Origin of the sequence: Coleofasciculus sp. B1-GNL1-01 (genome assembly GCF_040220235.1) — a bacterium.
In the GTDB taxonomy this organism is placed as follows: domain Bacteria; phylum Cyanobacteriota; class Cyanobacteriia; order Cyanobacteriales; family Coleofasciculaceae; genus Coleofasciculus.
The window spans coordinates 1-57,671 of the sequence record NZ_JAVJTO010000064.1; the positions used below are offsets into that span (position 1 = coordinate 1).

Sequence of the window (57,671 nt, forward strand, 5' to 3'; positions counted from 1 at the left end):
CTGAAGTTCCCCTTTGACAAATCGCTACACTGTATGCCTATCCAGACTTAGGGCGATTTCACTTTCGGCTTCACTGGGTACATATTAGGCTGACACCCAACAAATCTAAAGCCTTCCTTTGTACCGGAGTCGGTTCGGTTACCTTGTCAAAGTCGAAATTTACACCTGGGATATTAGACTGAATTCGATTGTTAACAATTGTCCCTAAATCAGCTAACAAGGTTTGAAAGCTATGTACAGGTAAATTATCGGCTGACACCCAATAAATCTAAAGTGAGGAGGGCGGGTTTTGTTGTTCATTTATTGGTGACTAGCTGAGTTGATTCCCTAAACCCGCCCCTACAATTGTGACAATTGTTGCTAAACCCGCCCCCACAGTTCCTAAACCTGTCCCTATACTGTTGCTTTATCATCTTGATTCACGACGCGATTTAACTTGCCACTGTGATACCCTTCTAAATCTAGGGTGACATACAAAAAGCCTAAATCTTGAAACGCTGATACCAGTGTTGGTAAATCCATAGTCAAAACAAATTGTTTAATTTGTTCTGGCGATAATTCAATTCGTGCGGTATCCCCTTGAGAACGCACCCGCAAATTTTTCCACCCTAATTTCCGTAAATAAACTTCTGCCCGCCCTACTCTTTGCAGTTTAGCAATTGTAATTTCTTCGCCATAAGGAAAGCGAGAACTCAAACAAGGTTGAGCAGGTTTATCCCACCAGGGAAGCCCTAATTGTTGCGACAGTTGGCGCACTTCGGCTTTTGTTACCCCCACTTCCGCTAAAGGCGATCGCGCCCCTCGTTCTTTCGCCGCTTGAATTCCTGGGCGATAGTCCCCCAAGTCATCAGCATTCACACCATCCACGACATAGGGATAACCCCGTTGCATCGCTAAGGGTTTCAGCGTGTCGTGGAGTTCACTTTTGCAAAAATAGCAACGGTTAACCGGATTCGCCGTATAATTTGGATTATTCATTTCATCGGTTTGCACCAATTCATGAGGAATGCCAATTACCGCTGCTTGAATCCGGGCGTCTTCCAATTCTTCAGGTAACAGAGATGGGGATTCGGCGGTTACCGCTAAAGCGCGATCGCCTAAAACATCATAAGCAATCTTGGCAACTAAGGTGCTATCCACTCCTCCGGAATAGGCAATCAATGCCCGATCCATTTGAGCAAATAAGCGGGTGAGTTGTTCAAGTTTATTATTTAACATGGTTGTCAAGACAGATGACTTCAAGGCAGAAGGCAGGAAGCAGAAGTTATGCCTTATTAGAGGGGCGGGTTTAGGGGCAATTGTCGGGGCGGGTTTAGGGAATCATTGTAGGGGCGGGTTTAGGGAATCAACTCCGCTAGTCACCGCTAAATGAACAACAAAACCCGCCCTCTTCACCGATAAATGAACAACAAAACCCGCCCTCTTCACCAATAAATGAACAACAAAACCCGCCCTCTTGTCGTTTATATTAGAGCCAAATGGCAAATGACGTAGCTTGCTGGGATAAGGGCGAGTATGACACAAACAAAAGACAAAGGATCAATACCAATTAAGCCAAAAGCGATTCCCCTTGTTCGTCCGACGTTGCCAACTCCTCCAAACGTTCCTGTTGATCCTGGGTAATACAGGCTTGAATCACAGACTCCAAATCCCCTTCCAACAAGCTATTCAGCGAATAGTTTTGGCTCAAGCGATGATCCGTCACCCGATTATCCTTATAGTTATAGGTGCGAATCTTCTCTGATCGCGAACCCGTCCCCACCTGCGATCGCCGCATTGAGGTTACCGCTTCCTGTTGCTCCCGCAGCTTCATTTCATACAGTTTAGCGCGGAGAATTTGCAATGCCCGTTCTCGGTTTTGCAGTTGAGAACGTTCCTCGGTACAGAAGATGCGAATCCCAGTCGGCTTGTGGAACAGATCAACCGCCGTTTCCACCTTGTTCACATTCTGTCCACCAGCACCACCCGAACGGGCTGTGGAAACTTCTAAATCCTTCGGATCAACCTCAATTTCCACATCATCTACTTCTGGCATTACCGCCACAGTCGCGGTTGAGGTATGAACTCGTCCTCCTGCTTCCGTCACCGGGACTCGTTGCACCCGATGCACACCCGCTTCAAATTTCAGCTTGCTATAAACCTGTTCCCCTTGAATTTCCAGAATCGCCTCTTTAAATCCGCCCATATCAGCCGGGGACTCACTCAATAGCTTCACCCGCCAGTTCTGAGTTTCGGCATAGCGCGAGTACATTCGCACTAAATCCCCTGCCCAAATACTGGCTTCGTCGCCCCCGGTTCCGGCCCGAATCTCCAACATGATGTTCTTATCATCATTCGGATCACGCGGCAAGAGTAGGATTTTCAGGCGTTTTTCCAACTCCTCCAGCTTCGTTTGCAGTTCCTCAACTTCCAGGGATGCCATTTCGTGCATTTCACCATCCCCATTGGCTTCCTTGAGGATTTGGCGAGCGCCCGTCAGTTCCTCCTGGGCGGTTTTCCAGAGTTCGTAGGTGCTAACCACTTCCTCTAAAGACGAACGAGCTTTTGCCACCCGTTGCACTTCCACCGGATCAGTGGCAATATCTGGATCAGCCAAACGGCGCGTTAATTCGTGAAAGGTTTGTTCAACCGATTTTAATTTATCAAGTAAGTAAGTTTCCGCCATGGTTAAAGCGATCGCTCCATTGAAATAGCCTAAAAAAGCATTGAAGAGCGAAGTCTAACTATTAAGAGTTAGGCTCCGCTACCGTCGAACACACTTCAAGCTACCTCGCTATTTCTCTTTAGACGATTGCTGCTCCGAGGCATTTCCTTCTAACATGCCGTATTTCCGCATAAAGCGTTCCACACGACCTTCCGTATCAATAATTTTTTGGGTTCCCGTGTAGAAGGGATGATTTCCCGACCACACATCAACATGAATTTCCGGCTGGGTTGAACCAACCGTCATCACAACTTCTCCGTTGCAATAGACTTTGGCGTCTGGATACCACTGGGGATGAATATCAGGTTTTGGCATAGTTACTATCCTCTCTCAGCAAGCGTTGCTTAGTTCTGTCATTTGGGGCGAAATCACCCCTGATGATTCGTCTTCTCTTCTCCCAATTCTAACGCTTCGAGTATTGGGGAGCTTTGCGGGCTTTATGTAAGCCATATTTCTTCCGTTCTTTGGCACGGGGATCGCGGGTTAAATATCCTTCCATCTTCAACGGAGAGCGATTTTCCGGGTCAAGTTCACAAAGCGCCCGCGCCACACCTAAGCGAATCGCATCGGATTGTCCGGTCAACCCACCGCCGTGAGCATTGACTAAAATGTCATAATCATTTTCTAGACCCAGGGTTTCCAATGGTGATTTGGTCACCATTAAATAGGCTGGATTGAGATTAAAGTAGACATCGCCGGGACGCCCGTTAACAACGAGTTGACCCGTCCCTGGAACTAGGCGCACCCGGGCAACTGAGGATTTACGGCGACCCGTTCCCCAGTAAACAGCGCGATTTTCTATCGGTTCTGTTGCTTGCATTAGTCTTGTTCTCCTGGAATGGTGTCAATGGTTAAGGTTTGAGGTTTTTGAGCGTCATGGGGATGGGTTGCTCCCCCATAAACTTTCAGCTTAGTAAAAAGTTTGCGACCCAGGGAATTTTTGGGCAGCATCCCTTTCACCGCCTTTTCAATAATCCGTTCTGGTAGGCGGGCTTGTAAATGGGCAAAGGTTTCCGTCTTCATCCCACCTGGACGACCGGAATGGCGGCGATAGAGTTTCTGACTGCTTTTTTTTCCGGTGACGACGACTTTCTCGGCATTGACCACGATCACGAAGTCCCCTGTATCCATGTGTGGGGAATAAGTCGGTTTATTTTTCCCTCTAAGAATCATGGCAATTTCAGTTGCCAATCGTCCCAGACGTTGACCGTCGGCATCGATAACGTACCAATTTTGTTCTAAGGAATCCTGAGTTGGCAGGTAAGTTTTTTGCATGAGTTTTTTTTGATTACTTCAAACGGTAAACAGTTAACCTAAACACAATTGAGGGGGCGTCTCGGTGGGCAAGATAAACGTCGGCTGAGTATCAAACCACGTTTTTGGCGGAAACGGCGAATTTGGATATCCCACTCGTAACAAACACAGACCCTTTGCTGGCGCTGAATATTTGATCCGCTCTCGTTGTTGATTCACCCACAGTTGAGTAAACTCCTGGGGATCAAGCTTGCCCCGCCCTACCTCCACCAGCATGCCGACGAGTAGCCGCACCATGCCGTATAAAAATCCATCCGCCTGAATTTCAATATGAATAAATGAACCATTCCGGTAACAGTGGGTGTCCTGAACCGTGACCCAGGAATGCTTCCGTGACGAGTTGGCGCGATGGAACGCTGCTAGGTGGTGTTTGCCCCGCAGTGGATTCAGTGCTTCCTGAATCCGATGTTCATCCAAGGGAGCGTGATAGTAATGCCAACTAAACGGTCGCACAAATAGGTTGGGACAAGCATCTGTATAGATACTGTACCGATACCGACGCCAAATCGCCGAAAAGCGAGCATGCCAATTGGCGGGGACAGGGGCTGATGCCCGAATCAGGATATCCTCCGGTAGTCGGCTATTGAGCATCGGCATCCACCGCTCCCCCGGAATCGGACGGCTGCTATTAAAATGGGCGACTTGGGCAGCGGCATGAACTCCTGTATCAGTACGCCCCGCCCCGTGTAAGGTTACAGGTTTTCCTTCGACGGTGGACAGAACTTGCTCAATATCCGCTTGTACCGTGCGATGGTGAGGCTGTCGTTGCCAACCATAGAACTTTGTACCCAGGTATTGAATCACCAGAGCAATGCGTTGAGTTGGCTTAGCCTCGCACTCGGACATGACTTGAGTTCACACCAGCTCGATAATTGCCATTTCCGCATTGTCCCCACGACGGCGCAGGGTTCTGAGTACGCGAGTATACCCACCGTTACGATTGCCATAGCGATCATTCACCCCTTCAAACAAGGCATGAACTAACTGCTTGTCGTAAATATAACCCAAGGCTTGACGGCGAGAGGCTAGGGAGCCATCTTTTGCCAAGGTGATCATTTTTTCCACTTGGGAACGCACAGCTTTTGCCCGCGCTTTGGTGGTGGTGACTCGACCATGACGAATCAACTCCGTAGCTAAGCTTCTGAGCAGCGCTCGACGCTGGTCGGCTGGTTTTCCCAGTTTGGGTACGCGACGACGATGACGCATTTTCTTTTCTTCCTCTACAATCCCACAACAATGAAAACTTTTTCAATCGAATGGCTAATCGAGTTGACGATTAGCCATTGAGTCTCAATCCTTAAGTTGGTTTAGCCGATTTTTCGTGGGGCAATGTAATCCCCAAGCGTTTTTGCAAGGCATCGATGACTTCTTCGGCAGACTTTTGACCAAAGTTCTTGATTTCGAGCAGATCCTCCTGGCTATAATCTAGTAAATCAGCAACGGAGTTAATTTGCGCTCGCTTGAGGCAGTTATACGCCCGCACCGACAGTTGCAGTTCTTCAATCGGAATTTGGCTGGTTGGATCTTCATCTTCAGGACGACCCACAGGCTCTGGCTTCAGCTCGATATCTTTCAGGGGATTGAATAAATCCACCAGAATATTAGCGGCTTGACTCAGTGCTTCCTGGGGTGACACGCTGCCATTGGTCCAAACATCTAAAATTAAGCGGTCTTTTTCCAGGGAACCGTCAATCCGAGTATCCTCGACGCTGTAGTTGACCTTGGTCACTGGCATGAATACGGCGTCAAGTTGCAGGAAATCGACTGAAGATGTTTCATCACGACCCCGTTCTACAGAGCGATATCCTTTGCCTCTTTCGATACGGAACTCCATTTCCAGTTTGGCGCCGTCGGCTAGGGTGGCGATATACTGACCCGGATCAACAAATTCTACGTCCGACGGTAGGTCAAACTGAGCCGATCGCACGGTTGAGGGTCCAGTGATCATGACTCGACCAATATGGGGTCCGGGCGTATAACTTTTGAGGACGACTTCCTTCATATTCAGGAGAATTTCTAAGACATCCTCTCTGATTCCCTCAATCGTGGCAAACTCATGATTGACTCCAGCAATCCGGACTGCAGTAATTGCTGTCCCTTCTAGGTTAGACAGGAGAACCCTTCTCAGGGCGTTGCCAACTGTTGTACCTTGACCGCGTTCTAGAGGTTCTAGGACAAATTTGCTATATTGACTTTGATTCTTTAGTGTTTTGGATTCTACGCACTCAATCTGAAACTGCGCCACGGAGTGACCTCCCTCCTTTAATTCATAGGAACCCATCAAAAGCACCAAGCGAGTACTTTTGAATTTTTGTTGCGCCTAACCCACAATTTGGTACAAGTGGCACTAAGCAAAGTATTAGTGGTTGGCATAATTCGCTCGATGCTGACACTTGATTTTGTTGTCGAGTCGAGACGGATGCGGGGTAAACCGATTTACAGGTTTTCAATCCAACTCTGGGTTTAACCTCCCCAATTCCCCTTCCCAATTTCCCGATCCTAGACGCGGCGTCGTTTCGGGGGACGGCAACCATTATGAGGAATTGGCGTGACATCCCGAATTAGGGTAATTTCTAGTCCTGCCCCTTGTAGGGCGCGAATAGCCGTTTCTCGACCTGCACCCGGACCGCTAACCATTACCTCTATTTGACGCATTCCTTGGTCTATCGCTCGACGGGCGGCGTTATCGGCAGCGGTTTGAGCGGCAAAGGGGGTGCCTTTCTTAGCTCCCTTAAACCCACTTGATCCCGCCGATGCCCAGGAAACCACATCACCTCGCGTGTCAGAAATGGTGACGATGGTATTGTTGAAAGTGGACTGGATGAATGCCATTCCATTGGGAACGTTTCGTTTCTGCTTTTTTGTACCAGTTTTTTTAGTTGGTCGCGGCATATCGCTTTAGTTGGCTATCTTAGTGATGGGTGTGAACTGAATAAGAGTGTTACTTCTTCGCGGGTGCTTTTTTCTTCCCGGCAACGGCAATACGTCTACCCCGGCGGGTACGGGCATTGGTGCGGGTGCGTTGACCGCGCACAGGTAACCCTTGGCGATGACGACGCCCGCGATAGGTGCCAATATCAACAAGGCGCTTGATATTCATGGCTTCCCAGCGCCTTAAGTCTCCCTCGACTTGATAGTCGCCCTCGACCACTGATCGCAGGGTGGCTACGTCAGCATCGCTTAAATCCTTGACGCGGATATCTGGATTAATACCCGTTTTGGTAAGAATTTCTTTGGAGCGAGATAGACCAATTCCGTAGATGTAGGTTAGACCAATTTCTATTCGTTTATCGCGAGGTAGGTCTACACTGGCAATTCTTGCCACGGTATTTTTCTCCCTTTTGCTGGTTTTGTGCTACAAATGAGTCTTATAGAGTCTGCTGGATTACCCCTGACGTTGTTTGTGCTTGGGGTTTGGACAAATAACCATTACTCGACCCCGGCGTCGAATAACGCGACATTTTTCGCAAATTTTGCGGACGGATGCTCTAACCTTCATGGTTTTTTTAGTTACAACGCAAGCACATTATCATATCATTTTTTGGTTTTCGCGTCAAATAACTCCCGAAACCAACTCTACCGATTTTTATTTTTTGCGAAGTCGGTAGGTGATTCGCCCCTTGCTCAAGTCATAAGGGGTCAGTTCAACTTTGACGCGATCGCCCGGTAAGATTTTGATGTAGTTACGGCGAATTTTGCCAGAAATATGGGCAAGGACGTTGAAGCCATTATCCAAATCAACCCGAAACATGGCGTTCGGCAAGGATTCGGTTACCGTCCCTTCCATTTCAATTAAGTCTTGTTTAGCCAATTTTGTCGTTCCTCAATACAATTGGTCACTAATTCCCCTCCACACAGATAGAGATTTGTCCAGGGAGTGTTATGTTAACTTATGTTATCAAAATCCTCCCCCAAAGAGCCTGTCCCAATCAAGGGAAGCCTTAGAAATAGTAACGACTTACCCTAGAGGAGAACATCCCTCAAAAGTGAGACGGCGTTCGTTTTCCGGTTTGAGCATGGATGACTTAACTCGACATCACCTGCTTGAGAGAATCCGTAACCTCCTCCATTGGTCTATCCCCATCAATCTCACGTAAGATTGAGCGATCGCGGTAAAACTCAATCACCGGTCCAGTCTGTTGGCGGTAAACGTCTAGGCGTCGCCGAATCGTCTGCTCATTATCATCTTGGCGTCCCCGGCAGAGTAACCGATTCAGGATTGATTCATCGGTGACATCCAAATAAATGGCATAATCGCACTGCTGATCGAGATCCTGAAGCAGATTCTCCAGAAAAGCCGCTTGGCTAACATTACGCGGAAATCCATCCAAAATCCAACCCCCTTGAGTATCAGGTTGTTTGAGGCGATCGCGAATCAGATCCAGAATCAATTCATCTGGCACCAACTCGCCACCATCCATATAAGACTGCGCCTTTTGTCCGAGGGATGTAGATGCGGCGGTCGCACTCCGTAGAATATCCCCGGTAGATATGTGAGGAATCTGATAAAGCTGAGCGATATGCTGAGCTTGCGTTCCTTTGCCTGCTCCTGGTGGTCCTAAAAAAACTAATCGTGTCATTGGTTATTTGTCATTTGTCCTTTGTCATTTGTCATTCGTCCTTTGTCCTTTGTCAATTTGATGTCTGCTCAAGTCCAGCTTTGAATTATCGAGACATCCCATTTGGGTTTAATCAACGATGAACAAAGGACAAGTAACCAATGACATAGCCAAAACTTTACTGCTTGACCATACCCTCGTAACGCTGTGAAATCACATACGTTTGAACTTGTTTCGCCGTGTCAATTGCCACACCGACCAAAATCAGTAACGAGGTAGCGCCTAGCCCTCTAAACGTGGTCACTCCCGTCGCACTTTCGACAGCCGTTGGCACAACCGCCACCAGTCCCAGGAAAATGGCACCCAAAAATGTTAACCGATTCAGCACTCGCTCAACATAGTCGCTTGTGGCTTTACCTGGACGAATTCCCGGAATACTCGCTCCCATTTTCTTCAAATTCTGCGACATATCAACCGGATTCACGATCAACGACGCATAGAAATAGCTGAAAAAGAGAATTAACACCAGATAAACCAGTACATACAGCCACGGCGTCGGACCATTCGGGCTAATATACAGTGCTACCTGATTTACCCCTTGCATGAGCGACCCTAAAAAGCCTTCCCCCGTGCCACCACGAGCAAAGCCAGCCAGAGACGTGGGCAGAATCAAAACGGCTGAGGCAAAGATAATCGGCATTACCCCACCTTGGTTCAGTCGTAGCGGCAGATAACTCGTCCGTTCCCGATAGAGGCGACGCCCAACTTGGCGTCTTGCCGAAATAATCGGAATCCGGCGTGTTCCCTCCTGAACAAAGACAATCCCCACAATCATCACCAGGAAAACCAGGAGCAAAATGACCACCTTACCTGCCATTTCTCGCCCCCCCGTCTGTGCCAATTCAATCGTTTGACCCAATGTCCGGGGCAGAACTGCCACAATATTGACAAAAATCAACAAGGATGCTCCATTACCAATCCCGCGTTCGGTAATCAGTTCCGAAATCCACATGACAAACATTGAGCCAGCCGTGATGGCTAGCACAGTTTCCACAAAGAACAGAGTTCCGGGATTTGTGGCAAATTGGCTGGCAAATATTGCCAAACCCACACTTTGCAATATCGCCCAACCGAGGGCGACATAACGGGTAATTTGAGAAATCTTTCGACGTCCAGCTTCCCCTTCATTCTTCTGCAAATTTTCCAGCGTAGGAATAGCTGCCGTCAGCAACTGCAAGATAATCGACGCATTAATATAGGGCAAGATTCCCAGGGCAAAAATCCCTAAAGCCGAGAACCCTCCCCCAGAGAAAAAATCTAAAATGCCAGCGATGGGAACGTTTCCACTTTGGATAGCGGTGGCAAGTTGTTCCCGATCAATTCCCGGTACAGGTAAAAAGACACCAAACCGGGCTAGGATCAACAAACCGATGGTCAAAAGCAACCGACCTCTAAGACCGGCAGCTTGTGCCATCTGCATAAATGTTTCTTGAGCCGTTGGAGCTTTGTCTCGACTGACGACCATAAAGGGGTACCTCCAGATGACACAGTGTTGACCTCTCCCTGGTATAAATAAACAGGGATTCTAATAGGATACTTCGGGGCTACTTAAAATCGCGTCCCTTCGGATCTTATTAGAGTTCCAGATCAATAACCTGGATGGCGCGGTCAAAAACGCCCTACAGACCTTGGTTAGATCAAGACCTAACTGTATCTCTACTTTTCTCACACTATCAGCAGCACCATTACCCGCCAACGCTAAAACGTTACGCCTCAATCACTTCACAACTCCCGCCAGCCGCCTCAATTTTTTGGCGAGCGCTAGCCGTGAAGGCAGCAGCTTTAACAGTTAGCGATACAGTCAACTCCCCGTCGCCCAGAATTTTCAGCGGTCCGTCGTTAGTGGTGACGATACCCGTTTCCATCAGTGACGGTAACGTCACCTCTGTATTGGCAGGGAGCGATGCCAACTTACCTACATTTATCGTAGTGTAATGTTTGGGATTAATCACCGTAAAGTGTTTTAGCTTAGGTAAGCGGCGGTACAAAGGCATCTGACCCCCTTCAAACCCCGGTCTTGTACCCCGACCCGATCGCGACTTTTGTCCGCGCATGCCAAAGCCACAGCTAGCTCCTTGACCGGCGCTAATCCCGCGACCAACACGACGACGACGTTTCTTTGCACCGTCTTGGGGTGCTACAGTATGGATTCTCATAATTTAGATCGTGAAACTCAAAACTCAGACGTGCCATGGCACGTCTCTACATTTAAAACTCAAAACTCAACACACTATCTTTAGACATAGAGCTTCTCAATCTCAACCCCGCGTTCTTGCGCCACTTCCTTGAATGTCCGGAGCGCATCTAGGGCATTGATAGCAGCTCTAGCATTATTTAAGGGATTATTAGACCCCAGTTGCTTGGCTAAGATATTACGAACCCCTGCCAATTCCAACACCGTCCGTACTGCGCCACCAGCAATTACACCTGTACCGGGTGCAGCAGGTCTTACCATGACCTTGGCACCAACAGCCGCTCCATTAGAGGGATGAGGAATGGAATTCGACTTGGTTAACGGAACATCGATGACTTGTTTTTTGGCATCGACAACCCCTTTGCGAACAGCGCCAATCACATCACTGGCTTTACCCACACCAACGCCTACCTGACCGCGCTCATTGCCAACCACAACGATCGCCCGGAAACTTAATTTTTTACCGCCTTTGACCACCTTGCTGACTCGACGGATTTGAATAACCCGCTCTTGCCATGTGCTGTCTTTTTCTTTGGCGCGGTTACCTTTGCGACGATTTGCCATAATTTAAATTGTGCTTTACTTACTTCTAGAAGTCTAACCCAGCTTCACGCGCCGCTTCTGCCAAAGCTTTCACGCGACCATGGTACAGGTTTCCTCCCCGGTCAAAAACAACCTGAGATATACCTTTTTCCAACGCTCGCTGGGCAATTAATTGACCCACTTTAACCGAGGCGTCACAGGTTGCACCTGATTTTACCTCTGACTTCAGTCCAGGTTCTAGAGTGGAAGCCGCCGCTAGGGTGTGTTGCTGATGATCATCAATAACCTGCACATAAATGTGCTGATTTGACCGAAAGACGGCTAATCTTGGACGTTCAGCACTACCTTGGACTGTCCGACGCACGCGCCGATGTCTACGGCGGACTGATTCTTTACGAGTAAGTTTCATGGTTTTCCTTGGGGATCTACTACTGGTACTCGTGTGTTTGACATTTGGTATAACCCATAAATGTTTTAGTCTCTTCGCCCAACTGCATTAGCGTGTCTTGGCTTTACCCAACGCTCTGACCACTAGAGCCTAGAGTGGTACAGACTAGAGAAGCATCTGTACGTCCGTAACTAATGCCGTCTCAACGGGCTATTCAACACTTGCCTCACCGGAAGTGGTTCCGGCAATCCCCACCCGTCTTTACAGTGGGGTAGTTGAAGGTTACTTCTTACCTGCTTTACCAGCTTTACGTCTAATCATTTCACCGGCATAGCGAATGCCTTTCCCTTTATAAACTTCAGGGGGACGCACCGCACGAATTTTAGCCGCTGTGTTGCCGACGATTTCTTTATTGATCCCGCTAACAATCACGTTAGTATTCCCTTCAACCGCGAGCTGCACGTCTTCAGGAGGGACAATTTCCACGGGTTGACTGTATCCGACATTCAGGATTAAGTTACGTCCTTGAACCTGGGCACGATAACCGACCCCTTGGATGGCTAGACGTCTCTCAAAGCCTTTGGACACCCCTTCAACCATGTTGGCAACTAGGGTGCGAGACAATCCGTGGCGCTGACGGGCAAGTTTGGATTCATCCCGCCGCTGCACTTGGATGGTTTCTCCTTCTTGTTCAACGGTGACTTGTTTCGGTAGAACTCGTTGGAGTTCTCCTTTGGGTCCTTTGACGGTAACCTGTTGACCTTCAATGGTCACGGTCACTTTATTGGGAATTGTTATCGGGCGTTTGCCAATACGCGACATGATTTTATACTCCTTATCCGGGCAAAAGAATTCAAAAGAGCCGAGGTGCTGATTTGAGCCGTGCTACCAGATGTAACACAGCACTTCACCACCGATTCCTTGTCGTCTGGCTTCCCGGTCAGTCATGATCCCACTGGACGTGGAAATAATCGCAATACCAATACCACCCAAAACTCGCGGTAATTCCTTGCGATTTTTGTAAACTCTGAGACCGGGTTTGCTCACCCGTTTCAGGACTCGGATAATGGGTTGGCGCGTTTTTCCCTTGTATTTCAACGAAATAACTAAGTATTTTTTGACGCCTTCCCCAGCTTCTTCAAACTCGGCAATAAAGCCTTCCTCTTTCAAGACCTGAGCAATTGCACGGGTCATTTTTGTTGCTGGGACATTTGTGGTTTGATGCCGTACCAAACACGCATTCCGAATGCGGGTCAGCATATCTGCAATTGTGTCGTTTGCCGCCATTAGTTCCTTCCTATGCTTACAGGCTTATTTCTCCCGGAAAGGCATTCCCATCTCTTTGAGTAAAGCGCGACCCTCTTCATCGGTGTTTGCGGTGGTGATAATTGAAATATCCATGCCACGAATTTGATCGATACTGTCGTAGTCTATTTCCGGGAAAATCAGTTGTTCTCGGATGCCTAAGGTGTAGTTACCGCGACCGTCGAAACTGCGAGGGCTGATCCCGCGAAAGTCACGAATTCGCGGCAGGGCTAAGCTAATTAGGCGATCCAAAAACGAGTACATCCGTTCTGATCGCAGGGTCACCATGACCCCCACAGGCATTCCTTCACGAATTTTAAATCCCGCGATCGCTTTTTTGGCACGGGTGACCACAGGTTTTTGACCGGTAATGATCGCCAGTTCACTCAATGAGGATTCCAGGGCTTTTGCATTTTGAGATGCTTCTCCTAATCCTCGGTTGACGGTGATTTTTGTCACACGCGGGACTTGATGGATGTTTGTATACCCAAACTGTTCTTTAAGTTTGGGAACAATAGTGTCTTGATAGAGTGTTTTCAATCGGTCAGACATGGTGGTTATCCTTTTTCCCTGGGCTTGGTCAGGGTAATTTGTCCTTTGTCATTTGTCATTCGTCCTTTGTTTTTTTTGATAACTCCAAAGGACTTGACGAAAAGATTAGTCAATGATTTCACCCGTTTTCTTCAGCATTCGTACCTTGCGTCCCTCTTCAGTCAAGGTGTAACAGATACGACTTGCCACTTTTTGCTTTTCCGAATACAGCATGACATTGGAACTGTGAATCGGGGATTCAATGGTAGCAATTTGACCTGTTTCCCCTTCTTGCTGAGGCTTAACGTGTTTGGTTTTAATATTCACGCCTTTGACGACAACCTTACTGTCTTTCGGTAAGGTTTGCAGAATTTCTCCGACCTTACCTTTATCGTGACCACTAATCACTTGCACTGTGTCGCCTTTTTTGACGTGCATTTTGTAACGCACTGGCGCTTTTTTTGTCGGTTTAGCCATCAGAGTACCTCCGGCGCTAAGGACACAATTTTCGTGTAATTTCTTTCCCGTAGTTCTCGCGCTACTGGACCAAATACACGAGTTCCTCTGGGATTACCTTCCGGGTTAATAATCACAGCCGCATTATCGTCAAAACGAATACTCATGCCGCTTTCCCGGCGCAATCCTTTACGAGTGCGGACAATAACAGCCCGAACCACATCGGACTTTTTAATTGCCATGTTAGGAATCGCATCCTTCACCACAGCAATAATCACATCACCCACACTACCGTAACGTCGATTTCCAGAACCGACGACGCGAATGCACATTACTTTACGCGCACCGCTATTGTCAGCCACATTTAAATAGGTTTGTTGTTGAATCATCTGATTTGTACTCTTGATTCAGAGTTATGAGTTATGAGGCAAGTCGGAGTGGATTTCACGATTATCGTTTCTCACCGATTCGTGAACATTTAAAACCCAAAACCAAGTTCCTTCGAGGGTGGCGAAGGGTTAATACGCCTTAATTAAATTGAGGCACTATTGAGAATATCCGTAACCTGCCAGCGTTTCGTGCGACTCAGAGGTCGGGTTTCTTGAATGCGGACGCGATCGCCTTCTTGGCAGCGATTTTCTTCATCGTGTGCCTTGTATCGCTTGGTATTGACAACGATTTTGCCGTACTTCGGGTGGGGCGATCGGTTTTCGACAGCAACAACCACGGTTTTATCCATTTTGTTGCTCACAACTAAACCAACTCGTTCTTTAACTGCCATCGCGGTTTACTCCTCTTTGTTTTCCTCAGATGGTGAGGATTCAGGGGTGACTTCAGTTGTCTGTTCACTCACTGACTCTTGCTCATCGGCTTTAACCGCCTCTTCCGCTTCAGCTTGAGCGGGTTGAGTCGTGGCTGAATCGCTCACGGATTGGGATGTCTCTTCAGACAGGGCTGCCAATTGCCGCTCTCGCGCAATCGTCATCATCTGAGCAATGCGATGTTTGAGATGCTTAAACTGATGGGGTTTTTCCAAACGGCGGGTGGCTTGTTGCAACCGCAGTTCAAATAGCTCACGCTTGGCAGCTAAAATTTCATCCGCTAACTCTTGATCACTTAAGGTTCTGGCGTCGTCTATTTTGGGCAAAGGCATAATACTTATTCCCCTTCACGAGTAACGAACTTTGTTTTAATGGGAAATTTGTTAGCCGCTAGACGCATGGCTTCGCGGGCAAGGGGTTCGGGAACACCAGCGATTTCATAGAGAATTCGACCAGGTTTAACCACAGCTACCCAATATTCAGGGGACCCTTTCCCGGAACCCATACGAGTTTCCGCCGGACGCATGGTCACAGGTTTATCTGGAAACACGCGAATCCAGATTTTTCCGCCCCGGCGAATATAGCGAGTCATGGCTCGACGACCGGCTTCAATTTGACGAGCTGTAATCCAGGACGGTTCAGTCGCTTGCAAGCCAAAGTCCCCAAAATTGAGGGAGTTGCCGCGAGTCGCTTGACCTCTCATCCGCCCGCGATGCTGTTTGCGGAATTTTGTTCGTTTAGGACTTAACATAGTGATTTTTGTCCGTTATCAGTTAGTCGTGATTGTTTCTCCTTTACCTGTTGTCACCTGCTTCAGGGCAAAAGACAAAAGACTATTCATTAGAACGATCTTCAAATTGTTGGCGACGCCGTTGTTGACGACGACGGGGTTGAGCGGTGGGGGGTGGGGCGACTTCTTCGGTAGACGGAATGATTTCGCCTTTAAAGATCCAGACTTTCACACCGAGAATCCCGTAGATGGTGCTAGCGGTACGGTAGGAATAATCAATATCCGCTCGCAGGGTATGCAGGGGAACTCGACCTTCACGAGTCCACTCTGTTCGAGCAATTTCAGCACCATTCAGGCGACCACTCACTTGCACTTTGATGCCTTGGACATCTGCCCGTTGCGCCCGTTGAATCGCTTGACGGACAACCCGACGGAAGGACACCCGGCGTTCGAGCTGTTGGGCAATGTACTCAGCAATTAGCTCCGCATCAGCATCCACCCGGGCGACTTCAATGACATTGATGCGAATTTGACGATTGCTCCCCAAAAGGTCTTGGAGACCTGTACGCAAGGATTCAATGCCACTACCGCCACGACCAACCACGACACCAGGTCGCGCTGTATGAACTTCTAAATCAATTTGATCGGCTTTGCGTTCGATCCGGATCATCGAAATTCCGGCGTTACTCAGATTTTTTTCGACGTATTGTCGGATGATGTAGTCCTCTTGCAGGACTTCTGGGTAACGCTTGGTATCAGCAAACCAACGGGAGCGATGTTCTTGAGTGACACCTAAGCGAAAACCAATTGGATGAATTTTTTGTCCCACGAAACCTTCCTTTACTTTATGTTTGTCCGTTGTCAATCGTGCATCATTGATGACGATTAACTAGTCCTCAACTTGGGGTGAAACCGCCACCGTTATATGACAGGTTGGCTTGCGAATCTGATAAGCTCGACCTTGTGCTCTGGGGCGATAGCGCCTAAAGCTGGGTCCCATATCAGCCGAAGCATGGCTAATCACCAAGCTGGTTGGATCTAGACCCGCATTATGTTCGGCATTCGCCACGGCGGATCGTAGGACTTTCAGCACGGGTTCGCACGCCCGGTACGGCATAAATTCCAGAATAATCAGGGCTTCGCGGTAGGAACGTCCGCGAATCTGATCAAGAACCCGCCTAACTTTCAAGGGGGACATGCGAATGTAACGTGCGATCGCTTTGGTTTCTACTGTTGTATCTATCGTCGCCATAGTTTGTGTGATCTCTAATAGGCAAGAGCGAGATAAAAGCTGCCAACTCCAAGGGACAGCATCGTGCGTGCCGATTAACGCGCCCGGCGATCGCTTTTAGAATGACCGCGAAAGGTACGAGTTGGGGCAAATTCGCCCAGTTTATGCCCCACCATCTGCTCATTGATAAAAACCGGCACATGGGTTCTGCCATTATGAACGGCGATGGTATGACCCACCATTTGCGGCAGAATGGTTGAGGCGCGTGACCAGGTTTTAATTACCTGCTTTTCGCCTTTAGTATTCAAGGCTTCAATCTTACTCAGAAGACTGTCGGCAATAAATGGACCTTTTTTTAATGAACGACCCATAATCTCAATATGGTAAATGGTCAGTGATTGGATGCAAGCGTTAAGCTTGACGCCCACCCCGTCCTCGCTTCGAGGATTTGCGCCGACGGCGGACAACTAAAGCCGTGCTTTGTTTTTTCGGCTTCCGAGTTTTAGCTCCCAAAGTGGGTTTACCCCATGGGGTGACTGGACCTGATCGACCAATAGGCGCTCTGCCTTCACCACCACCATGGGGGTGATCAACCGGGTTCATGACGCTTCCTCTGACTTTAGGACGGCGTCCCAAGCGACGGCTACGACCGGCTTTTCCTAAACTGAGGTTACGAGCTTCACTATTCCCAACCTGTCCAATCGTGGCATAGCAATTTCGCTGCACCATGCGAACTTCCGTCGAGGGTAGCTTCAGCGTGACATACTTCCCTTCTTTGGCAACGACTTGGGCACTCACCCCAGCCGCACGGACGATTTGACCGCCTTTTCCGGGTACCAGTTCTACGTTATGCACGCTGGTTCCTAGAGGGATATTGCTTAGAGGTAAAGCATTACCCACCTCAATCGGAGCATCGGGTCCAGAAATCACAGAAGCGCCTACTTCTAAACCAGCCGGATGCAAAATATAGCGTTTTTCGCCATCCTGATAGTAAAGCAGGGCAATCCGGGCGTTCCGGTTAGGGTCATATTCAATGGATGCTACTTTAGCCGGAATATTGTGCTTGTTCCGGTGAAAGTCGATGATCCGGTAGAGGCGCTTGTGTCCACCTCCCCGACGCCGACTGGTGATCACCCCCCGATTATTGCGACCTTTGGGACGGTGATTAGACGTGGTTAGTGATTTTTCTGGTTCACTGCGGGTAATCTCCGCAAAGTCTGAGAGTGTAACCTGACGGGTACTTGGGGTATACGGTCTATAACTACGAGTTCCCATAAAACTATCCTTTATTTGTCATTTGTCATTTGTCATTTGTCATTCGTCATTCGTCATTTGTCTCTGAAAACTCGGTTGGGGCTGGTTGAGTTGCATCTGGGTTGTGTAATAAAAGATAGTTGTGAAACCCGACCTTACACAATCAACCTTGTTTTATTTATACGTCTGGGAACAACGTAATGGAGTCTTCAGGAGCTAAGGTGACAATTGCCCGTTTATATTGGGGCTTGTACCCAATGAATCTGCCGACGCGACGCTTTCGGCGCGGTGGCATTAAGGTGTTAACGCCTGTAACTTTGACATCAAAAAGGCTTTCTATTGCCGCTTTGATTTCAGGTTTAGTGGCTTTGGGAACAACATCAAAGACGTATTTGTTATCTTCTAAAAGCAACGTTGCTTTTTCAGTCACAATTGGGCGCAGCACCATATCTGCCAGGTCGCGGGGGTTAGTTGATTTAGTCACTGTAAACCTCCTGAATTTTGGCAAGGGCTGTATTGGTGGTGACAATTTTGTCAGCGTTCAATACATCGTAGACATTTAAGCTATCCGCATAAATTAGCTTGATGCTTGGCACATTACGGGCAGACAAATAAACCTGTTGTGCGGGTTGAGGTAAAATCAAAAGGACTTTTTGATTGGGATCAATTCCCCAACGGGCGATCGCTTCCATCAAGTCTTTGGTTTTAGGACGAGGCAGTTGATCGGCAAACTCTTCGACGACAATCAGATCCTCCGCTCGACTTTGCAATGCGGTTCGCAGTGCCAAGCGCCGCTCTTTGCGGTTCATCTTTAGGTTGTAGTCTCTGGGCTTGGGACCAAAGATAATGCCCCCTCCGCGCCACAAGGGTGAGCGGTTTGTACCCGCCCGAGCGCGACCTGTTCCTTTTTGCCGCCACGGTTTGCGTCCGCCGCCTCTAACTTCGGCGCGGGTTTTCGTGGATGCGGTTCCTTGACGAGCATTGGTCATTTGTCGAACTAATGCTCGATGAACAATGTGAGACGCACTATCTTCTTTGGCTACTTTCAGCTCCAGGGTGGCTTGTCCCACTTCTTCCCCTTGCCAGTTTCGCACTATACAATCGACCATAGTTTTTAGTCCTTAGTCTTTAGTCTGGTTGTTCAAGATTCATCGGTGGGCATCAACAATCAGCCATGAACCCTAAATAACTATTTTCCGACTTTATTTGTGGGTGCAATGTTTAAAAGCGCTCCTGGCTTACCGGGAACTGCCCCTTTAATAATCAGCAGGTTTCGCTCTGAGTCTACGCGCACCACCTGTAGTTTGCGAATGGTCTGACGTTTACCGCCATAACGACCCGCCATTTTCTTCCCTGGGAAGGTACGACCGGGCGTTGTTCCAGCACCAGTGGAACCCGGTAAGCGGTGGTTTTTTGAACCATGCGCCATAGGTCCGCGCTTAAAGTTGTGGCGTTTTTGATAGCCAGCAAAGCCACGACCAATGGTATTACCAGAGACATCCACCAGTTGACCCGCACTAAATATCTCGACGTTGACGAGTTGACCGAGTTGGAATTCGTCGGTGCTATCGAGACGATATTCGCGCAGGTGACGTAAGGGGGGAGCCTCAGATTTGGCTAAATGCCCCTTTTCTGGCTTATTGACTGCCTTTTCTTTAACTTCGTGATAGCCCAGTTGCACAGCACTGTAGCCATCCGTTTGCTTGGTTTTGATTTGAGTCACCCGACAAGGACCCGCTTGAACGACTGTGACAGGAAGGGCGCGTCCTTCCTCGTCAAAGACTTGGGTCATGCCGAGTTTCGTGCCGAGGATACCGACAGACACGGGCTTCTCCTTTCTAGACGGTACAGCGAGGCAAATTTGGCGTTGATTCACAAGTGAATCCGCTAGTGCCTCAGCAGGTTATCTTCCTGACTAATCGACAGGGATTGCCTCGATTGAGGGTAATTCTTGCCTGGTTAGTTGTGGAAATTTGGGTTAGTTACTGACTAACCGCGTCGCCTTGGAACGCTGGGACTTAAAGAGTTATCTCCTCAGTATCCCTACGAGGCGCAGTGCAAGTGCCAAAGGTCAGAAGCTGCTACTACAAGTGCCTTATGGCGGTTTTATCTGAGTTCACTCGAGTTCTACAGTAGAACGAGCTGATCTCAACTTGGTGGTTTGACTGGATAAATCCAAGACCACAGCTTCTGTTGACCTGAGTTGCGATCGAGTAAGTCGCGATCGCGCAACTGGCAATTTGGTCACAATTGCTCAGTATAGAATAATTCCCTAGCTTTGTCTAGGAAATTGGCGACAATTTTATGAATCTGAGTCAGCCAGCCTAGGAGTAGGACATCCATCAAACAAATAATTCAGAGCGCACAGAGCGCATGTCGGTCATCCGTGTCAACTTAAGCAACCGGGATTTACGCAGGCTTTACCGTTAAACCACTCACTATCTGTAGGGAACATGTCGTGTCCCTACCATAATGCTCGGCTACGAGTATCCTAGCCAGAGGCGAGAAACGAGGGTTTTAGAGTGCCAGAAGATAACAGCAGAATACTTGGAGGGAATTTAGCTTAACTCTTGCCCCAAACTATGGATAAACAATTCTGTTGGATGTGACAATAATATTTTTATATTTAAATCAAATACAATCAGCATATTTTCAGATTTTGCTGTAAGATTTATTCTTATCAATAATTCTTGATTTATATATGTTTTCATCAAAAGAATTCAAGCATGGTCGTATAGGCAAATTACATCTTTCACAAATAGACAGGAAAATCTCTACGCCACATCTGTTTCCGGTAGTCAGTCTAATGACAGGTACAACGGCGAAGGGGGGAGGTTTGTGGAAGTATGTACTCCAAGAAAACCAATCTTATGGTCTGATGCGCCGTGACCTGCCCATGATGTCTCAAGTTCTTCATTTTTTGGACTTCATTCGTGATCGACCCCATGAATTAGAAAAGTGGCGAAAGCGTGGGATAAAACAACGTTACAACCAGGAGGTTTCGCCCTCCCCCAACTATACAGCTCCTCTATTTCTAGATTCGGGTGGTTTTAAGCTGCTTTGGAATAAAAGCGTAAATCTATCCGCGTATGGTTTATCAATCGACGATCAAAAGGGATTCCAGGTGATTCTGGACTTACAGAAGGATTTAGGAGGAGATATAGGTTATCCCGCACCTTAATCTCGATGCCTCAAAAGTCTCAACCTAACCGAGATGAACGGATTGTGTCTCTGAATTACACACCGGATGACTTCGATATTCTGAAAAATGGTTATCAGCCGTCTCAAGACAAGCGGGTGTTACTGATTATCCCTTGTTCAGGTGGTAAGCCCTATTCTAAATCCCGTTCCCATCGTTTGATTGCTGAACGCCTTGAACAAGGTTTGGGTGAGAAGACGAAACTGATTCAAAAAGTGACACTTTCTGGACTCTATGGTATTGTCCCCGAAGAATACGAGCTGGAAGACGCGATTCTAGGTTATGACTTTCGCTTAGAGCGTTTCAATAGGGAGCAGATTACCTTGGTGACCAATCGTCTAGTGACGTTCTTGGAACGTTACAGTAAATATGATGCTTATATCGGTTATGCTACCAGTAGTGCCTATCGTGCTGTATTAGAGCAGGCAGCTAAAAAGGTTTCCTGTTTGCAGGTACTTCCGGTTAAACCCAAGACTCGCCGACTGACGGAGTTTTTCCGCCGGGAAAATATAGCTGAGTTAGTGGAGCGGGTTAGCGCTATCTTGGATAGTGGGGAATAATCAAATCTAGACTTCACACCTGAGTGATCTATGTCTTATCGTGATATTCGTCTTCTGCTTGAGAGTCTCTTCGCTAGGTTGAATGCGGCAAATGCTGTTCCCCATCCAGATGAGATTTGGGCAGACTACGATCAAGACATTCACCCCCTACTGGAGCTTAACGGTATCACAGATGAGTTCACCGATCTGGGTAATGGGATTCAGCTTCCTAAAGCAATAGAAGCAGCACGACTATTACAGAATCTACGTCAACGCTTTGATACAGATGGAAGAGCAAATCCAGTAGTAGGGCGTATTCGAGCCGCCGTTGTTGAGAAACAGCGTCCCACGCGAAATGTAGATAGAGCTACAATTCAAGCTACAGGTGACGACATTGGCAACATTGTTAGATTAACTCCTGACTCATTTACCCACTTTTCCAGATTTCAGGTAGAAGGCTGGCAAAGGGTATTGAATACGATTCATAACCGCGAGGGGATAGTTGTCGTTGCTCCAACAGGAAGCGGCAAAACAGAAGTATTCTTAATGCCCCTCATTTATGCGATCGCTCAATCAATCCGTCAAAATCCTAAGCATCCCCATCGCTTTATTACCCTTTATCCGCGAGTTGCTCTGCTTAAGGATCAGTTGGCTCGCATTTTCCGTTATGTTCACCGTGCCGAGCAAGAATTTCTAACAACAGGACAACTGTCTCTATTGAGTAGTCAAACCATTGAGCAGGGAATTATTATTGGTTTCCAATTTGGTGGAATTTGCGCTGAGGCTAAAGACACTCTGGATAATCGGGATATCTTTGAGGAAGACGGTACATTCAAAATAGTCGATCAATGTCCAATTTGTCATCAAGGTCAACTTAAAGTTGACCGGGATCGCAGGAGTAGTCGTTACCATTCGAGAAATGTACCCAGTGGCGTTACTTTACTTTATTGTGATAACCCGACTTGTGGAAATGGTTCTGAGTTTTGCGTATCCCTTGCCAAAAATGATCATGCAAGAACTTGTCCTCATATTTTAGTCACGACTGCCGAATCGTTAGATCGCCTTTATCTTAATCCAAAACCGAATTTTGAAAATTATCTACGACAGCTAACAGGTGTTATTTTTGATGAAGTCCATTTAATAACCGTGCCATTGTTTTTTCTGATTCCCTCGATATGGCGGGAAGATTAACAGCACAGATTCAGGATGCAGAGGAAAATAAACGTCTCTGGGAATTTCGCACTATTTCTGATGCTATTCGTTTCCGAAATATAACCTGTCCGGGGACTCCTCCTCGTGAATGTCCCATTTATTTAGCGGGTGAATGCTGGCGAGGTATTCTTGGAAATCAGGAATGTTTTCAGTTAATCGATGCTTTACGGGAAGTTCCTCTAAGAATTGTATCCGTATCCTCGAAACAGCAGAATGATTATCGAGATGGAGATATCATTGTTGCCACACCTACTCTTGAAGTCGGTGTTGATGATCCGCAGATAAAATCAACAATTCACTACTTACCCCCTCGCACAGTTTTTTCATTCATCCAAAAGAGAGGAAGAGCCGGACGAGGATCGGGAGAAATTGCCTATACGTTAATGATATTGGATACAACTCCATCCTCTCAGTTTTACTTTTTCCGGCGTAACCGTTTGATTAATGGCAGTTATGAGTTACCTCTAAATCCACAGAATCAGGTTGTGCGCGGAATGCACAATCTTATTCAGCGAGAGCGAGAACGTATGGGTGAGTGTTTTCAGAACGCTCCTCGTAATAATGCTATCCTTGGAATCTGGCGTTGGGTCTGGGAAACTTTGCATCAATGCCATATCCTTCGACACTATTATGATCGACAGTTAGCCGAACTTAACAGTTCTCCCCGTTCTGCTCAAGATCAAGCTCGTGTTAGACATATTCTTCGAGATTGGATTCAAAGAGAGAAGGAATTATTGGGTAATTATTTAAGTTTAGAACAATTACTAGAGCAAATTCAGGAAGAATCTCCCCAGGAATTACATGATACTGTGCAGGACGTTATTAATGCTGTCAATAGTTTTCTGTCTCACCAAGGTGTGAGTGCTGATGATGTACGCCGACAATTAGGCAGACTTGACAGTGAGTTAGGTCAGTTATATTACTCGGATGAAGCAAATCAAGAACTTCTTGAACAAATTACTGGAATTCAAAGAACAGTTAGAGATACTTGGCAGTCTCTACGCCGACAACAGGCTTGGCAAATTGAATTACATCACGTTGAATGCCTGTATGATTTCTTCCGCGCCTTAGAGAGACTATGTGAACCCAGGATTCTAAATACGGCTCCCGATGTTTTGAAGATTGTGCTTCAAGCCATGTTTTATTTACATCTAGGGCTAAATGAATCAGATACGCCAGAAGGACATCAGTCTCAAATCGAGGAGTACAGCTATTACATACCCGATGCCTATTTTCAGACTGTCAAACCTATTATCATAGAAGCTCGGTATCTATTGGGTTCAAGATATAATTTTGATTTATATCAAGAAAATCTAACTGAATTATCAACAACCTTTATACCCTATAAAACAGTATATCGCTATCGCCCTAATCCTGACTCACAGCCTAATCCTAATATTTCCTATTTAACTGTACTCAGCCTTGAACATAGACCTGATTGGGTGAGTGATGATCGAGAAACTGTGACTATTCGTCTGCGTTCTGAAGGCGTAACACGAGGCGGAATACAATTTCCCAAAAAAGTTCATGTTAAATTTCTAGAAAGTGATTCCCAAGGTCAGCAAATCGTGGCCTTTTGTCCTCGGTGCTACGCGATCCATAATATCCGGCACAATCGTTGTAATTGCTATGAAGAATTACAACGAGTCAAGCTTTATGCTCAACCTATAGTTGAACGAAGTTATGAAGCTTTAGTTGAACCACGCCCAATTACACGAAGCTTGAGTATTATCGATCAAATGAGAGGTAGTACTATTGTCAGAGGCTCTTCCGTCGAAGCTCGACGAGTATTTTGGGATGCTGAAGTTCGTTATTACAGATACATCGCTAATGTTCACCCATACAGTTTTGACGCGCTATATAACACACCTGTTCAATATGGCATTCCTACCAAAGGGATTACCTGGAATTTAGCTAGCGTTGTCGAACAGATATTACCGGATAATAATTTGCGTCAACAAGTCGAACAAGTTGTTATTGACGGAACCCATAAGGAATTAAATGAGGGGCTAGTATTACATACAGCCTCTCACCTATTGCATAGAGCGATCGCGGCTATCAGTGGTGTTAATGAGCAAGAACTTGAATACTCCTATAATGAAGCTACTCCAGATAATCCTCCAGAAGTCGTGGTTTGGGAACGCTACGAAGGTGGCGCCGGGGTTTCAGAAGTCTTTGAAAATACTTTGCGGACTAACCCTGTAGCCGTTTATCAGGAACTCTTAGGTTCTATTCTTTGCCCGATAGATTTAGCGGAAAGTTCCACCTGGACATCGGTTGAACAATTACGTGCTGAACTTGCTCAACGTTGGTGTTTACCCGAAGACAATGAACTAATCATTAGAGTTGTAGAGGAAGCTGAGGCAGAACGTCAAGTTCAAATTCAACAACAAGAACAAGGGGAAGAAGAGCGAATGATGTGCCAACCGCCTCAAGGACACGATGGTTGTCCCGCCTGCATTCACACAACTTACTGTACAGAACGCGATAACCAAAACTTGAGTGTTAGCCGTATGGTTGGTGAAGCTATCCTGCGCTGTTTCGTACAACAGGTAAGCAGGGAAGAGCAAGAAGCTTTGATCAATCAAGCGATTATGCAGGGCTTCCAGCAACCACAAATCCTTGGTGCCGATCTCGCACAGGGATTATATGATGTACTAATTTTATAAGTCTGTATTCGCACTTAGCTACTAATAATTAGTTAAACGGGAGAATAATATGGTTTCACTGGAAGAAATTATAGACAATAAAATTGGTGAAGTTCGTACTGAAGCTCTTGATTTCAGTTTTGGTGAAATCGTTAATTTGCATTCTGATGGAGAGCTGATAATTCAGCCAGAATATCAACGTCTTTTTCGATGGTCTGACGAGCAAAGATCTCGCCTCATAGAATCTATTATTTTAGAACTTCCCATTCCTCAAATTTTTGTTATAGAAAGGGAAAACGCTGTTTTCGAGCTAATTGATGGTTTACAACGAGTAAGTTCAGTTATTCAATTTATAAACCCTGACGTTTTAAATTTAGAGCCTCTTACTCTTCAAGGATGTGATTTGGTCAAAGAACTTAATGAAAAGAAATTTGAGGACTTATCGTTAAGGCTTAGACTTACAATAAAACGCTCATCTGTGAGAACAGTAGTTATCAAGCGTCAAAGTAAGTCAATGTTACGATATGCAATGTTTAAACGCTTAAATACAGGTGGAGAGATTCTAGATCCTCAAGAAATTCGTAACTGTTCTGCTCGAATGGTAGGTGAGGATGGTATTCGTTTTTATTCTTTCATTCAAGAAAAAGCATCTCATTCTGCTTTTACAAATTGTATAGAAACATTGGCACAAGTAGAGAAAGAAAAAAAAGGAGATGAAGAATTAGTTCTGAGATTTCTAGCTACTAAAAATGCAAGAAATTTATTTAAAGGAAGTGTACAAGATTGGCTAGATAATTATATGGAAAAAATTCTACTTGATCAAATATATTTTGACTATAAAAAAGAAGACGATGATTTTAATAAATTATTTAATTTTTTAAGCAATACTCTTGGGGAAGGGGCATTTGTGAAATATAGAGGAGATAAACCTATTGGTGGTCTTGCACCTGCTTACTATGAAGCCATTACTGTAGGTACTCTTAATGCGCTAGATCAAATTCGTAATATTCCAAGCGAGCTAGTTAAACAAAAGATAATAGATACAGTTCAGACTGAAGAATTCAGAAATAATACAGGTTCAGGAGCTAATAAACTGTTTAAGTTAGAAGGAAGAATTAAAGTTATTCAAGATGCCCTTTTAGAATTGATAAATGAGTAATTGGTTAAAGCAACTAGAAGAGGATCTAGATTGGAGACTGACAGAACTTGCAATTTTGAAAAAACAAGCAGTTCTGGCTTCCAAAGATTCTGATAGATACAGAGCGCTTCTTCGCGCCCTATGGGCAATGCTTTATGCCCATTATGAAGGATTTTGTAAGTTTGCATGGGATTTATATCTAGACGAACTGCAAAAAGCGGGTGTCAAAAGGAAAAACTGTAAAGATGAAATAGCTAAACTGTCACTGCAAAAGCAATTTAAGAGATTGAAAGGAGACTTGTCTCCAGAAAGTATCTGGAATTTTGGTCAGACAGGTTTTAGAACAATGCTAGAAGACAATCTGGATTTTCAAGTAAAACTAGAAACAAAATCAAATCTCTATCCTCAATTATTTAAAGAAAATTCCCTTAAAGTATGTCTTAGTTGTACTTTAGTAGACCAGTATGAAATTGAGCTTAAAGGGTTGGTTAGGAGAAGAAATGAAATTGCTCATGGTCAAAAAATGATCATAAAAGATCTGAACGAATACAAAAAGTATGAAGATGCTGCCATAGAGGTAATGCACGAGTTAGCCATAGCAATTGTTGATTGCCTGGATCAACGGCTTTACTTGAAAAATCCGTAATCAAGGTTTAATTATTTAGATATCAAATCTTTAAGGGCGCACCTCTGTGCGCCCCTAACCATCCTGTTGATAATACTCACTATTTTTTCCCCAGATCAGGGATAACCAACATAAAAAGAATACCGAAAACAATAATCGCCAGAGCTTGCTCTGTGGTCAGTAGATTTGGTCTGACTAGATACAAGACAGCAAAGCCAAGCAACGCAATCGTCAGATTCCGAGACAGCAGTCCTGGCGCTACTAAAGTTGCAATGATGCAAAATGCGATTATTGCAATGGCTACTTCCATGGTTCCTGTTTCCTTGTTTCGGGTAATTACAGGGCGTTTAGCAAGGCGGAAAGCCTAACCGATCGCCTACTATCAATCAGCCGTTACCTTTAACCCGATTCCTCGTGGACAAGATTTGTCGGTTTCTGTCGGGCTGGCTTGTGTACGGGTTCCCCCTGTACGCTATCCGGCACTCGGTAACGTAACTCTAAACTATCTCAAAACCGCTCATAAGTCAGTAGTGAGTAACTGCTCATTTGGACTCTAGGCGATCGCACTCCCCGAAAAACCCCCTCTATCCCTTATCCCAATAAGGCTTTCCCTGACTCCGAGTCCGGGTAAACTTGTGTTAAAATATTAAAAGAAAGTGGCACATTTTAGCAACTATTTGGGTTAAACATGGCGGTTTAGCTCACTTTTTGCGCTTTTTTTGCCTAAATCCTGAATTTTTATGGAGTTTTTCGTTCTATGAGTACCTCCCAAGAGCGGATTGTCCCGACAAATCTTCGCAGCGAAATGTCTAGGTCATACCTAGAATATGCCATGAGCGTCATCGTGGGTCGGGCGCTACCCGATGCGAGGGATGGACTCAAGCCAGTACATCGGCGGATTCTCTATGCGATGCATGAACTGGGACTCACGCCTGATCGCCCCTTCCGTAAATGCGCCCGTGTTGTGGGTGAAGTCTTGGGTAAATATCACCCCCACGGCGATACAGCGGTGTATGATGCCTTAGTTCGCATGGCACAGGATTTCTCCATGCGATCGCCCCTCATTAACGGACATGGTAACTTTGGGTCGGTGGATAATGACCCCCCAGCGGCAATGCGTTACACAGAATGCCGCTTGCAATCCTTAGCCACAGACTCCCTACTCCGGGATATTGAGTCAGAAACCGTCGATTTCCTGGATAACTTCGATGGATCACAACAAGAACCGATCGTTCTCCCCGCCCGGGTTCCTCAGTTACTCCTGAATGGATCATCGGGTATTGCTGTGGGGATGGCAACCAATATCCCGCCCCATAATCTGGGGGAATTGGTAGATGGCTTAGTTGCCCTCATCCATAACCCAGAAATCACCGAGAAAGAATTGATGCGGTATATTCCCGCCCCAGACTTTCCCACTGGCGGTCAAATCCTGGGCAGATCCGGCATCAAAGACGCCTACACTACCGGGCGCGGTTCCATCACCATGCGGGGTGTGGCGCAAGTTGAAACCATTGAACACCGGGGACGCCCGGATAAAGAAGCGATTATTGTCACCGAATTGCCCTACCAAACCAATAAGGCGGCACTGATTGAAAAAATTGCCGAAATGGTGAATGATAAGCGCATTGAAGGCATTTCCGATATTCGCGACGAAAGCGATCGCCGGGGAATGCGGGTGGTGATTGAACTGAAGCGTGATGCCTATCCCCGTGTCGTTCTTAACAATCTCTACAAACAAACTCCCCTACAAACGAATTTTGGTGCCAATATGTTGGCATTAGTTGGGAATGAACCCCAACTTTTGACAATCAAGCAGTTCCTTGAAGTCTTCCTGGATTTCCGTGTCGAAACAATTACCCGACGCACTCAATACGAACTCCGCAAAGCGGAGGAACGGGATCATCTATTGCAAGGGTTACTCATTGCCCTGGATAACCTAGATGCGGTAATTGCCGTCATTCGCGCTGCTAATGATACCGCCACTGCCAAGAGTCAATTAATCGAGCAATTTGGACTGTCCGAAGCCCAAGCTGATGCCATTTTGCAAATGCAACTGCGACGGTTGACGGCATTAGAAGCCCAGAAAATTCAAGCGGAACACGAAGAGTTACAAGTTCGCATTGCCGATCTGCAAGACATTCTGGCAAATCGACAGCGGATTCTGGAAATTATTGAAACCGAAGCCATCCAGATTAAAACCACCCACGATACACCGCGCCGCACGGTGATTCAAGAGGTGGAAGGGGAACTGGATGATATTGACTTAATCGCCAATGAAAAAGCGGTGATTTTAGTCACCGAACAAGGGTATATCAAACGGATGCCGATTCACTCCTTTGCTGCCCAAGCCCGGGCAACACGGGGCAAAGCGGCTGCCCGGATGAAGGAAGATGACGGGGTTGAGCATTTCCTCACCTGCTGTGATCACGACAGCCTACTCTTTTTTAGCGATCGCGGTGTGGTTTATTCCCTACGCGCCTACCAAATCCCCGCCGCATCTCGTACTGCCAGAGGGGTTCCCATCGTGCAGATGCTACCGATTCCCCACGATGAAAAAATTACCTCGGTTGTACCTGTTTCCGAGTTCACCGATGATGTCTATTTGGTGATGTTAACTCGTAAAGGGTATATCAAAAAAACGGCGTTGGATGCCTTTAGTAATATCCGGGCAAATGGTTTAATTGCCATTTCTCTGGGTGAAGGCGATCAACTGCGCTGGGTGCGTCTATGCCGAGCCGAAGATAGTATTATCGTGGGTTCCAGTCAGGGCATGGCAATTCATTTTAAAGCCGATCACGATCAACTGCGTCCCCTAGGTCGGGCGACACGAGGGGTGAAGGCGATGAAACTGCGCTCCAAGGATGAGTTGATCAGTATGGATATTCTCCCGGCTCAAGTTGTCGAGAGGCTGGTGGCTACAGCTAACAGTGAAGAGGTGGAAACGGAAGAGGATATCAGTGATGAAGTGAATGGGGAAGAAATCAATGAAACCCCAGGCGAAGGACCCTGGGTTTTGGTAGTTACCACAGGCGGTTTAGGTAAGCGAGTGCCAGTGTCTCAATTCCGGCTGCAAAATCGGGCAGGAATGGGATTAGTGGCAATTAAGTTCCGCCATAAGAAAGATAAACTCGCTGCATTGCGGGTGGTGAATGAAGGAGATGAGTTGATGATGGTAACCATGCGAGGAATTATCATTCGCCAAGCCTTAAATGCCATTTCCCCCCAATCCCGAATGGCGACAGGGATACGAGTTCAGCGCTTAGATGAAGAGGATGCGATCGCAGCGGTGGCGTTAGTTCCTTTATCGGGTTCTGAGGAAGAAGCTGAAGCCCTGGATGAAGCGTTGTAATGTCTAATTAGGGAACAGGGAACGGGGAACAGGAAACAGTTTTCATCTGACTTTCATCCTAACGTTTAGATCCCCCTAAATCCCCCTTTTTAAGGGGGACTTTGATTAATTTCTGAATGTATTTGATGTCCCAATTACCCTGGCGACTGCTGAATTAAGGCAGTTGTCAGTTAGCGGTGAGATAGGGCGGGTTTTGTTGTTCAGTTATTTCTGAATGGCTGATTGTATCTCCTAAACCCGCCCCTACAATTCTAAAAAAATAAGTCTCAGTAGGGTGGGTTAGGCGGTCATACCATCTCACAATCAACCCTTTAATTTGATATCCGCCGTAACCCACCAATCACAAAGCTTGAGTAAATATCAACCGATAACAAATATACTATTTTGCTAATGGATGTGGTTAATAACTTACATGAATCAAGCTTATATTATGCCATTGGTGCATTGCGCTACCCTTTGGAAACGATGCGCGAACGCTTACACACAAACCCGCTCTGGAGCAATAACCACCTGAATATACTTCTCACAACACCGTTGAGATAACTCCTGGATTTGCTCATCTCGGTTCTTCCCCTGTTTTAAGTTATCCAACAAGCCTTGAAAGCCGAGAAAAGCCAGCTCATACATAAGTTGCTGACTCAAGTTGCCATAAAAGAAACCGCCATGGGTATTAATTTCCCCTTTGACAAAATAAGCAATACTCAACCGCAAGTAATCAAACACCACTAATGCCGATTTTTTCAAAGACTGGCTAACCACACCTGTTGCTATATTAGGTTCTGAGTCAGTAAAATCACAATAATCCGTGCAATCAAAATAGGTAAACCGATCCGCAACTCGCACGTCTTGTAAATTGATAGTTGAGACATCAGAACCCTTCACAATTTCCTTGTCAACCTGACCCACTGGAACCAGTTCATCGAGTTGTTGATGTTCCCGATTAGACGCCCGAATTTCTAGACAACAATACGGCGATTCAATTTGACCATTTTTATTGTTCACAATGCCGTAATCCTTCTCAGTCAGACGTTGATTGCGATAGTCATATTCATCAGCAAATCGTTGCACTGTTAAATTTCCCAATCGGTAACCGCGAAAACGAGTTCTGGCGGGAAAACTGATGTAATTCACTGCCGTTGATGCCAGTCGCAGGGCTAAATCGCCTTCATTACTAAACAAATATGCCTCTTCGCAACGACGTAACGCCGATCGCAAGAAGTTTGAACGAACAGGCATAATCGAGTCAATGGAGATATCGGGAGCTACCAGAATTAATCGACCCAAACTAAAAACGCGACCAATATAGTTAGAGGGTTGTTTGTTAATAGATTCTGTATCGAAGACATCGGAAAGAATTCGCACCACATTGGTTACCACAAAACAGCCCATACTGTGACCCAAAAAATTCAACTTGATTCGGATATCTTCGCTTTGTCGGCATTCGATTACAGCTTGGTCAATTTGCCGGATTAATTCCACTAAATCCACAACACCATAGTTCATCGCCCGGTTGCGATCGCGTAGATACGTCGATAGCCTGAGTGCTAGTAACGCCAGGATTATTCCCACTGACAGGATAAATAGGATTAACAGAATGACGAATAACCCATTAACTATCCCATTAAGTTGCAAAGGTAGAAAAATTCCCAGTCCACCGATGAGTAATCCACCTAAGAGAATGTAAATCGGTAACCGAGGCAGTAAATCCTGTAAATCGGTTTTCTTCAAAATAGCTTTAGTACCAAAAAAGGAAACGATGGCAACTAAAGCTAAGGTGATGAATTGAGCCGTCGCGTGACCAACTAAAAAAGGTCTAGCAATGATTAAAAAAGCCGTAATGACTCCCAGAATTAGCCCAAAGCTTAAGACAATAGTTAGAAGTGTTGGCAGTGACTGGAAGGCATAATTTAACTTGTCACCAATAGTCGTCGGTTTATTACTAGGGGGTTGGGGATCATCTTTCGTTGGGTTCTCGGCGGGCCAACGGTATCCAATAAAAACAGTCTCGTTCGGTTTTTCCGGTTCGCAATTCTCTGTAACATACTTGTAAATTTTCCGGTATCGTTTTTGCGCCTCAGAGCGTCGTGTTCCATAGCCATGAACCGAAATTACGATTTGCGGATTTTCGCTGTTGACAAGATAGTCAGCAATTTCTCGGAGTCGCTGTTGGGTTAAGGGATTTTCCTTCTGATTAACTTTTTGAACCAGATCTTCAGCATTAATCGGTGCTGTACTATTGACGTAGTACCCCCAAACGGCTTTCTCTTGGCTAAATTCTTCGATGGGGACAATTTCAAATTCGGAAATTTTCGACGGGATTGATGTCATCGGTTACCAATTTTACAGACAAATAATGTTTAAGAGCTTCAGTTTAATCGAATTGGTGCTTTTTTCAAGTCATTGTTATTAAAATCAATAATTTTTATAGAATTTTAATCATTCTTGTTCCCAGACGTTCCACCGGAAGGTTTATACCTCTCCTTGTCATGTTGGGGATGAGGTGGGTTTCCCTTCATTTGGTTTTCTCTGGTGAGGGAGAAGAAGAATCCGGAGACCAAACCCCAATATCAACCGTCATTGATATAATTCCAGCAATGGCAGCGGCTATTCCCAGAATTCCCCCCACTATTTTCCCCACCTTCACCCATTCTGCCTTCGTTTGCGGAAATCCAGGAACCCTTATCCCCCGCCTGATTCCCAATAACGCTAACCACTCCTCCATTGTTTGCGGGCGATCGCCATATTCCAATTTCATACCCTGGACAATCGCCTGATTTACCCGCTCAGAAATATCAAATTTTAGCGTCTTCGGTTCAACTAACTCAGCACTATCATCCAAACGATCTAACGCCGTTGCAGGTAATTTCCCCGTCAGCAAAACGTATAAGGTTGCGGCTAAAGAATAAACATCCGTATACGCCCCCTGTTTTCGGTTCGTTGAACTTAACTCCACCGGAGCGAATTGTTTATCTTTCCAACGAGAAGTTAACGGATTATTAAATTCCCCTGCTAAATCAAAATCAATCAGCACCGCCTGCTGCTTTCCAGCGCGTACCATAATATTCTCTGGCTTCACATCCCGATGCAGCAATCCCTGTTGATGCACCTCAATTAACGCTTCACCCACCTGCTGGATATAAACTAAGGCTTCCTTTGGGGGTATGGGTAGCGTCAAGTCAGAGAGTTTAATCCCGGCAATATACTCCATCAAAATACAAAAAACTTGCCCCTCTTTAAACGTGCGGTAAACTCGGACAATATGAGGATGCTTGCAGCGTTCCAGCTTCAGCGCCTCATCACAAAATTTTGACTCGATGCTGGTTCGTTCTGCATCCGGAAGTTGACTGAGAATATCCTGATTGAGGGTTTTGACGACAAAATCCTTTCCGGTATCATCCTGAACCCGATAGGTAATCGCACAACGCCCTCGTCCTAATTCCTGTTGTATCGTGTACTTGCTATTTTGTAACGTCTGTCCCGTTATCCAAGCCATTACCTGTAAATCCAAGACGTTACCTTATTCTGACACAAGGGCAATTTGTCTTATGTCTTATGTCTTATGTGAGGGTTTGAGGACTATTTACAGAACTTAATGTAGTTTGGGCTTTTTCCCCCAACCGACTTAGGCAGGCATGATGTAACAGGAAACAAAAACAAGGAACCTGGGCGTGTTGAAAATCTTTAACTCAATTAACAAAATTGATGTCTCGGTACTTATCAGCGGATTTATTAAATAATTATTAATTAATAATTATCCTATTTATCAAAAATGAAGTATAGATAAAAAACTAAAACCCGGCTGACTTATTCTTTGTTTTCGGAAACAAGTCAACAATTAAGATTTATTTTGTTTTAACTTTAAATATCTGTAGTCAAGATATCCTAGACGTTATCTAAAGAAAAATTAGTCGGATCATTGGCTAATTCAGGGTAAAGGCAAACAACGAATGGATATCGTAGAATACAATCGCATCAAGCTGACCATCCGCCATCGACCTCTGTTGCTGTGGCTTTTGAGTAGTATTCTCGCCGCCGTTGGGCTAGGGGTAATTGCCTTTCAAGGCGGGTCAGCCCTAACCTGTCAGCGAACTGGACAAACGGGCAGTTGTGAATTGGTTAACTCCAGGTTGGTCGGAGCAGAGGTTAGAACTATTCCTTTAGACAGTTTACGAGATGCCAGCATTGAGATCAATCCCAGGAATGAGAGTGATGATACTTATCGGGTTGTCCTCATAACGGGGAGCGGAGCAATTCCCTTAACGTCGGATTATAGTTCCGATAGTAATCAGCAAGAATCGATTGCTTCCCAAATTAATACCTTTATTATGAATCAAGACCAGGTATCCCTGAACGTGCAGCAAGACGATCGCTGGTTTGGTTATCTGTTTGGCAGTTTATTAATCGGCGTGGGGTTGTTCGTGGCGGTGCGTAAAGGGAAAGTCGTTACCTTGAGCTTTGATAAAGTGCGCGATCGCATGATGCTCAAGCAACGGGGTTTGCTCAGGGGTACAACGATAGAACTCCCTCTTGCCGAGATTGTTGATGTGACGATAGAAACGATTAGAGATGCCAAAGATCGCCAGATAGAGCGAGTGGCTCTGGTTTTGAATTCGGGTAAGCATCTTGCTATCACTCCTGATGCTGATCCATTCTGGGACTACAAAAAAGTGGCTCACTGTATTCGCCTCTTTCTAAATCTCAACTCGGAGCAGTCGTCGGGAAAGACGCCACAGATCTGAGCAGGAGAAGCTGGGGGAGATAGGGGAGATGGGGGAGATAGGGGAGATAGGGGAGATGGAGGAGATGGGGGATGCAGCCAGGGCGGGTTGAGTGAAATTAGGGTTTTCTCCTAAACGTTATCGGTAAAACCCGTCCCTAAACACTATGCCCTCTTTCCGAAGCGAAGGATCAAAACTCAAAACTTTATAACAACGCGCTAACCTATTCCTGGTAGGCTGATAGCTGAGATTAACAGCGTAGATGGCTAATATGGGACTGAATCGGCGGACTTTCCTGCAAAAAGCTGGCTGGGGTCTAGCGGCACTGGGAGTCAGTGAAACGGTACTATCACTCCTTAGTGATAAAAGTTTAGCCGTGCCTTTGTTGGAGCGTTATTTTCAGGTGCTGGCACAACCCGGTGGACGTAAGTTGGCACTTCTGGTGGGGATCAATGAGTATCCGCGCACGACAGCTTTGGCGGGGTGCGTAACGGATGTAGAGTTGCAACGAGAACTGTTAATTCATCGGTTTGGGTTCCAGGCGAACGATATCGTGACGCTGACGAATAGCCAAGCCACTCGCGAGACGATTGAAACCACGTTTATTGAACATTTAACCAAGCAAGCCGAGGCGGGTGATGTGGTTGTCTTCCACTTTAGTGGTTACGGTAGCCAAGTGCAGATGCCTCAGCAAGATGAAACCGTAGCCTCGGCGGTACGCTGGCAAAACAGTTTTGTACCCGTTGATGGGATTTTACCCACAAAAGGCGAACCCGCTGCTAATGATTTTTTAGCCGAAACCTTGGCATTGCTGTTGCGATCGCTAGCCACGGATCAGGTGACAACAGTCCTTGATACCAGTCATACACAAGCGGTGAATATCCTCAAAGGCAGTCTAAAAGTACGCTCTTCTTCCCGCCAACCCGCCCTAGCGCCTAATCCCGATGAACTGGCGTTTCGAGAACAACTCGTGCAGCGGCTCAAAGCCTCATCCAAACCCTGGAAACCATTAGATAAATCCATGCAAATGCCAGGATTGGTGTTAACGGCGGCGGGTTCGTCTCAACCCGCAACCGAGGCGCAGTGGAATGGCTTTAGTGCGGGTTTATTTACTTATGCTCTAACTCAGCATCTATGGCAAGCCACGGCTGCAACCAGCGTTCAGATTAGCGTCAGTCGCACCACTGGGATGATTAATCAATTCGCGGGTAATGATCAACAGCCTCAGTTAAGGGGTCAAAAGAGCCAAAATTCCTTGCTTGCCTATTACTTATCCCCCAATCCTCCCTTGGGAGCAGATGGAGTTGTCACGGGGATTGAAGAGAATGGCAAAGTGGCACAGCTATGGTTAGCGGGATTACCGGCACCTGTGCTGGAGTATTATAGTCCCAATTCGGTTCTAGAGTTGCTCGATGAATCGCTGAGTTTACCGCTGTCGCCGCCCGAAAATTCATCAGCTACGGATAACCCCGCCCAACCTGTCCCTAAATCCGTTCAACTCCAACTGCGATCCAAAGACGGGTTAACCGCCAAGGCACGTATACTAAGTGGCAATGGTGGGGAAAAAGTGCAACCGCAAGTGGGTCAACTGGTACGCGAACGGATTAGAGTATTACCCCGAAATATGGGTTTAACGATCGCCCTGGATACTCACTTGGAACGCATTGAACGGGTGGATGCAACCAGTGCCTTTGCGAGTATTCCTTCGGTGTCATCCGTTGTCGTTGCTGGGGAACAAGCAACAGATTATTTGTTTGGCAGAGGAAAAAAACAGGCAACAGAAACATCAGAACCGAAGTTTAAAGGAGGCTATGGACTCTTTTCCCTTGCCCGGAACCCAATTCCCAATAGTCTAGGCGAGGAGGCGGAGGCAGTTAAATCAGCAGTGAATCGCTTAAATCCCAAATTTAAAACCTTATTGGCAATGAAATGGCTGCGGTTGACCGCGAATGAAGGGTCATCGCGCCTGGGGATTCGGGCATCGCTGGAAATGATTGCCCCGGAAACCAAGACAATTATCCAACGGGAAACCTGGCGCACGTCTGGGAGGTTCGCTACCAATAAAACGAAGAACAATGCGAGTAAGACATCGCCCTCGGTGGGATCAGCAACAATGCCCAAGTTACCCATTGGTAGTCGGGTGCAGTATCGCGTAGAAAATTATAGCGATCGCCCTTTGTATTTCATGGTGTTGGGTTTGGAAAGTAGCGGCGGTGCGATCGCGTTTTATCAACAACTCCCTTCCCCGGAAGGATTGGAGTCAGAGCAAAATCCACCGCTGATTAGTGGTGCGATCAAACCTGGGGAAACTCTGATTCTGCCCCAACCCTCGGCATCCTTTAATTGGATGGTTCCCGGTCCGGTGGGTGTGGCGGAAATTCAACTGATTTGCAGCCCTTCTCCGTTCAAAGGTGCGATCGCGGCATTAGAAGCAGCCATGCGTCCCAAGGGAGAGGGAGAACGAGTGGGCGATTTGTTTAATCCCCTGGAAGTCACACGGGCGATTCTACAAGACTTGCATCAGGCGAGTAACATTACTCCCGATAAGTTGGGTATCGGTTCTGATGTGTATGCATTGGATGTGAATGCTTGGGCAACCTTGAGTTTTAATTATCAGGTGGTTTCTTGATCTTTGAGGGAACAGGGAACAGGCAACAGGGAACAGGGAACAGGGAATTCTAGTGTTATTGGTCATTTGCCTTTTCTCCCCGCACTTGGGATAAAACGAGACAGTGACACAGTTGGCAGCGCAAAACTGCAATTTGGTATCAATGACTGGAAAAAAGCTGAGTTCTCCCCCAAATACCAACTGCTCCTAAACCTAACAATACAGCGATCGCACTCACCAGGGCACCGAAAACGGGGATAGTGGTTAAGATGACAAAAATCAGCAATCCCATCCCTAAGGGTAAAATTTGCCCCTTGGTTTCAATCCGACTCACTCGCAGTACCCAGCGCCCGCCCAAACGACTAATCACAATTTGGGGAACGTAGATGACAAACAGCCAAAAGCTAGCCACGAGTACAGTGTAAGTCAACAGTCCTAAACCGAGAACCAGTGGCACTAATTTTGGGATAATCCAGCCCAAGACGAACATTAGTATCAAGCTAACCACCGGAATGGCGATCGCGAAGACTCCCACACTCACAACAACCAGAATCCCCCAACCCGCACTCGCTAAGGGTTTGGATGCAACAGTATGGGCTAATTGATTTGTCCAATTGGGTACAATCGCAAACAGCAATAAGCCAACCAGCAGTAATGCTAACCAACGCTGCACTCGATTCCATATCCTTGCGGTTAAGGGTGGAGGTGGTGCTGTTTCTATCTCTTGTCGAGCAATACCCTCAGCTATTGTTGCTTGCGGACTGATATCAGCATCGGTGGGGGATTGATAGCGAAGCTGACCCTCAATTTGAGCCGAATCCGTTACCGTTAGCCCCCCTGGAACCTCAGGAATGGGTACAGGGGTTTGACGGACAAAGGTAGGGTTAAAAGAACCATCACCCACTGCAACCTGCACATCACCGCCAACGGTACCACTCAATTCTAAAGCTGCCATACCCCCCGTCATCCGTTCTGCAAGGGTTCCAGCCAATAGCGCTTGCGCTCCACCATAAGATAAACTTCCCCCAATAGTGCTACCTGGTTTAATCTCCAGACTGAAGCCTGCGGCGACCACATCATCGGCAATTTCAGCCTCGGTTCCCAATTGCAATACTTGACCCGCTATGCGGACATCATCCTGGACTGTACCGTTAATCACCACGGCTTGACCCGCCGCAATTAAATCGCCTGTAACTGTGCCGTTGACTGTAATTTGGCGACCTGCCCCAACGACATCTCCGTTGACTGTACCGTTAATCGTAATTTGGTTTCCAGCTAAGTATAAGTCATCCTCAATCAACTCATTGACACCAATAACGATCTCTTCTCCACTTTGCATCGTCATTGACCAGACGGGTGAGAGTCCAAATAGCCCTCCCAGCAATACCAAACCGATTAGAAATAGGAGAATTCGTTTAATGGTCATTCGCAGCGATTTCATCCTATCGTCCTCCAGGGAGTTTCGCCTATGCTGGACTATCTCTTGGATTTTGGGCGACTATCAAAAGATAGAGATATTAATCGTTTCTTCTATAAATTTTCCCAATTAGCAATCAACTTTGAACAATTAGTAGTTAATTTCTACCGCCTGATAGATTTTTTATAAATCAGCTTGGCGGATGATAACGGTAAACTCCTAATATTCAGTGAAGTATTTTCCGAGGAACTACTCGTGCGCCAGGATCGAATTCTTGCCTTAGTGTTGATTATTATTTGCGTCGTGGTGGCATTGGGGAATTGGCTAGGAGGCGGCACTCCTCGTCCTGAACAGGTAGGTTCTGGCACAGGTATTCGTACCAGGGGTCAGGCAGATGTGGCTCTGCTAGAAGTCTATGGTCTAATCAGCGACCAACCGACAACCACGCCATTTGCTACGACCGATACCTCAAATTCTAATGCGTTGATTAAAGCGATTCGCCAAGCTCGCCAGGATCAGGTTAAGGCAATTTTACTACATATTAATAGTCCAGGTGGAACTCCGGCAGCATCGCAAGCGATTTACAATGAGCTGATGCGAACCCGTGAAGACACTGATATTAAAATTGTTGCCAGTATGGGTGACGTTGCCGCGTCTGGTGCTTATTATGTCGCCAGTGCTGCCCATCATATTGTCGCCAATCCGGCATCGGTAACAGGTTCAATTGGTGTAATTGTTCGCACCCAAAACGTGTCACCCTTGTTGGATAATATTGGCGTGCAAACCGATAATATTAAAAGCGGTGAATATAAAGATATACTCTCTCCGTTTCGAGAGACAACATCAGACGAACGGCAAATTGTAGCAGGGATTGTTATGGACTCCTATCAACAATTCCTGGATGCCATTGTCGCGGCACGGGACATCTCGATGAACCAGTTAAAACCCCTGGCAGATGGGCGAGTTTTCACCGGGAGACGCGCTAAGGAACTTAACTTAGTCGATTCCTTGGGGAACTCCTATGATGCGTTGCAAAAAACGGCGGAGTTAGCAAATATCCAAGGCGAACCAAAAGTCCGCAACTATACCTCAGGATTTTTGCAACAACCGTTTGATCTGTTGTTCTCGTCGTTTTGGCAGCAGTTGATTCCAGGGTATCAAAGGATTCGTCAACGGATTGACTGGAACAAATTACCGTTAATGGTGATGGAATAGTCCATTTTTGACGTTGTACAGACGTTCCGGCGGAACGTCTCTATTGATTGTGACCGCTAACTGTGATTACTCGTTATGCTGGATTCCTTTTATACGGCTATTTTCCGCCCCGCTTCAGAAATTCGCTCTCCGATTCAAACCGCCATTGTCATTGGGTTATTGGTGGTACTGATAATGGCGCTAAACGCCGCAGGTGCGGCGGGATTGGGTGTGGGGGGTATCATCGGCTTTGGTGTGCTGTTCCTGTTTGCTGGATCGCTGGGTTGGTATTGGCTGGGAGCATCCCTGAACCTGGTGACTCAATTGTTCGGGGGACAAGGGAATGGTAGAGACAGTTTGAGTGCGATCGCGCAAGGCTTGTGGCCCCTACTCCTCACAGGAGTTGCGATCGCGGCGAGTCAATGGTCTCAAACCCTGGGCGCTGTGTTCTCTGTGGCGATTACCGTTGGCGTGTTTGGGACTCTGGCGATCGCTATCCATCGGGTGCATCAGTTAAGCTGGTTGTCTTCAATTCTCTGTGTGGCGATTACCTTTAGTCTTTCTTTCTTAGCCCTATTCGGACTCATCCTGTGGCCCCTAATGATTATTTTGGGTACCTGAACGCGAGAAATCAGCCATTGTCGGTGGCGAAAACTTGTTAGGATTTGTTACATGGCTAATTCTCGTATCCAAAAATTATGGGGCTATCTGCGCCCTCATACCACTCAGGTATCATTAGGCATCCTGGCTCTGCTGATTGTCAATGCGGTGGGAGTCTATATTCCCCTCTTGATTCGGGATAGTATTGAGGAACTCCGCATCGCCTTCTCGTTCGATCACGTGTTGCGGTTAGTCGGACTGATCTTTATCCTGGCATCCTTGATGTGGGGGATTCGCATGGCGTCGCGTATCTTCATCTTCGGGGTGGGGCGTCGGGTGGAATTTGACCTCAAGCAAAAGATTTTTCAACATCTGCTTACCCTCGAACCCTCTTATTTCTCTACGAATACAGCCGGGGATTTGATTAACCGCGCCACGAGTGATGTGGACAATATCCGCCGTCTGGTTGGGTTTGCGGTGTTGAGTTTGGTGAATATTGTCTTTGCTTACGGCTTAACGCTACCTGTGATGATGTCGATTGACTGGCGGCTGACGTTCTTGGCGCTGGCGGTTTATCCGGTGATGTTGATCACAGTGCGTCTGTTTAGTGATAAGCTGCGTACTCAACAACAGGCGGTTCAGGAAGAACTCTCCAACCTCAGCGAACTGGTTCAGGAAGATATGAGTGGTATCTCCCTGATTAAAATTTACGCCCAGGAAGACAATGAACGCCGTGCCTTCCGTAGTTTAAATCAACGACTGTTATCGGCAAATCTGGGATTAGCCAGCACTCGCAATATCCTGTTTCCGGTGATTGAAGCCCTATCCTATATCAGCTTACTCCTGTTGATGTGGTTTGGCTCGGGTTCGATCGCACGGGGGGCGATTACTGTGGGGGATTTTGTCGCCCTGGTTCTCTACGCCGAACGATTAGTCTTCCCCACCGCCTTACTCGGATTCACGATTACTACCTATCAACGGGGTGAGGTGAGTATTGACCGAGTGGAGTCAATTTTAACCATTGAACCCAAAATTAAAAATGCCCCAGATGCGATGGCGCTTGTGCAACCGATTCAGGGAGAGTTGAAAGCCGATCACCTCAGCTACACATTCCCTGATGCCAAAACTCCCGCCCTGCAAGCTGTTGACTTCCACATTCATCCCGGTGAAACAGTGGCAATTGTCGGTGCGATTGGTTCCGGAAAATCAACCCTGGCAAATGTTTTACCTCGCCTGTTAGATATTGCCCCGAATCAGTTATTTCTGGATAGTTCCGATGTCACTCAGATACGCTTACCCGATTTAAGGTCTGCGATCGCCTACGTTCCCCAAGATAGCTTTCTATTTAGTACCAGCCTAAAAAATAACATTGGCTACGGCGCACCGGGAAGCGAAAAGCCGGAGATAGAACAGGCGGCAAAACAAGCCCAAATTCATTCTGAAGTTCTCAATTTTCCCCAACAGTATGAAACAATGGTGGGAGAACGGGGAATTACCCTATCTGGTGGTCAGCGTCAGCGAATCGCCCTGGCTAGGGCTTTAGTGATGGATGCGCCGATTCTGATTTTAGATGACGCCCTCTCTAGTGTGGATAATCAGACGGCAACCCAAATTTTGGCAAATCTTTCCACAGGAGTTGACCGCAAAACGGTGATTTTCATCTCCCACCAACTCTCAGCCGCCGCTACCGCTGATCGGATTTTTGTCATGGATGCGGGGAAGATTGTGCAAATGGGAACTCACACTGAACTGATCCAACGTCCAGGGCTTTATCAAGACTTGTGGAGTCAGCACCAGATTGAGGAGGTTTTGCATTAGTTACAGGGAACAGGGAACACATCGACTCCGCTCGGTAACACGCTCGGTGTGTCACAGGGAACAGGGAAATTGTAAAGTTTTGGTAACGAATAATTAGAATTGTCACCGATTTAATTAAAGGTAAAACTTGATACAGTTACTACCAATAGACTAGGTTAGTATTCAAGAAGACATTATAAAATGCAATGGGCAAATGTTTAGCATTTGCTTAAATCGTGCATTTGACCGAGCATTGCTCTATGCAACTTCATTAAATACCAGGGATTCGCGCTCAGGGTGTTTTGTTTTCGTCACTTCCCCAGTTTGAATTAAACCGGGAATACTTAAGAAATCTTAAACGGAAGAATTAATCTAGATAGTAATAGAATGATTAATTGATCACGTCCACAAGAAAAGACAACGGTCAAAAGATTCTTAGACAAATAGCCACTTAACGGGAGAACATTTCGGGAACATCGGTAATGAGCGAATTCAACCAGTCAGTGATCAGATCTGGTACGACGATCCGTGTTGGTATTTTACATTCTTTAAGCGGCACGATGGCGATTAGCGAAGCCTCGTTAAAGGATGCAGAATTGATGGCGATCGCGGAAATTAATCAAGCGGGTGGTGTCTTAGGACATCAGATAGAACCCGTGATCGAAGATGGCGCATCGGAATCGGCGACGTTCGCGATCAAAGCCAGAAAGTTGATTGAACAGGATCAGGTTGCCACAATCTTTGGCGGGTGGACATCGGCGAGTCGTAAAGCAGTTTTACCCATCTTAGAAGAACTCAACGCCCTGATGTGGTATCCGGTTGAATATGAAGGACTCGAATGTTCTCGCCACATTTTTTATACGGGAATTTGTCCGAATCAACAAGTCGATCCAGCGGTGAATTGGTTGTTGAACCATAAGGGAAAACGTTTTTTTCTGATTGGATCTGATTATGTTTTTCCCCGCACTGCAAACAAGTTAATTAAGGCGCAGCTTAAACAGCAAGGGGGGAGTTTAGCGGGGGAAGAGTATGTTCCCTTAGGAATGACCGACTTTGGTGATTTGATCGCCAGAATCAAGCAAGCTAAACCCGATGTCGTCTTTAATACTCTGAATGGAGATAGTAATTTAGCCTTTTATCAACAGTACCAAGAAGCCGGAATCACGGCGGCGGAGATTCCCATTTTAGCCGTGAGTATTGCTGAAGAAGAACTACGGCGAATTGGCGGAAGTATCGCAACGGGTCATTATGCCAGTTGGAGTTATTTTCAGAGTATTGATACCCCAAAAAACCGCGAATTTGTCCAGAATTTTCAGGTACGTTATGGTCAAGATCGAGTCACCAGTGATCCGATTGAGTCGGCGTATACCCAGGTTTATCTCTGGAAACAAGCCGTAGAAAAAGCGGGTGGCTTTGATGTGGAATCAGTGCGAGAAGCGGCGTATGGGCAAACCTTTGCAGCGCCGGGAGGGAAGATTCGGATTGAGACAAATAACCATGTCAGCAAACATTGCCGAATTGGGAAGATTTTGGAGGGGGGTCAATTTGAAATTGTCTTTACCAGTGTTGGACGCCTTAAACCTCAGCCTTGGTTGGGAATTGAAAAGTTAAGTAATCAGATCTCACCCGTGGTGATTGATATGCTGGCAGAGGTGTCTCAATCGATTCAATACAACTGCCAACTGGAACAAAAGTCCCGTGAATTAGAAGCGGCGATGGCGCAACTGGTGACGACGAATGAAAAGTTACAACGCACTCAAGACCAATTATTGCAAGCCGAAGCCCAATTTCGCCAGTTACAAGATCAAGAAAAACTGTTGAAGCGTCGCTTGTCGAGTCAAATTCGTAGTTCGTTGGAATTAGAACAGATTTTAAAGACGGCGGTGAGTGAAATCTGTAGTTTATTGCATATCGATCGCTGTCAGTTTTTGTGGTATCATCCCAACAGTAGTCCCCCTCGCTTTGAACCCATGGAAGTGGCAGGAGAGTTGAGTGAGAATGGGGGAGTAAAATGGAATACAGCGGACGAACTTTTACCGGATTTCCCGTCAATGATTCAGCAGCAATCGTTGCTACGGATTGACGATATTGCTAGCGATAGTCAGCTTAAGGGTAAGACTCGCGATCGCTTCCTGGATGATGGACTGCAAGCCTTACTAATTGTCCCCCTACAAACTCGCAGCAGTAAAATTGGTGTGGTGGTTTGTGAACATTATCAGGAAAGCCGCTACTGGAGTGAACAAGAGGTTGAATTAATTGTTTCAGTAGTTGATCAACTATCGAGTGCCATTGATCAAGCCGAATTATATGCCCATAGTCGCACAACCGCCGCCTTAGCCACCGCCCAAGCAGAACAACTGAAGCAAGCGTTGCATGATTTAAAAGCCTATCAAGCGCAGTTAGTGCAGACGGAAAAAATGTCCACATTAGGGACATTAGTGGCGGGGGTAGCCCATGAAATTAATAATCCCACCAGTTTTATTTACGGTAATCTCCACTACGCCAAAGAATACACCGAGGATTTATTAGAAATGCTGCGGTTGTATCAAGAGTATTATCCTGAACCCGCACCCGAAATTCAAGATCATGCCCAAGCGATTGAGATAGAGTTTCTGATGCAAGACTTGCCCAAAACTTTGGGTTCAATGGAGATTGGGGCAGAACGAATTCGTCATTTGGTGTTGAGTTTGCGGAATTTCTCGCGTTTGGATCAAGCCCAAATGCAACCCATGGATATTCATGAGGGGATGGAGAGTACCTTACTTTTATTGCGGAATCGGCTAAAAGGGAATGGTCACAATCCAGAGATTGAATTAGTGAAAGAGTACGGGGAGTTACCCTTGGTTGAGTGTTATCCGTCGCAGCTTAATCAAGTGTTTATGAATCTCCTGGGTAATGCAATTGATGCGTTAGAAGAAGTTGTCGCCCGGAATGAGACAAATTTTTCGCCGATGATTCGGATTCAGTCAGAAGCACCCTCGGCAGATTATATTCGCGTAAGAATTAGTGATAATGGATCAGGGATGACGGATGATGTGAAGTTAAAGTTATTTGATCCGTTTTTTACGACTAAGCCGATTGGGAAGGGGACAGGATTGGGACTTTCGATTAGTTATCAGATTGTCGTGGATAAACATAAGGGAATTTTGCAATGTCACTCTACTCCTGGACAAGGAACTGAGTTTATTATTGAGATTCCGGTGCGACAAAATCGTAAAGTTGCCGTGAGTCAGGAGATGAATATCCGACTGAAGGCTCAAACGTCTGAAGGGGTAACAAGCAGCTCAAAAGCTTGGTAGATAAAGCATTCTCCCCCTCAAATCTCAAAAAGATAAGAGCTTATTGACAGATGAAGACCACCTGATCAGATATAGCAACCGCCATAGCGGTTAGGACACATCATTTATAGCCCTACGCATTGAGGTTAGGACAATAAAATTAGGTGAAAAGGCAATAGGGAATAGGCAATAGGCAACAGAGTAATGTCCTAACGTATGCCCGTAATGCTATATGTAGAGACGCGCCATGGCGCGTCTCTACAATGGTGCTGCGAGATTGATAAACCTGAATCAATACTACCTAAACTTAGGTGGAAATTCAGCGGGAGGCGGAGAATCGGCACCTGGAGGAAGCGGAGGTGAACCCCCTGGTGGTAGGGGTAGCGGTTTGGGTTCTGTTCCAGATGGTGTCGTTCCCGGTGAGGGTGAGGGTGAGGGTGAGGGGGATGTTCCCGCTTCTGCGGTAGAATCCCCTTCCGGTGGAGGTGGAGGCTCAAACGTGGGTAATCCGTTAGCTGTGTCTCCTGGCGGAGATAAGGGAGTCATTTCCACAGGTTCTGGAGGCGGTGGTTGGATGGTTTCAATGGTGACTGAACGGCTTTTTTGTTCTCCGGCTTCATTGGTAACTTGTAATGTAATTGTTTCCGTGCTTGGTTCTGGACTCAGGGGATAAGGTACTGTTCCTTCCCGTGGTACAGTACCGGGTGCAGGCAGAAGTTCAACTTTCAACTCTCTACCTCCCTCAACTTTCCAGGATAACGGTACAGGTATCGATTCATCTTCAGAAATTTGCACCACAAATTTAGGGCGAGTTAGGGTTTCTATCCCGTTAACGGTAAACTCAACAATATCAAAGGGAACAGGTTGGGCTTCAATTTTAATCGGATCAGTTTTTTGAGCGGGTAATTCTTCCGGTTCTCCTTGTTGGGGAACCACAATTAATTCAAAAATATAGGTTCCAGGTTGACGAACACCTGTGGCAAGATTCATACAAACTAATGCCTCATCCTGTATTTCACAGGAGTCTTGGAGGGGTTGAGGAATCCCTTGGCTAAAATCAATGGATTGCATGGGAAAGGTGACAATTCCTTCAGGATTGCGACCCACCAGTTTTAAGAGTCTGATTTGTTCGGGGTGACTAATTTTCCAATTTAGTAAAATACCCAGGTTTTCCGGTTGCGGTTGCTCTTCAGGTGAGTTATTCTCATTGGCTGTTGGACTGGCTTCTTGGTCTGCTGCTTCCGGGTTAGTCTGAATGACTTCTTGGTAAACGGGTTGAGTTGAGGCAAATTCTTCAATCTCAGGAATTGGAAACGGTGTAATTTTGACTGTATTCGTTTGTAGTTCTTCTAATTCTCCCCTCTTTTTGCCTTCAGGAATCACCGTCAGTTCAAATACATAATCTCCGGGTTCACGAGCATCAGTTGGCACATTCTGGCAATTGAGAACCTCATCGGTTGTGCAGAAACGCTCTAACTCATTGGGAATTCCCCGGCTAAAATTGTAGGCAATTGGACCACTGGTGACCACCCCATCTGGGGATACGCCTTGTATTTTTATAGTTTGGATACGTTTGGGGTTGGTAATTTCCCAATTCAGGCGAACACTCTCCTCATCAGCCGCTGAGTAATTCTTGCCTGCTGGCGCAAATTCGATAATTTCTGGACGGGGTTTGGGTCTAAAAAAGAGAAACCACAACAGGAATATTAATGCCCCAATCAGTCCGACTATGCCTAAAATAACTAATAAAAATTGCCACCACGGACGCCCTTCCCAAATTAAGGTGCCTTGGAAGCGATTGTTAATTAGGGGAAACTGTTGCAGGTCTTCAATTTCAATAACAAAGTTTAAAACTCGCCCGTAGAAGGGTCTACGCCACCATTTCTGGCTGGGTTGCACCTCTAAATTCGCGATCGCATACCCACCGGGGGCGAGTCGAATTTGGGTGGGTATCAGGGTATAGGTACATAGATCATCGCCATCGGCACTTTTGGCGATGAGGGCGATGTCGCGGGTAATATTGCCGCCGTTATACAGTTGTAACTCGAATACACCCGATTGATGGCTGACTTTACCCACTAGGGTGACTAACTCGACAGTTAACAGGTAAATCGGCATTACCTGGAGGTAAATCGCATCCAGTAGCACCAAGTCAGGATTATTCAGGGAATAAAGACGCACCGTGGGGGAATAGATTGTCGCCCAGGTATCTACAGGTGGGGTGATAATGAGCTGGATTAGACCCTTTTCACCCGGATTCAACTCTAAGCCATCCATCACCCGCACCACTCCGGTGTCGGTATAGCCTTCGGGATAAATCACCCTATACCAATTGGCGGCTAAATCCGGACAGGTTAAGCGAAATCGATCTACGCGATCCGATCGGTTGTGAACTAGAACCTGAACCTCTAAAGGTTCTCCCGGTTGCACCACAGCCGGGACGGCGGAACTTGTGATCGGGAGTAGAGAGAAGGTGGGATCATTAACCCGGATGGCTTCTTGGACAAAAGGCAAGACTTGCAGCCGTGCTTGATGCTGGATTGGCGTGTCTTCCGGGTAATGCTGCTGGGCATCAACCATCAGCAGATAATTATAGGTACCCGGTGTCGCATCCAGTGGTATCGGAATCTGGAACACCACCTCACTACTTTGTCCTTGCCCTAACGCCAGACGTTCATAGGGAGAAATACACCACTGGTGCAGGAATTGGGAGGTTTCATCGATATAAATCTCAATTAAGGCACTTTGATTGCCCTCATTGGTAATCGTGACGCACAACTCAAACGTCGAACCGGGTGTAATTGGCGCATCCCCAGAGGGATTCACAATCATGGACAGAGGTTTTCCGGGAGTCAGCGCTTGCTGAATCATCTTGGAAAACTGGCTACCTTGTCGTCTCATTTCGCTGCGGTAGTAACGGGGAATGCCTTCCACTTCCATTTCTCGGATGAAACCCTCTTGAACTAACTCATCGAGTTCTATAGCGATCGCCTGTTCGTCTTCATTCAGGTGATCGGCAATTTCGGGTAGGGTATGCCCTTCCTCGCGACGGATAAACAGAGCAATTTGCCGTTGACGTTCCGGAAGTGCCAAGATATCAGCAATATTTATTGTTTTACCACCATTTGCCGAAGGATTGGATGGATTGCTATTCATAGTTTCCCTTTCCCCTCTGGGTTTGACCTCACCTCCTGCTGACTTCCAAAGGCTAAACCGATTATTTATACGTTCAGCATGGGTGGAGCGACAACTGTATTAATGTTTACAGCGTTCACTCTGACAATTAAACCGCAAGCGAGACGGAATGTCAGCTATTGTCATCTATCCTAGGTAATTAGCCCTCAACTAAAGTTGGGGCTAAAAGCTTAAACCCGTTAAAACGGGTTCAAAGAGCTACTCAGCAAGCTCGATTCTTACTTGAACTTTAGGCGATATTCCGTTTGAGCGTGCCATTCATTCTAGGTTAGTAGTAGACACCAAGCGTGTCAGAAGCTCCCGACAGCGCTGACTACAAACTACGCGATCGCAGGTTGTCCTTAACCGATGAACAGGAAATCGCTATCCGATTACCTAGACCTGAACGGCTGTCGGGTTGGGGGTTTTACGGATATGGGGAGGGAGTGCGATACGTGCTTCGCACAGGCTTCGCGATCGCGACCTTGGCAAGCTAAAGTTAGTTGTGGATACTCAAGATAACTGATGAATTACCAAGACATCATCACCTTAGAACCCGGAAAGCGTGGCGGTAAGCCCTGCATTAGAGAGATGCGAATCACGGTCTATGATATTTTAGAATACCTCGCATCCGACATGAGCCAAGAGGAAATTCTAGAAGACTTTCCCTATCTGACTAAAACAGACATCCTCGCTTGTCTTTGGTTTGCCGCTCAACGCGAACGTCTTACCGTTACCGTTCAACCGTGAAACTCCTCCTGTTTGATCAAAACCTTTCCCCTCGCCTAGTGACTCGACTAACCGATTTGTATCCCAACTCAGTGCATGTTGATACATTAGGCTTAGGAACATCTTCAGACCGGGATGTTTGGGAATATGCTCGGCTCAACGCCTTCATTATTGTTACCAAAGATTGCCGATTTTAGTGAGTTAAGCCATACTGGGTAAAGAACCTCACCACACTACGGCGGTATGGACTTTATCGACCAAATTAAATCTATCTCTCAGCAAATCTTAAAGCTAAGAGAGCAAATTCAGACAGAAGAAGCTACCAAAAGCGCTTTCGTTATGCCTTTCATTAATGCTTTAGGGTATAACGTTTTTAACCCAATGGAGGTTTGCCCTGAATTCACGGCTGACGTACCTGGACTAAAAGGGGAAAAGGTAGATTATGCAATCATCATGGATGAAAAGCCCATCATCTTGATTGAATGTAAATGGTGTGGAGGGAGTCTAGAGAACCCTAAGCATAACTCACAGTTGCACAGATACTTTCATACAACAGAGGCAAAGTTTAGCGTTTTGACCAATGGGATTATCTATCGGTTTTACACCGATACAGAGAAACCCAACATCATGGATGAAAAATCATTTTTTGAGTTCAACATGTTGGACTTCCACGAATCCAATATTAATGAACTCAAGCGTTTTTCCAAATCAAGCTTTAATTCGGGTGAATTGGAAGATGTTGCCAGGAATCTTCTCTATACTAAAGAAATTAAGCGTATCATGACAGAGCAACTGGCTGACCCATCTCCTGAATTCGTTAAGTTTTTTGCCAGTCAAGTCTATTCTGGGAGGCTGGCTGCATCGGTTATGGAAAGGTTCACAGATATAACCAGACGGTCACTAAAAGAATTTATTAACGAGCGCATTACAGAAAGGCTAGCGGCTGCTATTAACACACCAGAAACCTCTACACCATCAACTGAAGGGCAAGAGGTTGAATCTGAATCCTCTTCAGACGAAGGAATAGTGACCACAGAAGAAGAGTTGGAAGCTTTTCATATCGTCAAAGCGATTCTACGTGAAGTTGTAGATATTGGACGTATTGAGTACAAAGACACCAAAAGCTATTTTGGTGTTAATCTAGATGGCAAGGCAACAAAAACTATTTGCCGACTGCGGCTTTTTCCTACAAAAAAATCTATTGCCATTATTGATTCTGAAGGGAAAGAAGCCAAGAAAGTCCTCTCAAGCTTGAATGAAATTTATGGGGTTGCAGGAATATTAAAAGACAGAGCTAGATATCTAGCCCAAGATGAGACAACACAACCTGAAGTTGTTGAACAGTAACTCATGATCTGCTTTGGATAAGTCTAAACAAAAAGATCTAGATATCGAATCCGATGTAATCCATCTGTACAGCGATCGCGACTTTACTCAAAAATTGAAACGCTTTCGGGTTGGGGGTTTTGCGGATATGGGGAGGGAGTGCGATCGCTCTCCTCCTGCTCCCTCAGCAAAAGAGGAGGTGGCACAACCGAAGAATGACAACTCTCTCCGAACTGGCACAACAAAGAGTCGGCAAAACATGAAAATCCCTGATGATGCCATCATTCCTGATACTAAATTAACTCGCTATCTCCTAGTCAAGAGAGAACAAGACGATAAATCAAACTTTTTGGCACAGGCGGGATTTACACGGGATAATCCCGACCAATTAAAATCCGCCATTCGTCAACTTGCCGATACAGTAGAAGCGGTAGAAGATAGAAGCAATGAATATGGGACGTTCTACCGTGTCAAAGGTCAACTCATGGGTGTCAATAACACAAACTTGGAAGTAATCACAGTCTGGCTGAACCGTAAAATTGATAACCAATTCCAGTTTATTACTTTAATTCCCAACAAGGAGTGACACTAGAAATGCTTGAACTTTACCAGCGCGTTGTCCTATCTCGCAACCTACCAGAACATCACCTGCAAAAAGGCGATGTTCTCACTCTGATTGATTATGTGCCTCACCCTAGCGGTGGCGAAGATGGCTATATTTTGGAAGTTTTCAATGCTGTGGGTGAATCGATTAATGTAATTGCTGTGCCGATGGGAGCAGTTCAAGCCTTGAAAAATAATGAAATCCTCACTGTTCGTTCTTTAGCTGAGGCGAGTTAGTAAAACTTAAACCTGCTCTCGCGCTAACCATGCAGCAGACAGCAATGACTGTTGAATATCTTCGGGTTCCAAATAGGGATAATCTTCGATTATTTCCCCCACTGTTTTACCATTTGCCACTAAATTTAAAACTAATGAAACCGGAACTCGCATTCCCCGAATACAGGCTTACCCGCTACTTTAACCGAAACCTGAAACGTTGTCGGGTTGGGGGTTTTGCGGGTTTGGGAGGGAGTGCGATCGCTCTTTTCATGAGCAGTCGCCTAAAAGTTCTAGGGGAAACAGGCGAGACGCGATCGCAAATCTCACCTCAACCCAGCCAATCACATCCCTAATCTGAGTTCTAGCTTGGTAAGAAAATGGCTTTACTTCCACTGTCGCCCAACCTCCTGAATCGCACGAGCTGTTGCGGCTAATGCTTCTTTCCCACCGAGAGCGATGATCACAGGACTTAATGCTGAGATATCTTCTAGTAGGTTTCTACGAATACGGTAAGCTAAAACGTCAAGGCTCTCTTTCCATAAGGAAAAGTCAAAATAGGAGGGTTTAAGGTTTGGTAGTAATCTACTGAGAGCCTCGGCACGGTAATATGCATCTGGTATAGTCCGTGCAGCTTCTAGCGCTTCAGGTAGAATTTCAGGGAAATGGGGTACAATTTCTGAGAGAACCTGGGCGCGGTGTCTCTCATCTGGTATAGCCCATGCAGCTTCTAGCGCTTCAGGTAGAATTTCAGGGAAATGGGGGGCAATTTCCGAGAGAGCTGATGCCCGGTGATACTCATCTATAACCCGTGCAGCTTCTAGCGCTTCGGGTAAAATTTTTGGCAAACGAGAGGCAATCTTAATCAGAGCTGATATGCGGAAATATTCATCTGGTATAACCCGTGCTGCTTCTAGCGCTTTGGGCAGTAGATTTTCAGGTAAATGAGGGGCAATCCTACAAAGATCTAATCCGGGGAAAAACCCACCTGATATAGCCAGTGCTGCTTCTAAGGCTTTGGCAAGTAGACTTTCAGGTAAATGAGGGGCAATCCTAGAAAGAGCTAATGCACGGTTAGGCTGATCTGGTATAGCCAGTGTTGCTTCTAGCGCTTCGGGAAATAGACTTTCAGGTAAATGGAGGGCAATCCCAGAAAGAGCTAATGCGCGGTTAGGCTCATCTTGTATTGCGCGTGACGCTTCTAGCGCTTCGGCAAGTAGATTTTTTGGTAAATGAGGGGTAATCCTAGAAAGAGCTAATGCACGGTTAGGCTGATCTGGTATAGCCAGTGCTGCTTCTAGCGCTTCGGGAAATAGACTTTCAGGTAAATGGAGGGCAATCCTAGAAAGAGCTAATGCGCGGTTAAGCTCATCTTGTATTGCGCGTGACGCTTTTAGAGCTTTGGCAAGTAGATTTTTTGGTAAATGAGGGGCAATCTGACTCAGAGCTGATACTCGGTTATGCTCATATGGTATAGCTAGTGCTGCTTCTAGAGCTTTGGGTAGACTTTCAGGTAAATGGGGGGCAATCCTAGAAAGAGCCGATACGCGGTGTCCCTCACCTTGTATTGCCAATGCCGCTTTTAGAGCTTTGGCAAGTAGACTTTTTGGTAAATGGGGGGCAATCTGACTCAGAGCTGATACGCGGAAATACTCATCTTGTATTGCTATTGATGCTTCTAGGGCTTTGGCAAGTAGATTTTCTGGTAAACGAGGGGGTATCTGACTCAGAGCTAATGGCCGATTCCTCTCATCTTGTATAGCCAGTGCTGCTTCTAGGGCTTTGGAAAATAGACTTTCAGGTAAATGGGGGGCAATCTGACTCAGAGCTAATGCGCGGTTCTGCTCATCTTGTATTGCTAGTGCTGCTTCTAGGGCTTTGGGTAGACTTTCAGGTAAATGAGGGGCAATCTGACTCAGAGCTAATGCTCGGTTCTGCTCATCTTGTATAGCCAGTGCTGCTTCTAGAGATTCGGGTAAAATTTTGGGAAAATAAGGGGCAATCCGACTCAGAATGCCAAACCGGTTTCTCTCATCTTGCATCGCGTGTGAGGCTTCTAGGACTTTGGCAAGTAGATTTTTGGGTAAATGAGGGATCATCTGACTCAGAGCAAATGCCCGGTTCTGCTCATTGTTTATTGCTAGTGATACTTCTAGAGCTTTATCAAGTAGATTTTCAGGTAAATAGGGGGTAATCCTACTTAGAACAAATGCCTGGTTCTGCTCATTTTGTATTGCCAGTAATGCTGCTAGCACTTTGAGACGTAGATTTTCTGGTAAATGGAGAAAAATATCACTCAGAGCTAATACGCGGAAATTCTCATCTGCTATAGCCAGCGCTGCTTCTAGCGCTTGAGGTAGTAAAGTCTCAGGTAAATGGGGTGCAATTTTCCCCAGAGCTTCTGCTCGACTACTTGGCTCTTGTTTCTGTTGAGCATAAGCTAAACCCTGTTCTGGCGTCCATATCTGCTTCTCCACCAGCGCCGCCATTAATTCAGCCGGAATATTCTCTGCCAAAGAATTAAGAGATGCAACAATCAAGGCATAGCGGCACTGGAGTCCAATGGATTCTGATGGTTTCTCCTCATACATCTGTTCTGCTAATCGCCAAGCTCGTGCCACATCGGTGACAAAGTTTCCCAGTTTCCCCAGTCTGTCGCACGCCTCATACCACGCATTACGTCCTTGAGGTGTTGAAGCTTGTAAAAGTTGATGTAATTCTTGGGATTGACCTGCTTGCTCTAAATGCCAACTCAAATAGTTATGAATATAACCATCATTCGATAATGTGTACCATTGTCCATTTTCAGTCTTAGCACGGTAACGCTCCAGAAACGCTGCATGAGCCTCTTTTAACCTTAATCCCAGTCCTGGTAATTCCTCCGATTGAGTCGGGTTAACACTATCGGTTAACAACTCCTTAGCTCGGTCATGCATTAAATCATGGATGCGATAAGTCGGCTTCTCTCCCGGCTGCACCGCTCCAGATAACAGCAGTGCTTTAGAACGCAGCGTTCGCAGAATCGCCCCAGCTTGTCGCGGTTTCACTTGCCAGAGAATGGCGGCTGTTTGTTGTCCAATGGCAGCATCTTCAGGTAAAACACCTAACCAAGCAAACTGCTGTAACTGTTCCGGAGATAACTGCCGTAAACTCAAGTTAAATGATGCGTTTAAGCTCAGACGCTTACGAGTTTCTTCACAACTGGCACTCCCAGCAGCACTATCATCTAATGTCTCTAGTCGTGCAACTTCAGCCTGGAAGTCCTCTAATAATTCCCACCACTCCACACCCTCAGCGATTTGAGCCGCCGCTAGTTCTATAGCTAATGGCAGATACCCTAACGCCTGTGCCAAGTCTAGAGCTTGTTTCTGCTCCTCCGAGGACATCAGCATTAGAGGTCTACATTTATTCAACAACTCCAGCGCCTCGGCTGGACTCATCATGTCCAAGTCATAGCGAATGGCTCCCCGCACGGGAGCTTCACGGGTGGTGACTAAAACCCGACAGTTTGACCCTCCCACCTGGAACGGTTCGATATCTTCCGATTTCCAAGCATCATCGACAACCAATAAACTACGTTTGTCATAAAGTAGGGTTCTCAGATGCGTCGAAGCGGCTTGGGGAGTGGTGGGTTTATAGTCAAAGTCTCCTAATGCGTGAATCCAAGTCGCCAGAAATGAGAGGATATCCGGTTGTTGACCCAGTGTTACCCAGAGTATCCCATCGGAAAAGCGTTGATGAATATCGGCGTCATGAGCCAGTGCTGTGGCTAACACGGATTTGCCAATACCACCCAGTCCATAGATAGCACTCACCACTAACGTTCCCGGTGTGGTTTCTCCCGTTTCTAGGAGTAATTTTTTCAGTTCCCGACGCGGTTGGGAGCGCTCGACAAAGTTGGGGGGTAATGGGGGAGCCTGAAAGGGTTTGCCTACCCATTTAGGTTTAGTGCCAAAATTAACAGTCCCATAATTCTGGAAGCTGTTTTGATTTCCATGAACCTCACCAACCGCCGTACCAATTGTGTTTTGATCACCGGAACTACCGATATGACCTTGATTATCAACACTGCCAACATCGTCACCAAAGGTGTATTGTTTTATCTGGCTTTCATGCTCACTCATTACGCCCAGAAACCCTACTCACTTTTCACAAGACATCTCGAAACCCTGTCCGATAAGCGTTGCTAAAGGTCAAAACTATTGCATTGGGTCAGGGCGGGTTTAGTCACATCTGGGTTAACCCAGAAAGGATAGTTGTCAAACCCGCCCCTACACTCTATCACTCAAAACAATATGCCGTGAAACGTCAGAGAAACTGTAGGGGCGCACTGACCTGCGCCCAATTCACTGACCTGCGCCTGATTCAATCGTCAACGCTATATCCTTTTTTAGCCGTTTCAGCAGAGGAATCCGCTTCAGCTTCAACCCACCCCCTAACCATTTCAATAGGAATACCAATAGGAGCAAACAACACTTTTAGCGCTTCAATACCACCTTCTTTCAGGGCATTACGGAGTCGGGTTCTGAATGTCGGATTGTGCTTAATTTCTTGTTGCAGCGTTACCACTAAAGCACTTTGTCTTTCAGTTTCAGTAGCATTCGGATAGGTTTGCTTAAGCTGTTCCAGTAGCTGCTGAATTTCGGCGGCGGCTTGGGCTAGTGTTTGCTTTTGCTCTGGTGCATAGTTGTTAAAGTGCTGAAGATTTTTATAATCGCCTTTAACCTCACCCGCCCCACTGTTAATCGTGTTGGACTTACCAGAGCTGATGATATGACCATGACTTTCAACACTACCAACATCGCCATGAAAGTTGTATTGTTTCTTAGAGTCTACCATTCGTGTTGAAACCTCACCGAGTTGTTATTGAGCTTGATTTAAGCCAAAGAATCATCGATTAACTGCTTTATCTTTATCCTCTAGTCTAGCTTTAAGCTGTAGGTGAAGTGTCAAGTATTCCCTCAAAACCAGGTATGGAGTGAGGACAACAACTCTCCACTACGGCATTTCACCTGGCTGCGGGTTCTTCTAGGGCTAAGGTTCCCTACTACAAGCTGATCGCACTTCTTTTGATAACCACGATTCACGACATACCGCTTTGCTCTTTCTGTATCCTTCGCTACTGATATTATCTTTAGTTTAGTCAAATGTCGTTTCGGCTAAATTTGTCAAGCTGTGATAATTTAAACTATTCTTTTACCCAGAACGGTT

The 57,671-nt window shown here is 46.3% G+C and carries 61 protein-coding genes and 1 pseudogene; 20 read left to right on the plus strand and 42 right to left on the minus strand.

The features are described 5' to 3' along the window. Positions 1-70: 70 nt before the first annotated feature. The 34 genes and pseudogenes from RID53_RS16040 to RID53_RS16205 form a co-directional block, all read right to left on the minus strand. Positions 71-250, minus strand: a pseudogene (locus RID53_RS16040) (IS1634 family transposase); the annotation flags it as partial. Positions 251-393: 143 nt separating this feature from the next. Further along, complete coding sequence (gene larE / locus RID53_RS16045) at positions 394-1,218, minus strand: ATP-dependent sacrificial sulfur transferase LarE (protein ID WP_446389055.1); 825 nt, start codon at positions 1,216-1,218, stop codon at positions 394-396. A 331-nt stretch (positions 1,219-1,549) separates the two neighbouring features. Beyond that, positions 1,550-2,665, minus strand: coding sequence for a peptide chain release factor 1 (prfA, locus tag RID53_RS16050; RefSeq protein WP_446389056.1), 1,116 nt, complete (start codon positions 2,663-2,665; stop codon positions 1,550-1,552). A 108-nt stretch (positions 2,666-2,773) separates the two neighbouring features. Next, positions 2,774-3,019: a 50S ribosomal protein L31 gene (rpmE, locus tag RID53_RS16055; protein WP_006100490.1), complete on the minus strand. Its 246-nt coding sequence runs from the start codon at positions 3,017-3,019 to the stop codon at positions 2,774-2,776. Positions 3,020-3,107: 88 nt separating this feature from the next. Further along, on the minus strand, positions 3,108-3,524 hold the full coding sequence (rpsI, locus tag RID53_RS16060; RefSeq protein ID WP_446389057.1) for a 30S ribosomal protein S9: 417 nt from the start codon (positions 3,522-3,524) through the stop codon (positions 3,108-3,110). Then, positions 3,524-3,979 (minus strand): 50S ribosomal protein L13, encoded by a 456-nt coding sequence (gene rplM / locus RID53_RS16065; protein WP_446389058.1) that lies wholly within the window; start codon positions 3,977-3,979, stop codon positions 3,524-3,526. The genes rpsI and rplM overlap by 1 nt, the downstream gene beginning before the upstream one ends. 33 nt (positions 3,980-4,012) lie before the next feature. Then, positions 4,013-4,864, minus strand: coding sequence for a tRNA pseudouridine(38-40) synthase TruA (gene truA / locus RID53_RS16070; RefSeq protein ID WP_446389059.1), 852 nt, complete (start codon positions 4,862-4,864; stop codon positions 4,013-4,015). A 9-nt stretch (positions 4,865-4,873) separates the two neighbouring features. Beyond that, the gene (gene rplQ, locus RID53_RS16075; protein ID WP_446389060.1) at positions 4,874-5,224 is read right to left on the minus strand and encodes a 50S ribosomal protein L17; all 351 of its coding nucleotides are present in this window, start codon (positions 5,222-5,224) and stop codon (positions 4,874-4,876) included. 91 nt (positions 5,225-5,315) lie between these two features. Then, the gene (locus RID53_RS16080) at positions 5,316-6,263 is read right to left on the minus strand and encodes a DNA-directed RNA polymerase subunit alpha (protein WP_446389061.1); all 948 of its coding nucleotides are present in this window, start codon (positions 6,261-6,263) and stop codon (positions 5,316-5,318) included. A 254-nt stretch (positions 6,264-6,517) separates the two neighbouring features. Beyond that, complete coding sequence (rpsK, locus tag RID53_RS16085) at positions 6,518-6,910, minus strand: 30S ribosomal protein S11 (RefSeq protein WP_006100602.1); 393 nt, start codon at positions 6,908-6,910, stop codon at positions 6,518-6,520. Between the two features lie 49 nt (positions 6,911-6,959). After that, positions 6,960-7,343: a 30S ribosomal protein S13 gene (rpsM, locus tag RID53_RS16090; protein ID WP_446389062.1), complete on the minus strand. Its 384-nt coding sequence runs from the start codon at positions 7,341-7,343 to the stop codon at positions 6,960-6,962. A 60-nt stretch (positions 7,344-7,403) separates the two neighbouring features. Further along, positions 7,404-7,517: a 50S ribosomal protein L36 gene (rpmJ, locus tag RID53_RS16095; protein WP_071777214.1), complete on the minus strand. Its 114-nt coding sequence runs from the start codon at positions 7,515-7,517 to the stop codon at positions 7,404-7,406. Positions 7,518-7,604: 87 nt separating this feature from the next. Beyond that, complete coding sequence (gene infA, locus RID53_RS16100) at positions 7,605-7,829, minus strand: translation initiation factor IF-1 (protein WP_006100613.1); 225 nt, start codon at positions 7,827-7,829, stop codon at positions 7,605-7,607. Between the two features lie 214 nt (positions 7,830-8,043). Next, positions 8,044-8,598 (minus strand): adenylate kinase, encoded by a 555-nt coding sequence (locus RID53_RS16105; RefSeq protein WP_446389063.1) that lies wholly within the window; start codon positions 8,596-8,598, stop codon positions 8,044-8,046. A gap of 157 nt (positions 8,599-8,755) precedes the next feature. Then, a complete protein-coding gene (gene secY, locus RID53_RS16110; RefSeq protein WP_446389064.1) occupies positions 8,756-10,102 on the minus strand; it encodes a preprotein translocase subunit SecY in 1,347 nt (448 codons plus the stop codon). Positions 10,103-10,343: 241 nt separating this feature from the next. Continuing rightward, entirely contained in the window at positions 10,344-10,793 is a 450-nt protein-coding gene (rplO, locus tag RID53_RS16115) for a 50S ribosomal protein L15 (protein ID WP_446389065.1), read from the minus strand. A gap of 80 nt (positions 10,794-10,873) precedes the next feature. Continuing rightward, positions 10,874-11,395 carry a 30S ribosomal protein S5 gene (gene rpsE / locus RID53_RS16120; RefSeq protein WP_006100391.1) on the minus strand — a complete coding sequence of 174 codons (522 nt, stop codon included), beginning with the start codon at positions 11,393-11,395 and terminating at the stop codon, positions 10,874-10,876. A gap of 25 nt (positions 11,396-11,420) precedes the next feature. Next, a complete protein-coding gene (gene rplR / locus RID53_RS16125) occupies positions 11,421-11,783 on the minus strand; it encodes a 50S ribosomal protein L18 (RefSeq protein WP_446389066.1) in 363 nt (120 codons plus the stop codon). Positions 11,784-12,044: 261 nt separating this feature from the next. Further along, on the minus strand, positions 12,045-12,584 hold the full coding sequence (gene rplF / locus RID53_RS16130) for a 50S ribosomal protein L6 (protein WP_446389067.1): 540 nt from the start codon (positions 12,582-12,584) through the stop codon (positions 12,045-12,047). 63 nt (positions 12,585-12,647) lie between these two features. Further along, positions 12,648-13,049: a 30S ribosomal protein S8 gene (rpsH, locus tag RID53_RS16135; protein ID WP_446389068.1), complete on the minus strand. Its 402-nt coding sequence runs from the start codon at positions 13,047-13,049 to the stop codon at positions 12,648-12,650. 24 nt (positions 13,050-13,073) lie between these two features. Beyond that, positions 13,074-13,619 (minus strand): 50S ribosomal protein L5, encoded by a 546-nt coding sequence (gene rplE / locus RID53_RS16140; RefSeq protein ID WP_446389069.1) that lies wholly within the window; start codon positions 13,617-13,619, stop codon positions 13,074-13,076. A 105-nt stretch (positions 13,620-13,724) separates the two neighbouring features. Then, complete coding sequence (rplX, locus tag RID53_RS16145; RefSeq protein ID WP_446389070.1) at positions 13,725-14,075, minus strand: 50S ribosomal protein L24; 351 nt, start codon at positions 14,073-14,075, stop codon at positions 13,725-13,727. Further along, entirely contained in the window at positions 14,075-14,443 is a 369-nt protein-coding gene (gene rplN / locus RID53_RS16150; RefSeq protein WP_006100476.1) for a 50S ribosomal protein L14, read from the minus strand. Before rplN ends, rplX begins: the two co-directional genes overlap by 1 nt. Positions 14,444-14,586: 143 nt before the next feature. Further along, a complete protein-coding gene (rpsQ, locus tag RID53_RS16155; RefSeq protein WP_044206595.1) occupies positions 14,587-14,835 on the minus strand; it encodes a 30S ribosomal protein S17 in 249 nt (82 codons plus the stop codon). Between the two features lie 6 nt (positions 14,836-14,841). Further along, the gene (gene rpmC / locus RID53_RS16160; protein WP_446389071.1) at positions 14,842-15,207 is read right to left on the minus strand and encodes a 50S ribosomal protein L29; all 366 of its coding nucleotides are present in this window, start codon (positions 15,205-15,207) and stop codon (positions 14,842-14,844) included. Between the two features lie 5 nt (positions 15,208-15,212). Next, complete coding sequence (rplP, locus tag RID53_RS16165; protein WP_446340188.1) at positions 15,213-15,626, minus strand: 50S ribosomal protein L16; 414 nt, start codon at positions 15,624-15,626, stop codon at positions 15,213-15,215. An 82-nt stretch (positions 15,627-15,708) separates the two neighbouring features. Further along, positions 15,709-16,434, minus strand: a complete 726-nt coding sequence (rpsC, locus tag RID53_RS16170; RefSeq protein WP_446389072.1) for a 30S ribosomal protein S3 — start codon at positions 16,432-16,434, stop codon at positions 15,709-15,711. A gap of 60 nt (positions 16,435-16,494) precedes the next feature. After that, a complete protein-coding gene (gene rplV / locus RID53_RS16175; RefSeq protein ID WP_446389073.1) occupies positions 16,495-16,857 on the minus strand; it encodes a 50S ribosomal protein L22 in 363 nt (120 codons plus the stop codon). A 74-nt stretch (positions 16,858-16,931) separates the two neighbouring features. Next, positions 16,932-17,207, minus strand: a complete 276-nt coding sequence (gene rpsS, locus RID53_RS16180; protein ID WP_446374137.1) for a 30S ribosomal protein S19 — start codon at positions 17,205-17,207, stop codon at positions 16,932-16,934. 40 nt (positions 17,208-17,247) lie between these two features. Further along, positions 17,248-18,111 carry a 50S ribosomal protein L2 gene (rplB, locus tag RID53_RS16185; protein WP_446389074.1) on the minus strand — a complete coding sequence of 288 codons (864 nt, stop codon included), beginning with the start codon at positions 18,109-18,111 and terminating at the stop codon, positions 17,248-17,250. Between the two features lie 157 nt (positions 18,112-18,268). Next, complete coding sequence (locus RID53_RS16190) at positions 18,269-18,574, minus strand: 50S ribosomal protein L23 (RefSeq protein WP_006100514.1); 306 nt, start codon at positions 18,572-18,574, stop codon at positions 18,269-18,271. Beyond that, entirely contained in the window at positions 18,567-19,199 is a 633-nt protein-coding gene (gene rplD / locus RID53_RS16195; protein ID WP_446389075.1) for a 50S ribosomal protein L4, read from the minus strand. The genes RID53_RS16190 and rplD overlap by 8 nt, the downstream gene beginning before the upstream one ends. 80 nt (positions 19,200-19,279) lie before the next feature. Further along, positions 19,280-19,915: a 50S ribosomal protein L3 gene (gene rplC, locus RID53_RS16200; protein WP_446389102.1), complete on the minus strand. Its 636-nt coding sequence runs from the start codon at positions 19,913-19,915 to the stop codon at positions 19,280-19,282. 291 nt (positions 19,916-20,206) lie between these two features. Further along, complete coding sequence (locus tag RID53_RS16205) at positions 20,207-20,338, minus strand: hypothetical protein (RefSeq protein ID WP_446389076.1); 132 nt, start codon at positions 20,336-20,338, stop codon at positions 20,207-20,209. A gap of 453 nt (positions 20,339-20,791) precedes the next feature. On the opposite strand from RID53_RS16205, the gene RID53_RS16210 reads away from it, so the two are divergent. From RID53_RS16210 to RID53_RS16235, 6 genes are read left to right on the plus strand one after another with little or no spacing between them, the layout of a single operon-like run. Next, positions 20,792-21,271, plus strand: coding sequence for a hypothetical protein (locus RID53_RS16210; RefSeq protein WP_446389077.1), 480 nt, complete (start codon positions 20,792-20,794; stop codon positions 21,269-21,271). 5 nt (positions 21,272-21,276) lie between these two features. Further along, positions 21,277-21,849, plus strand: a complete 573-nt coding sequence (locus RID53_RS16215; RefSeq protein WP_446389078.1) for a DUF5591 domain-containing protein — start codon at positions 21,277-21,279, stop codon at positions 21,847-21,849. Between the two features lie 30 nt (positions 21,850-21,879). Next, positions 21,880-23,019, plus strand: a complete 1,140-nt coding sequence (locus RID53_RS16220) for a DEAD/DEAH box helicase (protein ID WP_446389079.1) — start codon at positions 21,880-21,882, stop codon at positions 23,017-23,019. Then, entirely contained in the window at positions 23,004-25,709 is a 2,706-nt protein-coding gene (locus RID53_RS16225) for a helicase-related protein (protein WP_446389080.1), read from the plus strand. The genes RID53_RS16220 and RID53_RS16225 overlap by 16 nt, the downstream gene beginning before the upstream one ends. A gap of 49 nt (positions 25,710-25,758) precedes the next feature. Continuing rightward, positions 25,759-26,847: a DUF262 domain-containing protein gene (locus RID53_RS16230; protein ID WP_446389081.1), complete on the plus strand. Its 1,089-nt coding sequence runs from the start codon at positions 25,759-25,761 to the stop codon at positions 26,845-26,847. Continuing rightward, entirely contained in the window at positions 26,840-27,472 is a 633-nt protein-coding gene (locus RID53_RS16235; protein ID WP_446389082.1) for an MAE_28990/MAE_18760 family HEPN-like nuclease, read from the plus strand. The genes RID53_RS16230 and RID53_RS16235 overlap by 8 nt, the downstream gene beginning before the upstream one ends. Positions 27,473-27,551: 79 nt before the next feature. Here RID53_RS16235 and RID53_RS16240 read toward each other — a convergent pair whose 3' ends face one another. After that, complete coding sequence (locus RID53_RS16240) at positions 27,552-27,761, minus strand: hypothetical protein (RefSeq protein WP_446389083.1); 210 nt, start codon at positions 27,759-27,761, stop codon at positions 27,552-27,554. Between the two features lie 447 nt (positions 27,762-28,208). On the opposite strand from RID53_RS16240, the gene gyrA reads away from it, so the two are divergent. Further along, on the plus strand, positions 28,209-30,800 hold the full coding sequence (gyrA, locus tag RID53_RS16245; protein WP_446389084.1) for a DNA topoisomerase (ATP-hydrolyzing) subunit A: 2,592 nt from the start codon (positions 28,209-28,211) through the stop codon (positions 30,798-30,800). 477 nt (positions 30,801-31,277) lie between these two features. Here the strand turns inward: gyrA and RID53_RS16250 are convergent, their stop codons facing one another. Beyond that, the gene (locus RID53_RS16250) at positions 31,278-33,128 is read right to left on the minus strand and encodes an alpha/beta hydrolase (RefSeq protein WP_446389085.1); all 1,851 of its coding nucleotides are present in this window, start codon (positions 33,126-33,128) and stop codon (positions 31,278-31,280) included. A gap of 184 nt (positions 33,129-33,312) precedes the next feature. Continuing rightward, positions 33,313-34,293, minus strand: a complete 981-nt coding sequence (locus RID53_RS16255) for a serine/threonine protein kinase (protein WP_446389086.1) — start codon at positions 34,291-34,293, stop codon at positions 33,313-33,315. 454 nt (positions 34,294-34,747) lie between these two features. Here RID53_RS16255 and RID53_RS16260 point away from each other — a divergent pair, with 454 nt between their 5' ends. Continuing rightward, positions 34,748-35,539 carry a hypothetical protein gene (locus tag RID53_RS16260; protein ID WP_446389087.1) on the plus strand — a complete coding sequence of 264 codons (792 nt, stop codon included), beginning with the start codon at positions 34,748-34,750 and terminating at the stop codon, positions 35,537-35,539. A 241-nt stretch (positions 35,540-35,780) separates the two neighbouring features. Further along, positions 35,781-38,147 (plus strand): caspase family protein, encoded by a 2,367-nt coding sequence (locus RID53_RS16265; protein ID WP_446389088.1) that lies wholly within the window; start codon positions 35,781-35,783, stop codon positions 38,145-38,147. A gap of 139 nt (positions 38,148-38,286) precedes the next feature. On the opposite strand, the gene RID53_RS16270 is transcribed toward RID53_RS16265, so the two are convergent. Next, positions 38,287-39,567, minus strand: coding sequence for a bactofilin family protein (locus RID53_RS16270; protein WP_446389089.1), 1,281 nt, complete (start codon positions 39,565-39,567; stop codon positions 38,287-38,289). 171 nt (positions 39,568-39,738) lie between these two features. Between RID53_RS16270 and sppA the strand changes: the two genes are divergently transcribed. The 4 genes from sppA to urtA all read left to right on the plus strand — a co-directional run bounded on the left by sppA (position 39,739) and on the right by urtA (position 46,433). Further along, entirely contained in the window at positions 39,739-40,758 is a 1,020-nt protein-coding gene (gene sppA / locus RID53_RS16275; RefSeq protein WP_446389090.1) for a signal peptide peptidase SppA, read from the plus strand. Between the two features lie 75 nt (positions 40,759-40,833). Continuing rightward, entirely contained in the window at positions 40,834-41,358 is a 525-nt protein-coding gene (locus tag RID53_RS16280) for a YIP1 family protein (protein WP_446389091.1), read from the plus strand. A gap of 51 nt (positions 41,359-41,409) precedes the next feature. Beyond that, entirely contained in the window at positions 41,410-43,155 is a 1,746-nt protein-coding gene (locus tag RID53_RS16285) for an ABC transporter ATP-binding protein (protein WP_446389092.1), read from the plus strand. 461 nt (positions 43,156-43,616) lie between these two features. Next, a complete protein-coding gene (urtA, locus tag RID53_RS16290; protein ID WP_446389093.1) occupies positions 43,617-46,433 on the plus strand; it encodes an urea ABC transporter substrate-binding protein in 2,817 nt (938 codons plus the stop codon). A 276-nt stretch (positions 46,434-46,709) separates the two neighbouring features. Here the strand turns inward: urtA and RID53_RS16295 are convergent, their stop codons facing one another. Then, the gene (locus tag RID53_RS16295; RefSeq protein ID WP_446389094.1) at positions 46,710-49,568 is read right to left on the minus strand and encodes a transcriptional regulator; all 2,859 of its coding nucleotides are present in this window, start codon (positions 49,566-49,568) and stop codon (positions 46,710-46,712) included. A 326-nt stretch (positions 49,569-49,894) separates the two neighbouring features. Here RID53_RS16295 and RID53_RS16300 point away from each other — a divergent pair, with 326 nt between their 5' ends. The 6 genes from RID53_RS16300 (at position 49,895) to RID53_RS16325 (ending at position 52,481) form a co-directional block, all read left to right on the plus strand. Continuing rightward, positions 49,895-50,083 (plus strand): hypothetical protein, encoded by a 189-nt coding sequence (locus tag RID53_RS16300; RefSeq protein WP_446389095.1) that lies wholly within the window; start codon positions 49,895-49,897, stop codon positions 50,081-50,083. A 28-nt stretch (positions 50,084-50,111) separates the two neighbouring features. Next, positions 50,112-50,336, plus strand: a complete 225-nt coding sequence (locus RID53_RS16305) for a DUF433 domain-containing protein (RefSeq protein WP_446389096.1) — start codon at positions 50,112-50,114, stop codon at positions 50,334-50,336. Continuing rightward, entirely contained in the window at positions 50,333-50,512 is a 180-nt protein-coding gene (locus RID53_RS16310; RefSeq protein WP_071777291.1) for a DUF5615 family PIN-like protein, read from the plus strand. The genes RID53_RS16305 and RID53_RS16310 overlap by 4 nt, the downstream gene beginning before the upstream one ends. A 46-nt stretch (positions 50,513-50,558) precedes the next feature. Then, a complete protein-coding gene (locus RID53_RS16315) occupies positions 50,559-51,662 on the plus strand; it encodes a type I restriction endonuclease (protein ID WP_006106413.1) in 1,104 nt (367 codons plus the stop codon). A gap of 238 nt (positions 51,663-51,900) precedes the next feature. Beyond that, the gene (locus tag RID53_RS16320) at positions 51,901-52,227 is read left to right on the plus strand and encodes a DUF6883 domain-containing protein (protein WP_446369740.1); all 327 of its coding nucleotides are present in this window, start codon (positions 51,901-51,903) and stop codon (positions 52,225-52,227) included. Positions 52,228-52,235: 8 nt separating this feature from the next. Further along, positions 52,236-52,481 carry a DUF4926 domain-containing protein gene (locus RID53_RS16325; protein ID WP_006106412.1) on the plus strand — a complete coding sequence of 82 codons (246 nt, stop codon included), beginning with the start codon at positions 52,236-52,238 and terminating at the stop codon, positions 52,479-52,481. Between the two features lie 6 nt (positions 52,482-52,487). Here the strand turns inward: RID53_RS16325 and RID53_RS16330 are convergent, their stop codons facing one another. Then, positions 52,488-52,643 (minus strand): DUF433 domain-containing protein, encoded by a 156-nt coding sequence (locus RID53_RS16330; protein ID WP_446369738.1) that lies wholly within the window; start codon positions 52,641-52,643, stop codon positions 52,488-52,490. Here RID53_RS16330 and RID53_RS16335 point away from each other — a divergent pair. Next, positions 52,616-52,816, plus strand: coding sequence for a hypothetical protein (locus tag RID53_RS16335; RefSeq protein ID WP_446369644.1), 201 nt, complete (start codon positions 52,616-52,618; stop codon positions 52,814-52,816). The two genes, RID53_RS16330 and RID53_RS16335, sit on opposite strands and share 28 nt — an antisense overlap. A gap of 30 nt (positions 52,817-52,846) precedes the next feature. On the opposite strand, the gene RID53_RS16340 is transcribed toward RID53_RS16335, so the two are convergent. Together RID53_RS16340 and RID53_RS16345 are read right to left on the minus strand one after the other, a co-directional pair. Further along, positions 52,847-56,584 (minus strand): NB-ARC domain-containing protein, encoded by a 3,738-nt coding sequence (locus RID53_RS16340; protein WP_446389097.1) that lies wholly within the window; start codon positions 56,582-56,584, stop codon positions 52,847-52,849. Between the two features lie 241 nt (positions 56,585-56,825). Beyond that, positions 56,826-57,299, minus strand: coding sequence for a hypothetical protein (locus RID53_RS16345; RefSeq protein ID WP_446369640.1), 474 nt, complete (start codon positions 57,297-57,299; stop codon positions 56,826-56,828). Positions 57,300-57,671 lie beyond the last annotated feature (372 nt).

What these genes read in the sequence shown, in the direction of transcription:
- RID53_RS16210 (WP_446389077.1), top strand. Translation starts at nt 20,792, where the DNA reads ATGTTTTCATCAAAAGAATTCAAGCATGGTCGTATAGGCAAATTACAT.
- rpmJ (WP_071777214.1), bottom strand. Translation starts at nt 7,517, where the DNA reads ATGAAGGTTAGAGCATCCGTCCGCAAAATTTGCGAAAAATGTCGCGTT.
- RID53_RS16265 (WP_446389088.1), top strand. Translation starts at nt 35,781, where the DNA reads ATGGCTAATATGGGACTGAATCGGCGGACTTTCCTGCAAAAAGCTGGC.
- RID53_RS16235 (WP_446389082.1), top strand. Translation starts at nt 26,840, where the DNA reads ATGAGTAATTGGTTAAAGCAACTAGAAGAGGATCTAGATTGGAGACTG.
- rplP (WP_446340188.1), bottom strand. Translation starts at nt 15,626, where the DNA reads ATGTTAAGTCCTAAACGAACAAAATTCCGCAAACAGCATCGCGGGCGG.
- RID53_RS16335 (WP_446369644.1), top strand. Translation starts at nt 52,616, where the DNA reads ATGAAACCGGAACTCGCATTCCCCGAATACAGGCTTACCCGCTACTTT.
- gyrA (WP_446389084.1), top strand. Translation starts at nt 28,209, where the DNA reads ATGAGTACCTCCCAAGAGCGGATTGTCCCGACAAATCTTCGCAGCGAA.
- RID53_RS16220 (WP_446389079.1), top strand. Translation starts at nt 21,880, where the DNA reads ATGTCTTATCGTGATATTCGTCTTCTGCTTGAGAGTCTCTTCGCTAGG.
- RID53_RS16305 (WP_446389096.1), top strand. Translation starts at nt 50,112, where the DNA reads ATGAATTACCAAGACATCATCACCTTAGAACCCGGAAAGCGTGGCGGT.
- prfA (WP_446389056.1), bottom strand. Translation starts at nt 2,665, where the DNA reads ATGGCGGAAACTTACTTACTTGATAAATTAAAATCGGTTGAACAAACC.
- rpsK (WP_006100602.1), bottom strand. Translation starts at nt 6,910, where the DNA reads ATGCCGCGACCAACTAAAAAAACTGGTACAAAAAAGCAGAAACGAAAC.
- urtA (WP_446389093.1), top strand. Translation starts at nt 43,617, where the DNA reads ATGAGCGAATTCAACCAGTCAGTGATCAGATCTGGTACGACGATCCGT.
- RID53_RS16255 (WP_446389086.1), bottom strand. Translation starts at nt 34,293, where the DNA reads ATGGCTTGGATAACGGGACAGACGTTACAAAATAGCAAGTACACGATA.
- RID53_RS16285 (WP_446389092.1), top strand. Translation starts at nt 41,410, where the DNA reads ATGGCTAATTCTCGTATCCAAAAATTATGGGGCTATCTGCGCCCTCAT.
- rplQ (WP_446389060.1), bottom strand. Translation starts at nt 5,224, where the DNA reads ATGCGTCATCGTCGTCGCGTACCCAAACTGGGAAAACCAGCCGACCAG.
- rplR (WP_446389066.1), bottom strand. Translation starts at nt 11,783, where the DNA reads ATGAAACTTACTCGTAAAGAATCAGTCCGCCGTAGACATCGGCGCGTG.
- secY (WP_446389064.1), bottom strand. Translation starts at nt 10,102, where the DNA reads ATGGTCGTCAGTCGAGACAAAGCTCCAACGGCTCAAGAAACATTTATG.
- RID53_RS16325 (WP_006106412.1), top strand. Translation starts at nt 52,236, where the DNA reads ATGCTTGAACTTTACCAGCGCGTTGTCCTATCTCGCAACCTACCAGAA.
- rplE (WP_446389069.1), bottom strand. Translation starts at nt 13,619, where the DNA reads ATGTCTGACCGATTGAAAACACTCTATCAAGACACTATTGTTCCCAAA.
- rpsE (WP_006100391.1), bottom strand. Translation starts at nt 11,395, where the DNA reads ATGGCAAATCGTCGCAAAGGTAACCGCGCCAAAGAAAAAGACAGCACA.
- rpsH (WP_446389068.1), bottom strand. Translation starts at nt 13,049, where the DNA reads ATGGCGGCAAACGACACAATTGCAGATATGCTGACCCGCATTCGGAAT.
- RID53_RS16270 (WP_446389089.1), bottom strand. Translation starts at nt 39,567, where the DNA reads ATGAAATCGCTGCGAATGACCATTAAACGAATTCTCCTATTTCTAATC.
- RID53_RS16105 (WP_446389063.1), bottom strand. Translation starts at nt 8,598, where the DNA reads ATGACACGATTAGTTTTTTTAGGACCACCAGGAGCAGGCAAAGGAACG.
- RID53_RS16295 (WP_446389094.1), bottom strand. Translation starts at nt 49,568, where the DNA reads ATGAATAGCAATCCATCCAATCCTTCGGCAAATGGTGGTAAAACAATA.
- rpmE (WP_006100490.1), bottom strand. Translation starts at nt 3,019, where the DNA reads ATGCCAAAACCTGATATTCATCCCCAGTGGTATCCAGACGCCAAAGTC.
- rplV (WP_446389073.1), bottom strand. Translation starts at nt 16,857, where the DNA reads ATGGCGACGATAGATACAACAGTAGAAACCAAAGCGATCGCACGTTAC.
- RID53_RS16260 (WP_446389087.1), top strand. Translation starts at nt 34,748, where the DNA reads ATGGATATCGTAGAATACAATCGCATCAAGCTGACCATCCGCCATCGA.
- rplF (WP_446389067.1), bottom strand. Translation starts at nt 12,584, where the DNA reads ATGTCGCGTATTGGCAAACGCCCGATAACAATTCCCAATAAAGTGACC.
- rplN (WP_006100476.1), bottom strand. Translation starts at nt 14,443, where the DNA reads ATGATTCAACAACAAACCTATTTAAATGTGGCTGACAATAGCGGTGCG.
- RID53_RS16345 (WP_446369640.1), bottom strand. Translation starts at nt 57,299, where the DNA reads ATGGTAGACTCTAAGAAACAATACAACTTTCATGGCGATGTTGGTAGT.
- rplM (WP_446389058.1), bottom strand. Translation starts at nt 3,979, where the DNA reads ATGCAAAAAACTTACCTGCCAACTCAGGATTCCTTAGAACAAAATTGG.
- larE (WP_446389055.1), bottom strand. Translation starts at nt 1,218, where the DNA reads ATGTTAAATAATAAACTTGAACAACTCACCCGCTTATTTGCTCAAATG.
- RID53_RS16250 (WP_446389085.1), bottom strand. Translation starts at nt 33,128, where the DNA reads ATGACATCAATCCCGTCGAAAATTTCCGAATTTGAAATTGTCCCCATC.
- rplD (WP_446389075.1), bottom strand. Translation starts at nt 19,199, where the DNA reads ATGGTCGATTGTATAGTGCGAAACTGGCAAGGGGAAGAAGTGGGACAA.
- RID53_RS16280 (WP_446389091.1), top strand. Translation starts at nt 40,834, where the DNA reads ATGCTGGATTCCTTTTATACGGCTATTTTCCGCCCCGCTTCAGAAATT.
- RID53_RS16240 (WP_446389083.1), bottom strand. Translation starts at nt 27,761, where the DNA reads ATGGAAGTAGCCATTGCAATAATCGCATTTTGCATCATTGCAACTTTA.
- RID53_RS16215 (WP_446389078.1), top strand. Translation starts at nt 21,277, where the DNA reads ATGCCTCAAAAGTCTCAACCTAACCGAGATGAACGGATTGTGTCTCTG.
- RID53_RS16320 (WP_446369740.1), top strand. Translation starts at nt 51,901, where the DNA reads ATGAAAATCCCTGATGATGCCATCATTCCTGATACTAAATTAACTCGC.
- rplX (WP_446389070.1), bottom strand. Translation starts at nt 14,075, where the DNA reads ATGGCTAAACCGACAAAAAAAGCGCCAGTGCGTTACAAAATGCACGTC.
- rpmC (WP_446389071.1), bottom strand. Translation starts at nt 15,207, where the DNA reads ATGCCTTTGCCCAAAATAGACGACGCCAGAACCTTAAGTGATCAAGAG.
- rplO (WP_446389065.1), bottom strand. Translation starts at nt 10,793, where the DNA reads ATGAGAATCCATACTGTAGCACCCCAAGACGGTGCAAAGAAACGTCGT.
- RID53_RS16340 (WP_446389097.1), bottom strand. Translation starts at nt 56,584, where the DNA reads ATGAGTGAGCATGAAAGCCAGATAAAACAATACACCTTTGGTGACGAT.
- rpsQ (WP_044206595.1), bottom strand. Translation starts at nt 14,835, where the DNA reads ATGGCAGTTAAAGAACGAGTTGGTTTAGTTGTGAGCAACAAAATGGAT.
- truA (WP_446389059.1), bottom strand. Translation starts at nt 4,864, where the DNA reads ATGTCCGAGTGCGAGGCTAAGCCAACTCAACGCATTGCTCTGGTGATT.
- RID53_RS16315 (WP_006106413.1), top strand. Translation starts at nt 50,559, where the DNA reads ATGGACTTTATCGACCAAATTAAATCTATCTCTCAGCAAATCTTAAAG.
- RID53_RS16225 (WP_446389080.1), top strand. Translation starts at nt 23,004, where the DNA reads ATGGCGGGAAGATTAACAGCACAGATTCAGGATGCAGAGGAAAATAAA.
- rpsS (WP_446374137.1), bottom strand. Translation starts at nt 17,207, where the DNA reads ATGGGTCGTTCATTAAAAAAAGGTCCATTTATTGCCGACAGTCTTCTG.
- rpsI (WP_446389057.1), bottom strand. Translation starts at nt 3,524, where the DNA reads ATGCAAGCAACAGAACCGATAGAAAATCGCGCTGTTTACTGGGGAACG.
- rplB (WP_446389074.1), bottom strand. Translation starts at nt 18,111, where the DNA reads ATGGGAACTCGTAGTTATAGACCGTATACCCCAAGTACCCGTCAGGTT.
- RID53_RS16230 (WP_446389081.1), top strand. Translation starts at nt 25,759, where the DNA reads ATGGTTTCACTGGAAGAAATTATAGACAATAAAATTGGTGAAGTTCGT.